Raw genomic sequence first — 57,671 nt, 5'->3', positions numbered from 1 at the left:
TATTGAGCTAATGAAGTACGGATACCACCAGACAGTTTCTTGATGATCTTGCATTGCGCCGCACCACCCACACGAGATACCGAGATACCTGGGTCTACTGCAGGACGTAAGCCTGAGTTAAACAATTGGGTTTGAAGGAAAACCTGACCATCGGTGATTGAGATTACGTTGGTTGGTACAAACGCTGATACGTCACCCGCTTGAGTTTCAATGATCGGAAGCGCCGTTAATGAGCCAGTTTGACCTTTTACTTCACCGTTAGTGAACTTCTCTACATACTCTGCATTCACTCGTGCTGCACGTTCTAGAAGGCGTGAGTGAAGGTAGAATACGTCGCCAGGGAAGGCTTCACGACCCGGTGGGCGTTTCAATAGCAACGAGATTTGACGGTAAGCAACGGCTTGTTTTGATAGGTCATCATAGATGATCAGCGCATCTTCACCGCGGTCACGGAAGTATTCACCCATGGTGCAACCGGCATAAGGTGCTAGGTATTGAAGTGCTGCAGACTCTGATGCTGATGCCACGACTACGATGGTGTTTTTTAGCGCATCGTGGTCTTCGAGTTTACGAACCACGTTAGCGATAGTGGAGGCTTTTTGGCCAATCGCCACATACACACATTTGATGCCAGAATCTTTCTGATTGATGATCGCATCGATAGCTAACGCTGTTTTACCCGTCTGACGGTCACCGATGATAAGTTCACGTTGACCACGACCGATTGGCACCATGGTATCAACCGCTTTATAGCCAGTTTGAATTGGCTGATCAACAGACTTACGTTCGATTACACCGGGTGCAATCACTTCTACAGGGTCGAGTCGGTCACAACTTACTGAGCCTTTGCCATCGATTGGCTCGCCTAATGTGTTCACAACACGGCCAAGAAGACCGTTACCGACGGGGACTTCCAAGATACGACCTGTACCTTTCACTTTCATACCTTCAGATAGGTCAGTGTAGGGGCCCATAACCACCGCACCTACTGAGTGGGTATCGAGGTTAAGTGCGAGTGCGTATTTGCCACCTGGTAGCTCAATCATCTCGCCTTGCATAACATCAGCAAGGCCATTGATTGTGATGATGCCATCACGAACCGATACGATAGTGCCTTCATTGCGAGCCTCGGTGCTCACATTAAATTTCGAGATGCGTTCTTTGATTAGATCGCTGATTTCATTTGAATTTAATTGCATAATTGTTACCTATCTCGCGTGAAGTTGATGAGCCAATCGGTCAATTGATGTGTTTAAAGAACCATCGATAACGGTTTCACCCGCCTTGATGACCATTCCACCTACTAACGTGTCATCAATAACCTGCTTCATTTCAACCTGACGCTCTAATTTCTTCTCAAGTGCAGCTGTTAGTGACGTAACTTGATCTTGTGTCAGCATTTCTGAACTGGTGACAGTGACAGGCACTACACGTTCATGTTCGTCCTTTAGCTCGCAGTACAATTCAAACAGGTCTCTTACAACAGAAAGGCGGCCGTTCTCGGCCAAGACTCGAATAAGATTAATGACGTGGTCATCAACGAGTCCTTGGCAAATATGAATGATGAGGTTTGCCAGCTCTTCTGTTTGGTGTGTAGAAGCACCTTCTGCTGAAGAAATCTGACTAGCGATCGTTTCTTCTTCCGCGACAGCCACAAGAATGGACAGCATTGAGTGCCACTCTTGTAACTGGTTTTCACCTAAAGCAAATTCAAACGATGCTTTGGCGTAGGGATGAGCAATATTGGTGTAATCTGACATATTGCCTCTCCTTAGAGTTCGCTAATCATTTGGTCAACTAGCGCTCGGTTCGTTGCGGAATCTAGGTTTTTGCTAATCAGTTTCTGTGCACTTTGAATTACTGCGTCTGCCATATCTGCCTGAAGTTCACGGCGTATCTTTTGGCGTTCGCCTTCTAGCTCAGCTCTACCTTGTTCTAAGATGCGTGCCTTTTCTTGCTCGGCTTCTTGTTGCGCTAAGCTGATGATTTCATTGCGGCGTTTTCGGCCCTGTTCAACCAGTTCAGTCACATCTTTTCTTGCATCTTCGATGAGTTGCGCGCCATTTGATTTTGCTAGTTCTAGCTCTTTCGCAGCGTTCTCTGAGTGGCGTAAACCATCAGCGATTTCTTTTTGGCGCTCGTCTAACATCGCGGTGAGAGGGGGCCATACATATTTCATGCAGAGCCAAACAAAAATCACGAATGAGATTGCTTGTCCAAACATGCTTGCATTTAAGTTCATACCTTCCTCACTAAATCTTGATTATTTACAAATCGATCTTTCAAAGCGGTTTGATTAAGCCACGGCGAAGATGATGTATAGACCGATACCAACACCGATCATCGGTACTGCATCCACAAGACCCATCATGATGAAGAATTGAGTACGAAGCATTGGAGTAAGGTCTGGTTGACGCGCAACACCTTCAAGGTATTTACCTGCTAAGTTACCAATACCAGATGCTGCACCTGCTGCACCTAAACCGATCAGTAATGCACCTGCTACATATAAAACTGCGCTTACGATATCCATTTGTATCTCCGATAAATAATTTGTTAGTTAGATTTTTTAGTTATTAATTAGTGGTGTTCTTCTGTTGCCATACCTAAATAAACAACGGTCAGTACCATAAATATAAATGCTTGCAAGAATACGATTAATATGTGGAATAGTGCCCAAGGAACACTCAGTGCCCATTGCATCCACCATGGCATTAATGCGATCAGAATAAATATCATCTCACCTGCATACATGTTTCCAAATAATCGTAAGCCTAGTGATATAGGTTTTGAAATTAATGTTATTAATTCAAGAACTAAGTTAACAGGGTATAAAAGAGGGTTATCAAATGGCTGCGTAGTAAGCTCTTTGATAAAGCCTTTCAATCCTTTATTTTTAAATGTATAAGTCAACAGTAAGATAAATACACCGAGTGCCATCGACATTGGAATATTTACGTCCGCCGTTGGTAGATCTCTAAAGTGTTCTAGACCCATTGCACGACTTAATGCTGGTATGAAATCTATTGGTAATAAATCGACCGCGTTCATTAACAACACCCAAACAAAAGTGGTTAATGCCAGTGGCCCTATTAATTTATCCTCCGCTTGAAAAATCTCTTTTACTAGGTTGTTTACAAAATCAAATATCAGTTCGATAAAACATTGAAATCGACCTGGAACACCGCTGGTGCCCTTAGTCACTACGTATCGAAAAGCTCCAATAAACAGTAAACCCGTAATCCAAGATACCAACATCGAGTCGATGTTGAACGCCCAGAAACCATCACCTGTAGTTAAGAAGGTTAAGTGATGCTCTATGTATTCGTGAGCGGTAGTTACTTGATCCATACTACACGTACTCCGATCTTGTAGAGGCAGTAATAAATGGTGTTAAGAAGTACCCAACCATAGTGAGAATATATGCGTACAATATTACTGGGTTATCCAATTTGAAAAACTGGAACGCCAAGATAAACATTAAGAACGTATAAGTTATTTTCACGACACGACTCATTTGCATTAAGTCACGTAAACTATAATTAGGATTCTTGCGCACCTTTAGGCTTGCATATATAAAACCAAACAGCGGAGGTAGCATCGCAATTCCGATACCCAAAGCCGACGATTCCATATCTACTTTATTACCAAAAAACACTTCATATAAAACTACACCGACGGCTAATACTACTTGGCAGAGAACAACTCTTTTAGCAGCAACAAGAATGTCACCACTTATCCCATTAAGCCTCATAATAAAACCTTATATTTAACAGTGTAAGCTCATATAAAACACAGTTTGAATATGTCTTGCTACTCGCATTTACTTGTTAATAAAACTTTGCTTGTTAACAAAGAGATAATCTTGCTGGTTTTATATCTCCTGACGAAATAGAACGATATAAACTAGTTCGCTCTCGTTTCGACAAAATATAAACTACGCCTAAAATTATGTGATCAAAACGACAAATATTGATATCAATAATTCCATTTTTGAAATGAATGTTTTTCATTTATGAAAGTAATAGTTCTATCACTTTATTCATGAATATTTAAGATGCTTTATCCTTGTGAAAAAGAGGGTCTTTTTAGAAGGGAGTAGCGAGCTAAATTTTCAACTTATGATCTTATCAATTACGACTATTCAAACACTTAGGTTCATTTACAAGCTGAGTTGTGAAGTGTGATTTTGGTAGGGGTTAAGCTTGTTTGAGGCAATGATGGAAGATCTGGTTTTTCTGGTAAATTAAACGTACGTCGCTCCTTATCAATAAGCGAATATTTTTTATATTGTCGTCAGCTTGTCACTATTTGCGTGCGCGAGAGTGAAAATTCAGCGCCTAAATGTTGATGATATAGGAGTGAAATGGGGGACTGGGTGTGCGAGAAGCATGGTGCGGAGAAGAAACACCGAGTTTTGAGGAAGTAAATGGCAGCAGAGCGCTGCCTAATTTACTTAATCTAGGCTCTCTTATGACTCTTCATAACTGAGGTATTGAATACATAAGTCATGGAAAGCCTGTGCTTGTGGCGAGATCGTACGATCAGACAGTCTGAAAATGCCGATTTGTCGTTGCAAGGGTGGGTCAATTAGCGGAATCCACACCAAGCGGGTTTCATTGGTTGGGAAAGCCAGCTTAGGTAGCGTGGTCACGCCTATCCCGAGCTCTAACACCGAAAAAAGCGAGGTAATGTTCTCGACAGAGTACAGGGCTTGTTCGCTGAGCATGCGCGCAGGTGTTGGGTCCAGTAGGGTGCAAGTCCCGTTACGAATGAAGGGCTGCTTTAACAAGGTTTGCCATTCGATTCCTTCCCGTTGAGAGGCGATAGGGTTATCTTTGAGGCACACCACACCGATAGGATCAGAAAGCAAAGGCGTGAAGTCGATGCTCTCTTCTTCTAAATGGGAGCTATTACCGAGGGCAACATCCACCTCGCCAGAGAGTAATCTTGCTTCTACCCCTGCCGCATTATCATCAATCAAACTCACTTCTACATTCGGGTACTGCTCACAAAATGCCCCTAAAACACTAGGGATGAGTTTTGCGGCCACCGAAGGCACGCTCGCTATTCGAACTCTTCCTTGTTGTCCTGCTGCCGCTGCGCGTAAGTCATTGTCTAATGCTTTGTAAACGTTCAGAAATTGAATGATCTTGGGCAAACATATTTCTCCAAAAGGCGTCAGTGTCGATTTGTTGCCTGTTTCAAACAGAGGTTGGCCGAGTATTTTTTCCAACTCTTTTATCGAAGTCGAAAGTGCCGCTTGCGATCGATTTGCACGGTGAGATGCCGCTCTAAATCCACCTTCTTCGACCACCAAAACGAAATGTTTTAACTGTTGTAGCTTAATACTCATGACTCCGATCCTTCTCTAGCCCTTGCTATACCTTACTTTTCGCAAGGTGATAGATTTTATTTATCAAATGCACAAAATTTACCGTTAGATTTATCAGGCGTCAAGGTGCAGTATTTAACCATCTTGAAACATAGTTGTTACAAAGTTGGATGAAATCGTGAACGCACAAACTAAAAAACACCCAGTAAAAACCTCTCTTTTTGCTTCAAAAGCACCACTAGAGTGGGCAATCGTTAATAACGGCACTCTATACACTGCGCAGATTCCAATCGATGAAACGGGCGCAGTAGTAGAAGGCGGTATTGAAGCGCAAACGCGTCAGACTTTTAACAACCTTGTTCATACCTTGGAGTGTGCAGGCGAATCGATGGATTCTGTGCTGCAGGTTCTGATTTACGTGACTGACCGTGAATACCTGAAAACGGTAAACAGCGTATACGGAGAATACTTCAACGCACCTTATCCAAATCGTGCAGCAGTCGTTGTTGCAGGGCTAGCTAGAGAAGAGATGTTGGTTGAGTTCGTGGTTTATGCATCGGCGTCTCAACCTGAATAAAGATACTGTGAACTGAGGCAATTTGCGGATTAAAGCTGTTTTGAATTAAAGCGGTCTATTGATACAAGCGACTTGGTTCAGTTTTAGATACAAGATTTAAACGTAGTTACTTATATAAATTAACGTTTTATTCATTAATCAGATGGTTGCCAGACTCAACCGCAACCTAACGTTACAAGGACAGAATGATGACTCACTTACAGAATGTTCAAGCAGAAAACGCACTTTACATTGGCGGCGAATGGCAAGCGGGTGTAAGCACCGTAGCGAACATTAACCCATCAGATATTTCTGAAAATATTGGCAACTTTGCACAAGCAAGTGCTGAACAAGTTCAACAAGCGATTTCAGCGGCGAAACACGCTCAACCAGAGTGGGAAAAAACGCCGATTGAACGCAAGCAAGCGGTGCTTCAAGCGATTGGTGATGAGCTGATTGCCCGTTGTGATGAGCTGGGCACTTTGCTATCTCGTGAAGAAGGTAAGCCTTTTGCTGAAGGTCGCGGTGAGGTTTACCGTGCAGGTCAGTTCTTCCAATACTTTGCGGCTGAAGTGCTTCGCCAAATTGGTGACAACGCAGATTCTGTACGCCCGGGTGTTTCTGTTGAAGTGACTCGCGAAGCGGTGGGCGTTATCGGCATTATCTCTCCTTGGAACTTCCCGACAGCAACAGCAGCTTGGAAAATTGCTCCAGCATTGGCTTTCGGTAACAGCGTTATTTGGAAACCAGCAAACCTAACACCAGCAAGTGCGGTCGCGCTTACAGAGATCATCCACCGCCAAGGTATCCCTGCAGGTACGTTTAACCTTGTACTGGGTAGCGGTTCAACAGTAGGTGATGCACTGATCAACTCTAAAGAAGTGAACGGTGTGAGCTTTACCGGTTCTGTTGATACGGGTCGTAAAGTGGCAGCGGCTACAGCGCCAAACTTCGTTCGATGCCAACTAGAAATGGGCAGTAAGAACGCACTTGTTATTGCTGACGATGCTGATATCCAAACTGCGGTTGATGCAACGATTGCAGGTTCTTTCTCTGGCGCAGGCCAAAAGTGTACCGCGTCTTCTCGCCTTGTGGTTATGGATAGCATTCACGACCAATACGTTGAAGCACTGATTAAACGTATGAGCGAGCTGAAAGTGGGTCACGCACTGGAAGAGGGTGTGTTCATGGGCCCTGTCGTTGATGGCAACCAACTTGAAGCAAACCTAGGTTGGGTTGAGAAAGCACGTCAAAGCGGCGGTGAGCTGGCATTTGGTGGCGAACGCTTGAGTATGAAGCACGAAGGTTTCTACATGTCTCCAACGCTGTTCTTGAACACTAAGAACGATTGGGAAGTGAACCAAGAAGAAGTGTTCGCACCAATGGCAAGTGTGATTCGTGTCGCTGACCTAGAAGAAGCGATTGCGACAACCAACGACACTCGCTTCGGTCTAACAGGCGGCATCATTACTCAGAGCTTACGTACTAGCGCAATGTTCAAGCAACAAGCGCAGACCGGTTGTGTGATGGTCAACCTACCAACAGCAGGCACGGATTACCACGTACCGTTTGGTGGTCGTAAAGAGTCTAGCTTCGGTCCTCGTGAGCAAGGTCAATACGCGAAAGAGTTCTACACAGTGGTTAAGACGGCTTACCAACGTCCTTACTAATCCACTTTCTAAATAAGAATTGGATAGCTGAATTAACTTCCTAGCTATCCAGCTATCGAATTGGCCTGATTCACAGAGTCAGGCCAACATTCAAACCAAAGCAGCAAACGAACTTAGACAAGTGATTTAACCCATTTTTGAAAACATGTTATTTGAGCGTGTTTTCAAAACCGAGCTAGAACACTGAGCTTTCAATAGGAGTGGTTATGTACCAGCAACGGATTGTTATAGATGGATTGCAATACTGCAATTGGAACAGAGAATATTTCCAAACACTAAAGGCGAGCGGCATTACAGCAGTTCACGCTACCGCGGTTTACCACGAGACGGCTCGTGAAACCTTATCTCGCTTTGCAGAATGGAATTTAAGATTCGAGCAGAACGCAGACCTTATCATGCCGATTCACTCAATGGCTGATGTCGAGACTGCAAAAGCGACTGGCAAAGTCGGCATTTTCCTTGGTGCTCAAAACTGTTCTCCAATCGACGATGAGATCGGTCTTATCGAAGTGATGCGTAAGCAAGGTCTTTTGATCATGCAACTGACGTACAACAACCAGAGCTTATTGGCGACGGGTTGCTACGAGAAGAACGACACAGGTATTACTCGCTTTGGTAAACAAGCCATCGAAGAGATGAACCGAGTGGGCATGATCATAGATATGTCTCACAGTGCAGAGCGCTCAACACTTGAAGCTATCGACTTGTCTTCTCGTCCTATTTGTATCAGCCATGCGAACCCGACGTTTGCTCATGATGCACTACGAAATAAATCAAACGATGTAATTAAAGCTCTAACCGCACGCGGCGGCTTAATCGGATTCAGCTTGTACCCATTCCACCTACCAAACGGCAGCCAATGTACCTTGGAAGATTTCTGCCAGATGGTTGCGACTACGGCTGACATGGTCGGCGTAGAGCACCTCGGTATTGGCAGTGACCTATGCTTAAACCAACCTCAAGCCGTTCTTGAATGGATGAGAAATGGTCGTTGGTCTAAAGCAATGGACTACGGCGAAGGCTCTGCGAACAACTCAGGTTGGCCAGATGCGTTGCCTTGGTTCTGTGGTAGTGCGGGTATGGAAAACATATATAACGGATTGATGCGTCATGGTTTCAGCGAGTCTGAAGCTGGGCAAGTCTTGGGAGAAAACTGGTTTAACTTCTTGAAAGATGGCCTAGAGCCTCAAACCAAGGGTTAACGGTTTCTCGCGAGCCATCATCGAATTAGCAGCCTTCTAACAAACGTTCAATAAGCCAGTGCTGCTTAAACCAATTTCACTATTCAAAAGGAACAACGGTCTATTTCGCAACGCGGTAACCCAAACATGGATTAGCCTGCCCAACACAAAAAACAATAGGGCAGGTGTTAAATACACCCTTGTAGTCATCATTCAAATGACAGCTGCAAAGAAACCTCTGGAGTCAGAGTATGTCTGATTTAACCAATAGCGTGAAATCTTCAAGCTTAAATGCGGGTCAAGCACACACAACAATTAATGCAAAAAGCAACACAAACGAGTCTGAGTCTACGTCAGACAAATTAGGCCTATCCAACCCAGCACTTTGGTACAGCGGCGGTTTTATCGCTCTGTTCGTGGCACTTGCTCTATTTGATGGCGAGCTGTTATCAAGCCTAGTAAATACGGGCTTTGCATGGTCTGTAAAAGTATTCGGTCCTTACTGGCAAATGCTTCTTCTTCTGACTTTTCTTATTGGTCTTGGCCTGGCGGCAGGGCGAACAGGCAAGGTTATCCTAGGCGGCATCGCTAAACCTGAAATGGACGGCTTCCGTTGGATGGCGATCATCTTCTGTACGCTACTGGCAGGTGGCGGTGTATTTTGGGCAGCAGCAGAGCCTATCGCTCACTACGTTAGCCCACCACCATTGTACGGCGCACAAGAAAACGCACAGCAAGGCGCGGTGAATGCTTTATCGCAATCCTTCATGCACTGGGGTTTTCTAGCATGGGCCATTGTCGGTAGCTTAACGTCTATTGTGGTGATGCACCTTCACTACGACAAAGGCTTACCGCTTAAACCTCGTATTTTGCTTTACCCAGTTTTAGGCGAGCGAGCATTGAAAGGTCACACCGGCGCATTGATTGATGCATGTTGTATTGTCGCAGTAGCGGCGGGCACCATTGGTCCTATCGGCTTCTTAGGCTTGCAAGTGAGCTATGCACTGAATGCACTGTTTGATATCCCTGACGGCTTCACGACGCAGCTGATCATCATCTTATTCGCTATCGTTCTATACACATTATCGGCATTGAGCGGCCTTAACCGTGGAATGCAAATGCTAAGCCGTTACAACGTGATTCTGGCAATGGCATTGATGGTCTACATCCTGATCTTTGGCCCTACAAACTTTATCTTTAACGGCTACATTCAAGGTGTAGGCAGCATGATCGATAACTTCATCCCAATGGCGACATACCGTGGTGACGAGGGGTGGTTGAGCTGGTGGACAGTATTCTTCTGGGGTTGGTTCTTAGGTTACGGCCCAATGATGGCAATCTTCATCGCACGTATTTCACGCGGTCGTAGTATTCGCCAATTGGTATCAACCATTAGCTTGATTGCACCGTTTGTTACTTGCTTCTGGTTCACAATTGTTGGCGGCTCTGGCCTTGCGTTCGAAATCGCAGATCCAGGCAGCGTAAGTAAGGCGTTTGAAGGTTTTAACTTACCAGGTGCGCTACTGGCGGTAACTCAGCAGCTACCAATGCCAATGCTTATCTCTATTCTGTTCTTGATCTTGACGACGATCTTCATCGTAACGACAGGTGACTCAATGACTTACACCATCAGTGTGGTGATCAGTGGTGAGACAGAACCGAATGCAATTATTCGTACCTTCTGGGGTGTGATGATGGGGGTAACAGCGTTAATTCTGATTTCCCTAGGCTCTGGCGGTATTTCAGCGCTGCAATCCTTCATTGTTATCACCGCGGTACCGGTGTCCTTAATCTTGTTGCCATCACTTTGGAATGCGCCTCAAATCGCAATCAAGATGGCAAAAGAGCAAGGTTTTTAGAGAGCAGGGTTATTAAACAAAAGGGCTCTGTAAAACAAGAACGAATCAGCCTTTGAAAGAAGGCTGATGCAAGATTCCGAAAGGAACAGAAAAACCGTACTGGTGAAGATACATCGGGCGGCACGTATCTAGGTCAATCGATCTAGTCAGGACAAATAATAAGGGGTGAGCTCGCTTGCCTCGATAATATCAATAACGATTAAAAACGTGAAAGCTAACCAACATACTGTCGCTATATATGCTTCAAAAGACAGCAACGATCGGTTCTGAATGGCTAGCAAAATCCTATAACTATTAAGGTGGTGAGCAAAATGGATGCACATCGTTCTACCTACACTGAATCAGCACTACGTGACGCAACGGTCGTCATGGCACCGGAAAGACTGGGTGCTATGCACCAAACACGCATCAGCTTCGTAAGAACTCTGATTCGTAAAATGGCGCAACAGCAATGGAAAGTGACTAAGCATGAGTGGCAACTAGACGCTCGAGGTTTTGGTCATGTTATCTATAAGCTAGAGACGCCAAATCATGTTTATCATTTGGTTGTTTTCTGCGATGAGATTGCAGACGACGAACGAAATGACCGTGTAATTGCTGAAAAGTGGGACGTAACGTTTGCTCTGGTTCTTGGTGATGTTGATGTCACCCTACTTGAGAGACTTCGTGCGAATGTACCGCTACAAGAAGCAGGCCGTAACCCTAACAATGTGCTTGTTTTAGCGCGTGCCAACAAAAGTGTACGAGTGTTTGAACATATTGTTAGTCACTTGGCTAAAGGTGTTCAACCAACGCCAAAAGAGCTAGCGGAAGTTGGCTACATCCTACGAACCACAGCGGTTTATGGTAATGGTAAGTTTGGTATTGCTGACTTTAAAATCTTGGAAAAGAATCCAGATTTTAATCAATCGTTCAGTGCTCAAATGTGTGCTGTTTATATGCTGCGTGAGTTCAGCCTAGATTGGGTTCATTACCTAGCGGAGCAACAAGGCGGTGAACAAGCGATTACCTTGCACAGAGGCTTACAACGCTACCTAGGTGTGGGTAATGCCACAGGTTTAGGTATGGCGCCATATCTGATTAACCACCCAAGTATTGTCGATCAATGGATGACAACCCGTGAGCATGCATTAGCTGACGTGTTAGCTAATCACACGGATACGGCATTGATTGAGCCCCTACGTACATTAGTTAAAAAAGCGATTTGTCATTTAGAACAAGTTGTTACCATCAATGAAAATCAGCAAGAGTTGAACAAAACCGCTGTTGATGAGTTGAAACACGCAGAACAGTCACTAGAAGCTTCTGTAAACCATTGCGATACATGGGCGCAGTTAGTTGAACAATCTAAGCACATGAGTATGGAAGCCCAAGAAATCCTTATCTCATGCTTGATGGAATTGTACCCAGAATTAGTGGACGCCCATCAAGAGCAAATGAATTGTAGCGAAACACTCTCGCTTCCTAGTGGCAAAAAGATCCAAGACCTATTGGTTGTGTTAGAAGAAAAGTACCGTTGGGCGATCACGACTGACTTTACGAAAGCAGAAAATAACTACTGGTTCTGGTATCGCTCTCAGGACAAAGAAGAGCCAAGGCTCGGTGTTCGAGGCGAGGAACTCGGCGAAGAGCGCGAACTGCCGTTGGATATCGGCCGTCAAGCTTACCGTCTGTACCATGCTTTATTGCAATTCGCGCCAGAGCTTTCATTGGCTGAATTCCTTGTTAAACAACCGCAGCATCGTGCCATTGCGCGCCGTGTGTGGACGTTAGGTAACAAGGCGATGGGCGACATTCAAATGAACGTGCTGCACCAAGACTCGCCACCAATGCATTTGCTGCGTTGTAAGCTAGCGATGTTTGGAGCGACTAAGTTTGACCCTCGCTCAGACCGTTGGGTACGAGTGACGTTTTTCCAAGGTGCACCGTTGCTTGATGAAATTCATCAGGACGAATGGGTGTTCCCAATCTTACCAAGTGAAGCGGAGATCGCTGACTCAAATAAAGTTCCTACACATATCAACGCTCAACATGGAGGTAAATCGTTATGATCGTTTCTCACAATGAACTGGTAGCGGCCGTTAATAAAGCCTTTCTGGGTATGCGTCGTACATGTGGTGAAGCCGATGTGATAGCGAACATGGTGGCAGATTTACAAATGGTTGGCTTGGATGGTGTTCGTCATTTTAACAATGCGAGCAACTTTATGGGGCTAGAAGACGATTGCCCTGTAGACATCCAAGTGACAAGCGACAACACAGTTGAAGTGGACCTGCACAAGGCGAGCTTAGCGTGTCATCTTCCTGTGGTGATGGATTACGCCATTGAAAAAATGGTCGGTAAAAAGACGCTGAAAATCGAGCTAAACAACTGCCATAACCGTTGGTTAGCGTACAGTGAGCTTGTAAAACTGGCAGCGAAAGGCATCGCATGTACCGCACGTTGGGATAATGGCTCAAATCCTAAGAGCACCTTGTATGTGCTTAACCGTGGTTGCGTTGCACCAGAACTGTTTTTATCAGATTTGCCTCTGGCATCGGACGATCATATCCACAATATGACCATCGAGCTTTCCGTCCAGGATTTCGATATCGAACGTTTGTCAGATGGCTACCAAACACACATTGAATCGGAAGCGCTTTTTAAAACTCAAGAGAAGGCGTGGAACGAGGGCATTGAAGTTGACGATGGAGAGTGGGGCGCGTTGAAAGAAACGGCGACGGCTATCCTTGTTGAAAACAGCCAACGTTCAATTCAAGGTGCAGGTGAGCTCGAGGCTTCTTAGCTTTGTTTTATAGAGCTATAAGTTACAGAAGCTCAGTTTATAGATCTTTGGCTTATAGAAACTAAACCTATAAAGCCTGAGCTTGTTCAACCTAAAAACCTCATTTACAACAGATAAAACCAAAGAGCTTAACGTATCCTCACCTCGTTAAGCTCTTTTTATTTGTGTCCCACTTTTGTTCTTCTTCTCAATAGATCACATCTTAAACTCTCTGTTTTGACACAAGTTGTTACGCGTATAAAGCTAATTTGGCGATTTAATGAAGTACCTTCACATTCAGGTTCAACAAACGGTTTCATTTACAAGCTAGTATGCGTATCTTGCTAACTACGGTGCCAAAGGGTGCCATTTTTATTCGTACCAATGACTTTAGAATCAGATAAAAAGGAATGAAGCGTGCAAGCTAACTTTATTGATGGAACCACCCTGTACCGTCAGCACTCTTTCGAGTTGCCACTTGATTATCAAGCCAAAGATGGACAACAGATCCAAGTCTTCGCACGTGAGCTGGTTGATCTCGCTAAAGATGAGCAAGAGCTGCCGTGGTTGATCTACTTTCAAGGCGGCCCAGGTTTTCCTTCTCCACGGGTGAGTGGTCAATCGGGTTGGCTAAAGCGTGCATTACAAAACTACCGTGTTCTGCTTCTAGACCAACGTGGTACTGGCAACAGCACGGTTATCAGCCATGAAACTTTGGCGCATTTGTCTCCAGAACAACAAGTCGAATACTTAACGCATTTCAGAGCGGATAACATCGTTCGTGACGCTGAAGCGATTCGTGAACAGTTTGGTATTAAGCAATGGTCGACGATTGGTCAAAGCTTTGGTGGCTTCTGTACACTGAGCTATTTGTCACTGTTCCCACAGAGCTTGCAGCGTTGTTATGTGACGGGCGGCATTCCTTCTATTGAACGAGAAGCTGACGATGTTTATCGTGCGACTTACAAGCGTGTAGAAGACAAAAACAGAGCTTTCTTTGCTCAGTTCCCACAAGCACAAGCTATGTGTCGCGAGATCTCTGATTACCTGCTCAACAACGATGTGAGACTGCCAAACGGTCAGGTGTTCACAGTTGAACAGTTCCAGCTAATAGGTATTAATCTTGGTGGCGGCGAAGCAAACCTTCCAATGTATTTCACACTGGAGAGTGCGTTTGTTGAAGTGAACGGTAACAGACAGCTGAGCTACAGCTTCCTAAATCAAATGCAGCAAGAGCAGGGTTACTTAACTAACCCAATTTACGCAATCTTGCATGAATCGATTTACTGTCAAGGTACAGCGTCTAACTGGTCTGCACATCGTGTTCGTGAGCAGTACCCACACTTCAACTACCAATCGGGCAGTGAGTTCTGGTTTACTGGTGAAATGGTGTACCCATGGATGTTCGACCAACTTGAAACGCTGAAGCCACTGCGTGAAGCCGCGAACATGTTGGCTGAAAAGTCGGACTGGGGCACTTTGTACAACGCAGAGCAGTTGAGCAAGAATACAGTGCCAATGGCGTGTGCCGTTTACGCCGATGACATGTATGTTGAGTTGGATTACAGCCGTGAAACATTGGCGAACATTCCTAACTCGAAAGCGTGGATCACCAATGAATATGAACACAATGGCTTGCGAGTAGACGGCGAAAGGATTGTCGATAAATTGATGACGATGGTTGAAGCGTTAGAAAATCTGCCAAAGTAATCAAGCTATTTGCACTAGAAACAAGATGCGTTAGAAGCTTTCTACTTTAGAAACTATCTACGTTAGAAATACGATACGCCAGAAACAAGAAAACGCTGCACCCATGCAGCGTTTTTTTATGTCATCGAACTATTCGATTTAAGGAACTAGGAGGGGTAGCCCTTGAAGCCATTAAGGTTGGATGACGATATCTTGATTTTCAGTGGTCGATAAGCTGGCGCGGTTTTGTTCGATAAGCTGAGCCGCATAAGAGGGAGTCACAGCTTGAATTTCGCCTTTTGAACGAATCGTTAATGCTTCCCACGCATGATCACGGTATTTGCCTGTCTGTGTATATTCAATAAGTACTCTCATGATTCTTCCATCCGATGTGTGGTTAACGTGCTACTAACATTAGCGCCATTTTTGTGGTTACACACCTGTTAAAAATGGAACATAAGATTAACCAAATGAGAATGCGTGTAACTTGAAAAACAGACCCAACTGCACTTATCTTCTTAACCGTATTTATCGCAACTAACAGCATTTATCGTAACCAACCTTACTTATCGTAAATAGCGTCCATAAAAAAACGCTGCACAATGGCAGCGTTAAAGTTGAGATAGGTTGAAGATTGCTTAGCTGTTTTCTAAGCCAACAATCTTGCGTGCAGACATCACTGCACTATCCAAATCGGTCAATCTACCAGCACTTGCTGGACCAAGAACTGATGAATACAAAGCCAACTGCTTCTCAAATGATAAATCTAATTGGTTATATAGATTTTGGCGGATTTGAGCGTGTTGCTGAGGCTTTGCGCTCGACAGGCCTTCCAACGTATCGTAGATGAGTGTAGTTGTATCCATAACTGTCCTTAGTACATCTTTAGAAAATTTTGCATATTATGCACTTGGTGTCATCTTTGTTCTGCGAGATTGATCGCATTATGTGCAGCTCTGCTTAATTGTGTAATCAGTTAGTTACAATTGTGTTGTACGGCAAAGTATCGAAAACTTGGGTTTGGGCAAAAGAAAAGGAGACACAGTGGTCTCCTTTTGGCTTGTTAGGCAAACATAAAAGTTACGTGCTGTTCGCTGCTTGTTGGGCCAATCGGCTACGCACAGCTACAGCGCCTATCGTATGTTAATGTTCTTATCTCGATTTTCGTACATTTCAGGCGTGGTGTGTAATCCACCTGCATAGCCTGCTGCTTCAAGTGTTTCTCTTACCTCTCGAACATGCTCAGCCGTGACCGGTTCATTTCTGTCGCCAAGGTTTAAACGCACAAACGTGATTAACTCAGCTAAGCGTTGATCCGACAGTACATCCTCAAAACTTGCCATTGGCATGAAATTTCTGTCTTTGTCGAGATAGGTGGGTTGCAAGCCGCGCACCGTTACCGCAATGGTATTGAATGGGTCGCTGTGCATGATAATACCGTTGTTCAACAGAGTAGGGGCGATTGGATCGCGACCTTTACCATCGTCACCATGACAGGCCCCACAGGTTTGACGATACGTGGTGTAGATTTCACTGGCATACGCAGCTTCATCAAACCCTTTAGGCTGTAACTGAACGGCATCACTGGCAATGGTGTTGTTGATGTCCCCACTGAGTAGGTAATAGGACATCGACTCAATATCTTCACGCGTCATCAAGCTTAGGCTGTTTTTCACTACATCAGCCATACCCGCAAAAGCGGTGCCTTTGTCTGAATGTCCTGTGTGTAAAAAGTCTGTGAGTGTTGCTTCATCCCAACCATCGATATAGAGCTCATTGGCTGTAATATCAGGCGCGTTCCAACCGTCGATCAAGTTACCTTGGAAAATACGTTCTGGTATCAGTGCTTGGGCAATATTTCGAGGTGTATGGCACTCCGAACAGTGACCAAGTCCTGCGACCCAATATTTGCCTTGTTGCCACTTATCGACATTCTCAATTTCTCCTTTGAGTTCCTCTGGCACTTCATAATCAATAGGGTCGGTATCCATGAATACGATGTTCCAGCCAAGCAAACCTAAGCGAATATTGGATGGAAACATCATGCTGTTGTCATCATTGCGTCGCGGCACGGCGGTGATTGACTGCATGTATTCCCATAAATCCACCATGTCTTGGTCGGTGAGGTATTGATAGGAGGTGTAAGGCATTGCAGGGTACAGGTAACCATTCTTGCCTTTACCTGCGACTAACGCCGCTCGGAAATCATCGAAGTCATAAGTCCCAATACCTTCGGTAGTGTGTGGCGTTATGTTGGTTGAATACACGGTGCCGAAGGGGGTGACAAAGGGTAGGCCGCCAGCAAAGGGTTCGCCACCTTCTGCACTATGACAAGCCACACAGTCACCGGCATAAGCGAGATATTCTCCGCGCTCAACAGATGATGCTTTCAAACTCGCGAGCCGTTGTTGCTCTACGTCACCAGCGTGTCGGATATAAGCCCCAAGCGCGAGTATCTCGTTCTCACTGAGCTGCTCATCAAACGCAGGCATTAGGTTGTTCAAACCGTAATTGATGGTGTGCTGAATCTCTTCAATACTCCCTCCGTGAAGCCAGATATCATCGGAAAGATCAGGTACGCCAATCGCTGGGTTAGCGACAGCACCATCGGCATGACAAGACGAACAGTATTGGACGAACAAGGTTTTACCGAGCTCTACTTTAATCTCCGGCACATCGGTATGACGTTGGTTGAGAGACGCTAGATAGTAGGAGACTTTTGCCACCTCGTCTGGGCGCATGATTTCACTCCAACCCGGCATCGCTCCATTTCGCCCTTTGGCAATCGAATGGATCACAGCTTCATCACTGCCGCCGTATAACCATTCTTGGTCGATAAGATTAGGGAAGTGTTTCTGACCTTGTGCATTATCTCGGTGACAAGCGGCACAGTGAGTTTGGAATAGAATCCTACCGCTGTTCACGATCTCTGGGACAGCAGCTAATCCCTCTAACGTGGTTTCGCTGGTTTGTGCAAATTGCTCATTGAGAGTGGTGGATGGTGAACTGAGCTTATCGTCGCTTTGTTCCCAATCGACTAAGCCTTCCCATTCTCCAAGCCCGGGGTAGAGCACCAAATAACCCGCAGACAAAAGAAATGCCACTGCATAACTGATAAATAACAGCTTAGGTGGAGGCGCATCTTTCTCTTCAATACCATCAAAGGTGCCAATGGTGTGGTCGTGATCGGCCTTGTGATTGCTATGCCAGTATTTAACGACAACAGATACCATCAGAACAAAGAATATTAAGGTTAAGAGTACCGCCCATAGATTCCAGAATGTGCTCATTGTGATACCTCCTGTGACGTATCTTTACCCAGGCTTTGTAAATAGCGAATCAGAGCTTCACCTTTGGTTTTGCCTCTCACTTGCAAACGGGCATCACCAATTTCTTGATCGGTATAAGGCACACCTAAGGTACGTAACACTTCCATTTTGGCGCTAATATCATCGCCAGTCAGAGTCTGCTCAAATAGCCACGGGTAAGAGGGCATGATCGAGGTCGGTACGACTTTTCGAGGGTCAATTAAGTGAATAGCATGCCATTGGTCAGAATACTTTCTACCTAAGTTAGTGAGGTCAGGACCAGTACGTTTAGAGCCCCACAAGTTAGGAAACTCATAGATATCGTCTGCTTCTTGGTTCGGGCGACCATTACGCTTCACTTCTGGCTCTAGAGGGCGAACCATTTGTGTGTGACAAACATGGCAGCCTTCACTGATGTATATGTCTCGGCCTGCTAACTCAATCGGTGTGAGAGGCATCGCTAAGCTGCCTTTGGCAATATCATCGCCACGGACAATGCTTGGCACTACCCAGACCAATAAAGAGAAGGAGGCCACGACAACAGTGGTCAAAATTAAAATGACGATTGAATGTGTAAAGTCTTTACTCATCATTTAAGCTCCTTCATTAACAGTGTGTTTAGCATCATTTGTTACGGGCATACGAACCGTTTTGTACAAGTTGAAAGCCATTAAGAACAATCCAAGTACAAACAGCGCGCCACCAAAGAAACGCATGAATAGCCAAGGTGCTTTAAAGTCCATAGCTTCTACAAAACTGTAAATCAGTTCGCCATTTTCATTTTGAGCGAGCCACATATATCCCTCGCCGATGCCTGCGATCCAAAGTGCTATTGCATAGACGGCGACGCCAGCATGAGCAAGCCAAAAGTGCCATTTAATCAGTCGTCGTGACCATAGATCGGTTTGGCCCCATAAGCGTGGAATGAAGTAGTAAAAAACCGCTATCCCTGACATCCCAACCCATCCGAGAGCCGCGGAATGTACGTGCCCGATGATCCATTCGGTGTTGTGTGCCACCATGTTGAACCAGCGAATAGCGAGTAGCGGACCTTCGAATGTTGCCAAGCAGTAGTAAAGAATCGCTGAGAAAAAGAATAAAAGAATGTAGTCGGACTTCAGCTTTTCTTTATTTTGTAGGAGGGTCATTGCGCTATTGAACGCGCCTGCCCAAGAAGGGAGCCACAGGATCAAAGACATAACGATGCCGATGTTCTGAATCCAGATGGGAACAGAAGAATAAACCAAATGGTGCGTTCCGGCCCACGTGTAAAAGCCGACCAAGCCCCAGAAATGGATCACAGACAAACGGTACGAGTAGATAGGTCGATCCGCCGCTTTGGGTATGAAATAGTAGTTCATACCAATCACACCAGCGGTCAGCAAGAAACCGACGGCATTATGTCCCCACCACCATTGAACAATCGCATCTTGAGCGCCTGCAAACACAGAGTAGGACTTCATCGCCAACACAGGCATCGCGAGGTTGTTCACGATGAAAATCATTGCAACGACGATAATGAATGCAGCAAAGAACCAGTTAGCCACAAAGATATGGCTGACCTTTCGTTTAGCAAGGGTGCCAAAGAACAACACCGCGTACAGCACCCAAACCAACACAATCATCAAGTCGATTGGCCATTCAAGCTCCGCATACTCTTTTGAGGTAGTGTGGCCTGCGGGTAAGGAAATGACCGCAAGTAACAGGATGAATTGCCAGCCCCAAAATACCATCCATGAAAGGCTTTTGTTGAACAAGTCACAATGGCCTGTTCGCTGGGCAATGTACAAAGACGTCCCCATCAAGATATTCACGACGAAGCCGTAAATTACTCCAGAGGTATGTAGCGGACGCAGTCGACCAAATTGGAAATACTGAGAATCAAAGTTTAAGACTGGCCAATATAATTGCGCGGCGAGAATCACGCCGATGATCATACCTACAATCGCCCACACTAAGGATGCAATGAGGAAGTACTTCACGACCTTAATGCTGTATTGCGTTGTCACTTGTTCCATAACAAGGCTCCTTGCCTAGAGGTTTGAATCGCTGACTTAATTTGAATCGCTGAGCGAGCCTGCTTCGTTGCCGAGCACAGAATAGAAATAGGAAATGTCACGGATGTCTTGGTCTGAGAGCGTGTCGGCTTGTTGTTGCATGAGAATCGCTAAGCCACTGGTTCTTTCTCGAGTCTGGTAATCTTTCAATGAAGAGATGAGATAACCCACTTTTTGACCGCGAAGGTTCGGGTAGGGATCTTGTGTTGAGATGCCATCAGCGCCATGACAGGTCATACACACTTTAGCTTTTTGTTTACCTAATTCGAATTGTTCTTGATTAACTTCAGCAGAAACAGGAAACATGACCAGCGTCATTACTAGGGTAGAAAGTGTCGCCATGGGGTTAAATTTTTTTATATTCAAACTCATTCTCGATTCCCTTGATTATGAAATGAGTAAGCTTTCTAAGATCAATACACGAGATCAACTGGTGAAGTAGAAACGACTGGAACTCGTTATTAAGTCTCTTAAAGCTGCTTACGTTCGATTAAAGGTTATGCAGCAACCAGCATTCTCGCTACTGACTTACTCATATTTATTGTTAATTTTGTTGTTTCATACGTATTCATAGGGCTTATTGGTTTACTTACGCAGAGTAAAATACGAGTTTTTGTTACTAGACGGTTGAGAAGGAATACGTCAAGCGGGTAGGGAGAGCTGAACGAGAGCGGTGATGGAAGAGACAGAGAAACGGCGAAGTTATTGAAAAACAGCGAGGTGTAGGGGCATTAGGGATAAAGCGATACCAATCAATCTGAGTGGTATCGGTACAAGTTAAATGGTCAATTTATACTAGACTCAAATTAGTGACCTTTTTAAATGGAGTTTAGAATGAGAACTGTATTCTTGTTGATGCTTTGGCTTTGCTCGTTTTCGATTTTTGCAGCCTCAGAGTTAACGGTTTTCGACCACTCCGGGCAAAAGCATGGTTTTAGTAGAGAGCAACTCCTGTCACTTCCTCAAAAAGAAATTACTACCACCTTGCCTTGGGTCGAGGGTCTGACCGTTTATAGTGGTGTGACGTTACAAACGGTGCTTGAAAATATGGATCTACCGATATCATCACAAGTCACTTTCGTAGCATTGAATGACTATAAAATTGCGGTGCCCAAAGAAGATTTTGATACCTATGAACCCATCATTGCGATTAAAAAGAATGGTGAGTTTATGTCTGTGAGAGAAAAAGGCCCGTTTTGGTTGATTTACCCACTCTCTGCGAATCCTGAGACTAATACCCCTGATTTCCATGCCAAGATGATTTGGCAGATTCGTGATATTCACCTGTAGAGGCTAATTATGAAGAAGCTGTTGTCTATGGCTGCAATCAAAGTCGTTGTTTTGTCTTTGGCCGTGGTTGTTCTATCCGTCAATATCTACAGCGTTACTCGAATTAATGACATCAACAAGAGCTTTTCTAATCGCCAAAATGAGGCAACATGGTTTGTTTTCCAATTGGTAAAGGAATACGCGAATTTCTTGATGGTGAGCCGTTCGGATAATCTCAATTACGACGATTTGTGGTTAGCCTATGATATTACGTGGAGCCGCTTTGATATTCTGATCAACAGTACCGAATCTTCTAACTTCATTAAATCTGCCAACTTCAAACCTTATTTCACCGGAGAGTTTGAGAAATTTAAGTCGCTAGAATCCTCAATTAAGTTGGTGAATCAAGGCGCTTTGCCTAAGGAATCACTGCAGAAGAAAATTGATATTTGTTACAACACGCTGGTCGAATTTATTAACGAAAAGTTTCGACTTCAAAGCCCGGTTATTGAAGAAAACACCACAATGGTCGACAAGTTGGTGATGATGCATCAGATAAGCAGCGTATTTCTGGTGTTGCTACTGCTTGTGACAGGAGCGATTTTTTACGTCGACTTTGCCATCAAACGAAAACTTCATTCTACCGACTTCATTACTGGCTTTCGCAATCGAGTCTCGCTCATGCAGTTTGTTAAGAACAGCTATCCAACAAACGGTAATTTCGACCTTTACTTTGTAAGAATCAGAAACCTTAGTGAGATAAACCAAAAGTATGGACTTGAATATGGAGACTTGGTGGTGAGTTCAGCTGCTAAGTCCCTGACGGCAAAGGTACCGGAAAGTACTATCTCGTTTCGTAGTAGTGGCAGTCAGTTTCTATTCTTCATTCCTGAGCAATTGTACACAAGTGATGAGATACAGGAAAAATTCAATGACGTGCTTAAGGATTATATCTCTGCGGGGAATTTAGAATTGATGATTGACGCTGTAGTCAGGCATAAGAAGAACATCAGCTCTAAAGATATGATGGAGCTACTAACGACAATGCAGAGTTAATCCCCGCATCAGCGATAAGTTAGATCATTAGGTTTTGTTGACTGTACGCTCACCATTCTCCCGCTTCACTATCATGGCTTTTGCCATTCTTTATTTGCCTCCTCATTCAATGTGCAGCCAATAGAGAGCTCCTGCTCTGATGAAGATAGTTCTACTACTAGTTATAGCTATAGTGGCTTTCCGCGCTTGAATAGGAAGAGAGGCTTTGAGGTTTAGGTTTAGGTTTAAGGTTACTGCTTTTGAGTGAGTGCAACGATTCGCTCGTTAGATCTCGAACTGCTAACAGACTGCGGGTTTAAAATTGCTTGCGGGTTATGGTTTCGAACAAACTCGATGAATTCCAGATAAGTGAGTGGCTGACTGAAGAAGTAGCCTTGTATTAGGTCACAGTTGGCTTTTCTGAGGTAATGATACTGTTCTATCGACTCAACACCTTCTCCGACGACTAGCGTGTCACAAGAGTGGCCTAAGTTAACCATAGATTCGACCATCTTGCGGTCGGCCTTGTCGTCTACCATGTTATCGATAAAGCTCTTATCAATTTTGAGCTCATCCACAGGGTAGTGGAGAAGTTGGTTAAACGCTGTGTAGCCCGTACCAAAATCGTCAAGGGAAACCTTTAAACCTAAGCTTCTGAGGCTCTCGATTGTCTGGACTGTAAGCTTGGTACTTTTCACATAACTGGTTTCGGTTATTTCTATAATAATATTGCCAGGTGGCACTTTATAACGTTCGAGTACTTTACGGATGTTGTCGGCAAAATTACGGTTGTAGAGCTCCATCGCCGAGATATTAATCGACAGAGTGCCATTGTACTTATGAAGTTCTGAAAGCTCTTTATAGCTTTTGATAGCGGTGCTAATGACCCACATATCGAGCCTTGCAATAAGGTTACTCTTTTCTGCAACTGGGATAAATTCTTCAGGGCCTGCATCGATATCAAATAAGGCACGGCAACGAATCAGGCACTCTGCGCCATCTATCTGAAGTGTCTTGGCGTTAAAAATAGGCATAAAGCGAAGTTCAAAGTTGTCACTTTCGCAGCATTCTAAGAGTCTTTTCTCTACAACGTCATGGCGTTCCAAGGTATGTAACAACTCTTCGCCATAAACAATACGACTTTCGCCATCACTATGAGACTTCGCATTAGCTAACATTTCATCGATGCATCGGTGCCAAATCTCATCGAACTTTGGCGTGTCGAGCGGTAAAACACCTGTTGCGAGTGATAATCGAAACCCATAGTAGTCAAGGAAGGTGGTGCCGGTCAGCGTATTGTTGATGTTCTCAATTTCTTCGTTTATCACTTGGTTCTTACCCATCTCCAAGATCGCGATAAACTGATTCCCTCCCAGTCTGGCTAAAGAGTAATCACTGCAACTAAAGCCCAAAGAGGCTTGTTGGTTTTGTAGTGTCTCTTTCAGTGCTTTAGCTAAGCTTATCAGTACATTATCACCAACTTTTGCCCCGTAGAGATCGTTAATTTTACGAAAATCGATGATGTCCCAACAAACCACATAGCAGTGTGGGCTCATCGAGCTTTTTAGTCGTACATCAAGGTGTCTGATGAAAGAGCGTCGGTTAGCTAGCTTGGTGAGTTGGTCGAATTCGGCTTCGAACTTCAACTCTGTTAATGAGTCTATGTACGCGTTCTTTAAACCATCAACTTCACTTTGCCCTGATGAGCGTTTGAAGTATCTAAGTTTGAGCCCGCCGATCGATATCTCTTGCAGTAAGTCTTTAAGCGGGCGCACGAGTTGGTAACGTACCACTAAATGTACGATCAACATGATCGTAAAGAGAGTACCAAAGCCACCTAACAAGGTTTGTTTAGCGATGATGGCTTTCTCATGGTTGAACTTTTTTTCTCGAATATTTACTTGCGCGATGAGATGTCGGCTGGTCATCTGCACATTGATATTATCTTGGGTTTGCTCAATTGATTTGATAACGAATTGGGTATTTTCAATGTTGGCAGCGTCTGAGGATGGCTCGATTAAGAACTGAATATTGTCATCGTCATTGTATTTGATTAGCAGGCTAGAGAGTTGCATCAGAGGCCCGTCAGCAATCAAGATGTAGCGATTTAAACTGTTACTTGCACGTTTGTCTTGAGGAAGGAGGTAAGGGTCAATTGCTGCAACATACGAGTATCTGAGCTCTCCACTGATCGAGATATAAGAGAAGCCTTCGTAGGAGAGTTCATTTTTGCTGATTAACGAGGTGTATATATCGAAGACTCTTTCGTAAATCTTGTCAGGGATCTTTAGCCCCTCGAAAGGATCGGCTCTGAGAGTCGAAAGCGTTAATTTGAACTTAGGGTCCACGATATAAACATTGCGTTGCCCAAATTGATTGACGTGATTCTGGCTTAATACTCGGAGTACTCGTTTTTCCAATAGCGATAGAGTCGTGTAGTCGCCAGGATTTTGAATGTAGCGGAGGAACTGCAACGAAGAACCGATATCTTTAACTAGTAAGGACAAGCCGAGCTGCTCGTATTCCGCCGCGACTAAAGCGGTGTTCACATCAGATTGCACCTTGTCCAAATACATGTGCTTAGCATGATTTGATGCGAAGTTGTACATCACGATTCCTGCTATCAGGAGCACAAATGTCAGCGTTGGTAAAAGTACAAAATAGAGCTTCTTCAATACTGGCATGAGTTATCTCAAACTGTCGACAATACGATTGCGAATTTGAATGCTACTCGGTTCTAACGGCTGATAAAGGTAGCTGCGATCTAATACTTCTTTATTCGGGAAAAGCTCGGGATCGTTTTGATACTCCTGAGAAGTGAGTGCTTTTGCTTTTGAACTTGGCGTTGCAAACCATGAATCCATTGCGTTTTGAGCGGCGATTTCGGGTTGCGATAAGAAGGAGAGAATCGTGGTTGCCTGTGGAGATCGCTCTCCGTTGTTAATTGCAGCCATACACTCTAACCATAAGGTTGTTCCTTCTAGAGGCACTGTGTAGGCCCAAGATGCCTCAGGTTCGGCATCATTAAGCACATAGCTGTCACCTGAGTATCCGTAGGCGAGGTCGATGTTGGCTAAGTGTTCGGGATGACGAATATAATCGACAACGTATTCATTACTTTCAAGGTGAGGCTTCTGTGCTTGTAGCGTTTTGTAAGCGACTCGAAGTTCTTGTTCGTTGTTGGTAAACGGCTCAAATTGATTCATCAGAAGCGCAGCACTCACCAAATCCGTAGGCTCATAATACATGCTGATTCGGCCGCTGGTTTTGGTTTCAGGGTCTAGAAGAGCGCCCCAAGACTTGGGAGTCTCAACTTTTCCGCTTCGGTATAAGATGCCGGATGTCCCCCAAGCGTAGGGGATCCCATATTCGCCACACCCATCCACCCATCTTGAGTCAAAGTTGCTTGAAAGGGATTGCTGCAAGTCGCTCAGGTTGTGGAATAAGTTCTGTTTAGCCAGCGCTTTCAGTTTCATACTTTCAATGACAACCAATTCAAACGCACCTCGTCGTTCACTCAATAGCACTTCATCACGAATGGACTCGTCAGAAAAATATTGCTGCTTTAGTGAGATGCCGTAGGTATCACTCAACTGGGTAACGACGCTGTCAGATAAAAATTCATCCCAATTGTAGAGATAAATATCATGCTGCTGGCCAAATACAGGGCTAGCCAAAAAGGATGTTGACGCAAGTATTGATACGCAAAACGCTTTCACTGACGGATTCCCTTTCGTACGTGATAACTAAATCGTAGCCCAAAATTTGCGACATGATTCAAATTTAGGCACTTAATTTAACTTCAACTTCATGCATTTCATGCAAATAGCAACTTGCTACTCCTACTTGATACCGAACCTTTATCGTGTGAGGCAAGGATGACTCCGTCGTATCGTATTCAACACAAGTACGTATTCCAGTTTATTGTCCGTGAATGGATTATTTAAATTAATATTCATCATAATATTCATTCTTACAAGTTATTATGCAAATATTAAGCATTAAATAATGATGCGGTGATTACCTTTTTCGGGTTTTCGCTCGTATTAATCGTCGTTATTCCTTTGTTTTGCCATCGCGATTTACTCTTATGTTCAATGTTCTTTTATCCCTAAAAACACTTCTATAACGTTTTGTTTATCATTTGTTTCGTTTCTCAATAAGTATCGATAAAGTTGTTGCTAAAGACTTGTAGCACAAGGTGATTGTGCTTATTGTGGGCAGCAATATCTAGGTTATGTCCCAACGAGCCATGATTGCCGGTTTGGGAAATGTTGTGCATTTAGGAGCCATTGTGGATTTAGAGATATACCAAGTAGATTCGTTTACAACTCAAGCGTTTAAAGGGAACCCTGCCGGGGTCTGTATCTCCAAAGAGCCGTTGGATGAGTCGTTAATGTTTTCAATCGCTGAAGAGATGGCGGTATCTGAAACGGCTTTTCTCGCGCTTAACACTATGACGCTTAAATGGTTCACTCCCGAAGTCGAAGTGAAGCTGTGTGGACATGGCACACTGGCAACGGTTCATGTGATGAAAGAACAAGGACTGCTTGAGACAGGTGATAAGGTCGTGTTTAACACCTTATCTGGGGAATTATCTGCCGCCGTTTGTGAATCGTCTATCGAGCTTAATTTTCCTAGTACACAGCTATCATTGCGTTCTGAACCCAACCTCACGCTGCTTGAACACCTAGGTTTAGATCCGCATCAAGTAGTTTCATTCAGAGAATTTGACTCTAAGCAGTTAATCGAAGTTTCCAACGAACAAGTGTTATTGGAGCTTTCACCAAACTTTGATGCGTTAAAAGGTATTCAAGGGCGAGGTGTAGTGGTGACAGCATTGGCAGCAAATACGGAACTTGATTTTGTTTCTCGCTACTTTGCACCTTGGGTTGGGGTTAATGAAGATCCTGTGACTGGCTCGGTACATTGCGCATTGACGCAACACTGGGCAGAAAAGCTCAACAAAAGCAGTTTCAGTGCTTATCAGGCGTCTCGTCGTGGTGGCTATATGTCGACTGAATTATTGGCTAATGGGCGAATAAAGTTAATCGGCTCTGCGACCACTGTGATTAGTGGTGTGTTGAAGCTTTAGATTTTTATAGAAGCTTTAGAGCGCTGTTTGCTCTGTTTTGTTGTAACCGCCTAGTATGTTTTATTCGATTATTCACCGTGAAAGAAGCGGCTAGGGCGGAATGTTATTATTGAAGGAATCACCGTGTCTGCCTTTTATCTTTCCCAAGTATTAGTCGCGATAGCCATTTGTTTTGATCTTCTGTCATTCCAATTCAAGGAAAGGAAGAAAATCGTCACTTGTCTGTTCTTTGCTGGCGTTCTTATTTCGAGTCACTTTATCCTTCTTGAACAATGGACAGCGGCGAGCTTAATGACGATTGCCACGATTCGCTATTTGACGAGCGTATTTTCTACCTCGTCTAAGTTTAAATATTTGTTTTCTTCGATGTCGGTGGTCGCAACCGCAGTGACTTACTCAGGGCTGACCAGCATATTGAGTTGCTTTGCCTCCGTATTTCAGACCTTTGCAGCCTTCAATAAAGATGACCGTCGATTAAGAGAATTGATGATCATCGGAACCAGCTTTTGGTTGGTTCACAATTATTTAGTTGGTTCGCCAACAGCGGTTGTTATGGAGGCGCTGTTTATCTCCAGTAACTTGGTGGGCTATTACCGTTTTTACTTCAAAAAGAGTGCCGCTGCTTAGGTTTACAGTACAGCTAAGGCCCAAGTTGTTAATCAATTCAATGCTAGCTAGGAGAGCTTGATGCCAAACATTTACAATGATGTTCCTTCATCAATACCCAATGAAATATTCAATGACCTGATTGCCAACGACAACATTCGAATCGAGAGAATACTCTCATATGGTCACAGTTCACCAGACGAGGGTTGGTATGATCAAGATGAGAATGAATGGGTAATGGTGATCGATGGGCAAGGGGTGATTGAGTTTGAAGATGGTCGCATTGTTACCTTGTCTAAAGGGGATTATCTCAATATTTCCGCAGGTGAAAAGCACAAGGTTATTGGTACAGATAAAGATACGGTGACGATCTGGCTCGCTGTGTTTTATCGTTGATATCTTGCTCTAAAGCTGAGGCTGTTAGGTTATAAAGCTTGCTGATTCAGCTGTTTATTTGCACCTCAGAAAGGACTTAAGACAAAAAGGAGTATGTTGTGGTTAGAATTCGAAACTATCAAGCGAGTGATGACAAAGCACTGTGGGAGATCTTCTTTCATACCGTACGTAACGTGAATGTTCGAGATTATTCTCAACAGCAAGTCGAAGCTTGGGCACCCAGTAGCTTTGACTTTGCGTTATGGCAAAAGCGTATGAATGGGTTACAACCCTTTGTGGCTGAGCTCGATGGCTGCGTTGTTGGCTATACTGACCTGCAACCTAACGGCTTGATTGATCACTTTTTCTGTCACCACGAATATCAAGGGAAGGGTGTCGGGAAAGCGTTGATGGAACATGTTTTCACTGTGGGTCGAGTTCGTGGCGTATCGAGATATTTCTCTGAAGTAAGTATTACCGCAAGGCCTTTTTATGAGCACCTTGGCTTTAAGGTAGTAAATGAACAGGAAGTCGAAATGCGTGGCGTAAAGCTGACCAATTACGTGATGGAAAAGATAGTTGAAGATGGACAAGGCAGCTGAATAGGCGGACTCGTGTTCTTAGGGATACAGAAACCGAGTTTGAAATATTAATGAACCTTATTAAGGATAACTTTTCCTGATCTATTGATATTGTCGATGAGTTCAAGTTGTGTGCAAGATAATTTGTCTAATCTAAACATTGAATGAATACAAGGAGTGTTGTTCATGAGTCATGTGAGTAGAACTAAACTATATACATTGGTGTCGATGTTGTCCTTCGCTGTTGGCCTTCTTGTCTTAGATGCTGGGGTGTCGGGGTTATTTCCTCTCTTTGTTGTCGTCATCTCATTTTTTTCATTCGTCATTAACTCGTTTCTTTGTTTGTTCGGAGGTAAACGCGAAGATGGCTTTGATGCCTATCAAAAAGCAAATCAGACTCGGTCTGAAGCACTGGTCAAAGGCTTAGAAGACTCGAGCAAATAAACCTATGCCTTCAGGCGAACGGTAATCTCATTTTTGATACAGTTTTCACCTGTTTTTGGTTCTCTTCTTCAAGAAAAATCATCACTTTAGAGATAATATCCACTTCAACTAATTTCAGTGAAGGAAGAAAAGTGGGTATTGAAGCTTTAGCGTTTGTGATGGACGCATTAATCACCGCATGTTGTATGTATATCGCCTCTAAAATGTCATTCGTGGTCGCAGATTTTAAATCCCTTCTTACTATTGCTGTAATTGTTGCTCTGGTGTCATTGATTCCGACAGTGGGCTGGGTGTTAGGGTTGATTCTGTTTGTGTTCTTACTCGGGAAAGCGACGCACTCTAGTATTGGTGACTGCATCTGGGTAGTGGTCTTCACGAAGGTGGTATCGATGGCGGCCTTTCTGATATTCGGGCGCTTGTTTATGTAATCCGGGTTCTTGCTTATATAAAGGCAGGTTCGGCTAGTTTGATACCGATCTTAACTTGGTATTTAAACGTCAAAAGGGTGTGAGCCTGTCACACCCTCTAAGAACCTTTGATTTGTGTTCATCTTTATTATTTAGGCAGTAATACAGCATCAATCACATGGATAACACCATTGCTTGCTTCAACATCTGCCATCACGACCTGCGCTTTGTTGACCATCACGTTGCCGTGATCAATTCCTACCATTACCGCTTCGCCTTGCACTGTTACGGCACTATCAAGTTTCATCACTTCAGACGCCATTATTTTCCCTGGCACCACATGATAGGTCAGTACTGCAATCAGCTTGTCTTTGTTTTCTGGCTTCAACAGCATATCAACCGTTCCTTCTGGTAGCGCAGCGAACGCTTCATCCGTTGGCGCAAACACTGTGAAGGGACCGTCACCTTTCAATGTTTCAACTAAGCCTGCCGCTTTTACCGCTGCTACCAAGGTGTTGAAAGAGCCGTTTTCAGCCGCCACGTCAACGATATCTTTCTTCATTCCGTGGTGATCAGCGTGAGCAAAAGCCGTAAAAAGAAGCGTCGCAACTAGCACTGACATGGTTTTGATTAATTTATTAAACATATTGTCTTCCTTTGAGTTTTGTCCGTTATTTTCGAGAGGTATTACGAAAGCCCAATCGTGATAGATCAATTTGTTGTGTCTTTGAGTGAATGGTTAGCGATATCGACAGCGTCAAGCGAATAAACTTATATTGTTAAATGCTTGTTATAATTCCATTTTGATGCTTATAGTTATTTGATGCTTATAGTTATTTGATGCTTATAGTTATTTGGTGATTATTCAAGTAATGGATGTGAATATGAGGTTTGTTTTACGAGTAGTCTTTTCTGCATTGGCTTCAATGCCTGCATACAGTGGCCTTGCTCCAAGTGAAGGCTTCAGCGGTAACTTCAGTGTATTGGCCGGTTTCTACTCTGACAGTAGTAATTTGAGTACTGAACAAGATTCGAATCAAGCCACCAACACCCAGGAAGGGGAGAGTGAAAACCAAGGGCTACTCGGCTTTTTGGGTACTGTTCAATATACTTTTGGCGAATCGCTGACTCACCAAGTGTATGCGGGTACGACACGAGAGGATATTGCAACAGGTACCATTGCGTTTGAGATCGGTTATCGATATCAACTTTCTGGTGGCACCATATTGGATTTTTCTGTTCTTCCTACGCTTATCTCGGGCAAGGCTTGGACGGATCCGTATGCTGTTGGCGTTAATCGAAATGAAACGGATGTCAAAGGTAATGTAGGACGACTGCAGCTCACTAATATCGGTGGAACTGGTTTTCGAACGGATCTCGCATTTGGGCAATCTGATGTTGATGAAGAGCTATCTGGTAGCCAAGGCTTATCTCCGGAAGATGCTGTGCTGCTGGATAGGGAAAGAACCTATGTGTACGCCAAAGCAGGATACCGCTTTATCTTACCAAACCACGCAGGTCTATTTGTTCCTTCAATGGTGTATTTCCACTCAGACGCAGAAGGAGGAGCACTCAGCTTCGATAGTTATGGTATTGAATTAAACTACGCGAAGAGAATCGGTCGTCATGGTTTTGTTGTCACCCTAGATGCAAGTGATCGTGAATATGATGAGTCGAATCCAATTTACGGGCAAGTACGTGAAGAGAATGAATTCGGTGCATTCTTAGCTTATGAGTTTGGTGGTTTGATGGGCTATAAAGATTGGGCGTTCATTACTTTACTGGGTTTAAGAAGCATAGATTCTAATATCGATTTCTATAACTCCGAGCAAGTATTAGCGAGTGTGGGTGTGGATTATAAATTCTGATATTCACATTATTTTAAAAATACTCATCAAAGCAGAAGTTTAAGTTCAGTCTTACTATTTGTTTAATTATTTCGGGCACTTACACCTTTAAAGGTTGTAGGTGCCCGTTGCTATCCGTAATATGAAACTTAGCTTATGGATAGAAATAATAGGATAAGGAAGCGCTTTGGAAATACAAATTAGACATTTAGAAGCAACGGATAGCCAAGATATTTTCGATATTTATCGCCGCCCTTCAGTTTCAGAAAACACCTCACAAAAGCCTTATCTTAGTTCTGAACAAGTGGAGCGACTGTTTGGTCATTCAGACCATTTCACTCTGGTTGCGGAAGTCTCCGGCAAAGTAGTGGGTCACATTACTTTATTCATGACCACCAAGGTAAGAGACAGGCACTGCGCTGGTCTTGGTATTGCTATTCACCTAGATATGCATGGTAAAGGTGTCGGTAAGGCGTTAATGCAAGAAGCGATCAATCAGGCGGATAACTGGCTTAATCTCGTGCGTCTTGAGTTAGAGGTTCATGCCGATAACCACGCCGCTATTGCTTTGTATGAACGTGTAGGCTTTCAGTTAGAAGGCACAAAAAGACTCAGTACGTTCAAAGCGGGTAAGTACATCGATATGTTGCTGATGTCGAGAATACGACCAGATTACCGTTGAGAACGAACCAAACAGGTTCCTACTTTAGAAATCGGTTAATGAGCAATTGATTAGTGAAATTCCCATTAAACTCTGTATAGTAGCAACCGTTTGCTTCGTATAACCCCAATGATATGGTTTGGGGGTCTCTACCAGCTCCCGCAAAGTGCTGATTACGAAGGGTTTAGATCACAATTGTGTTCTTACTCTTTGTAATGGCGTTCAAGAAAACCTCCTGTCTATTATTCAGAGTAAGTGCACACCTAAAATCCATAGTAGGTGAAATATGAACGCATTTATTCAAGGGCTCCCAAAAGTAGAGTTGCATTTACACATTGAAGGTTCGCTCGAACCTGAGTTACTTTTCCAGCTTGCTCAACGCAATGGCATTGAGCTGCCTTATTCATCCCCAGAGCAACTAAGACGCGCATACGAATTTGATGATTTACAGTCATTTCTGGATATCTATTATCAAGGTGCTGATGCACTGCGCACAGAACAGGATTTCTACGACTTAACATGGGCTTATCTAGAACGCTGTAAAGCCGACAATGTTATCCATACTGAGATTTTCTTTGATCCTCAGACACATACCGATCGTGGCATTGCATTAGACACCGCTATTAACGGCATTCATCGTGCGCTTGAACAGGGTCATAAAGAGTTGGGCATTACCTCTCAAATCATCGCATGTTTTCTGCGCCATTTATCTGAAGAGAGCGCCATTCAAACGTTCGCAGAGGTATTGAAGCATCAAGATAAGATCGTCGGGGTTGGACTGGACTCTTCTGAATTAGGACACCCACCAGAGAAGTTCAAGCGTGTATTCCAACAAGCAAAACAAGCGGGCTTCTTGACGGTGGCGCATGCAGGAGAAGAAGGGCCGGCTCAAAACATTGTCGATGCGATTGAAATGCTCAGCGTGAGTCGAGTGGATCATGGTGTCCAGTGCATGACAGACGAAGCTCTAATCGAAGAGCTGATTGAAACCAAAATGCCACTGACGGTGTGCCCACTGTCGAATATTAAATTGCGTGTATTCGATGTGATGGAAGACCACAACATTGTCGAACTGCTCAGAAAGGGTGTGGCTGTAACGATTAACTCGGATGACCCTGCTTATTTTGGTGGTTACATGTCGGATAACTTTAATGCGGTGAGCCAAGCTCATGAGATGACGCATCAGGAGTTAGCGCAGTTTAGTTTGAATGCGATAGACGCGAGCTTTATTGAAGCGCCATTGAAGCAGCAATATCGAGAGCTTGTTCAAGGTTACTTAGCTAAAGCTGGTTCTGACCAGAATTTCTAGCGGCTGTGCCCATTTACTAGCAGCTGAGTATAAAGCGCTAGGATGGCCAACTAAAGTGGATGGTAAAGTGTTATCGACTGAGTCTGCTTAATCTCTATAAGCCTAAATCATCTAGATGAAGACAAAAAAGAAGCTGGCAGTTTGCCAGCTTCTTTCATTTTTAAATTAAGCTCATTGAGCTACTTGTTCACGTAGTCTTTGAATTTCTGCTTGGTTTCAGCATCCGCTTTTTCGTACCAGAAATAGAGCATCTCTTCAGCTGTATTTGCTGCATTTCCGTCAATCTTTGCTGGAAGCGTTACCGGTTGTGCGACAGCAGCTGCTACGCCCGCGCTAGCACCTACTGTAAGTGCAGCGATGCCGCCTTTCTGGTTGTACTCCTTCGCTTCTTGTGGGTACTTACGACCAATCTGCATGCCATCTTTGATAAGTTTGTCTTGCTTAACACTGATTGCATTTTGGTTTTTATCAACCAGTTTCCAATCTAAGTTTTGAAGGCCTTTTTTCGCTTCGTTGGTGTTACGGAACTTAGGCATGTCAAACGTCAATGCTGTGTCTGTCGCATCAAAAGTAGCAATAATGGTATCGCTATCGACAAACTCTCGGTCGTTACCTTGGCTGAAAGCCAGTTGATATTTGAAAACGATTTGGTTTACGCCATCTGGAACGGTGATCGTTTTGCTCGAAGAGAAGAAACCACCGTCGAGTTCAGGTTTAGCCTCATTAACAGCTAAGACTTCGACTAAAGCATCTGCGCTAGAAGGAACTTCAATTGTTACGTCAGCTAACACTTGTGGCGCTGCGATAATTGTCGAAAGCAGCGCAATGGATTTTAATGTTTTCATAATCATACAGTTGTTTATGGGCAGTTGAACTACAATCGCATGGTAAGAACTCCAATTCAAGTCATGTCATAAGGATTTGAAAAAATTTGCGAAATCTTAACGCAACGGTCATATATTAAGGTTCACATTGACTAGTGTGAGTTTTTATTTTTGAAAAATGAGAGGGTAGGTTGGGTGTGAATTGTACTAGTTGGCGGTTCGCGTCTTATGTTATTTGTATTGGATACTAAAAAGCCGCGGTCACTGCATTCAGTCACCACGGCTTCGTTATTACATTTTTAATCTAGAGTAGCTTATTTAGCTTGTGCTGCGGCTGCTTCTAGTTGCTTAAGTTTACCTTGAAGCATGTATGCATTCTGGTTGAAGTTACCTGGGTTCAGTACTTGGCTATTCTGCATAGGGTAATCTGGTAGCGTCGTCATAAACTCTTGAACCTGATTTCCTACTGGAACGAATAACCACATGTTGTCTGCCATCCAGCGCAGGTACATACCAGACTCGTGCGGTGCTTTCTCGAATGGGTCAGCACGTAGGTGAACAACTTGAGGCCAGTTTGGTTGGAAACGAACTGCATCCACAATGTTACCATCCATCACAGCAAACGAAATCTTGAAGTCATTCCAACGTACTGCGTTTAGCTCAGCGTTAGCAGAGAAGTAAAGCATGCTGTCACGAGGGCCTTTCTCTTCTTTACCTTGGAAGTAAGGCAGGAAGTTGTAACCATCTAGGTGTACGCGCCAGTTTTTACCGTTGTAAGTTGCACCTTTGTCAGATGCTAGCTTCTCAACCACTTTATCATCACCAGCGGCTGCTAGTAGAGTAGGAATCCAGTCTTGGTGGCCCATGATATCGTTGATTTTAGTTCCAGGTTTGATAGTCCCAGGCCAGCGAACTAGCTGAGGCACACGCATACCACCTTCGTAAGTTGTACCTTTCTCACCGTGGAAGTAAGTTGCGCCGCCATCAGGCCAAGAAACCGTTTCAGCACCGTTATCGGTAGAGTAAATTACGATAGTGTTGTCAGCGATTTTTAGTTCATCCAGCTTGTCTAGAAGCACACCAACATGGTCATCATGCTCTAACATACCATCAGCATAAATACTGATACCTGATTTACCTTGGTATTTCTCTTGTAGGCGAGTCCACACGTGCATACGAGTGGTGTTGTGCCAGATGAAGAATGGTTTGTCAGCTTTTACCGCTTTTTCCATGAATGCTAGAGATTCTTCTAGGAACTCTTCATCCGCATGCTCCATACGCTTACGCGTCATTGGGCCAGTATCTTCAATCTTACCGTCAGCAGTAGACTTGATTACACCACGAGGGCCGTAGTTCTTACGGAACTCTGGGTCTTTAGGGTAGTAATATGTTTCTGGCTCTTCTTCGGCGTTTAGGTGGTACAGGTTACCGAAGAACTGGTCAAAACCGTGGTTCGTTGGAAGGTGTTTGTCTTGGTCACCCATATGATTCTTACCGAACTGAGCTGTCATGTAGCCTTGTTCTTTAAGAAGGTCTGCGATCGTTGGAGCCCAATCAGGGATACCGTGGTCCGAACCTGGCATGCCGATAGTCAATAGACCAGTACGGAAAGGTTCTTGACCTGTTAGGAATGCAGCACGACCAGCAGTACACGATTGTTGACCGTAGTGGTCAGTAAATAGTGCGCCTTCGTTAGCAATACGGTCGATGTTAGGTGTTTCGTAACCCATCATACCGTTGTTGTATGCACTGATGTTGAATACACCAATGTCATCACCCCAGATAGCAAGAATGTTTGGTTTTTCTGCTGCTGTTGCCGCTGAAGAAGCTGCTAATAAGCCAACACCTAATGCTAGTTTATTAATTTTAGTACCCATAAGGACTCCGATTCACTTTTAAGATTAATGCGTTAGAACAACGCATCGATGAGCAAATGTTATTCTCAAAATTCCGTTACGTCCTTTTATAGTGCTTATAACCAATCGTTATGATGCTTAGGTAACCTATTGATTAATATCAGCTCCAGTGGGTACGTAGAATAAAGCCTTAGTTTGTATGTGTGATCCTTATCATGTTTGTTGGCGTAAACCTTATCGATGATTCCTGTATCCGTATCTCAATAAAAATGACAAAAAGATTAATAGCTTAGGGAATCTCGCGCATGTGTAAAAAATGGACTATACGTTGTAGGGCAGGATGCAAATAACTTACGAAGAGGTTTCTATGACAGCGAAATATGGCGCTAAACGTCGATTAGCGATTTTGGGTACAGCGATGATGGCCGCGTCCAGCGCCACTTTTGCGGCTGAAAAGCCAAATATATTGGTTATTTGGGGGGACGATATTGGTCAATCCAATGTGAGTGCATACACCTTCGGTCTCATGGGTTACAAAACCCCGAATATTGATAGCATCGCGAAAGAAGGGATGATGTTTACGGACTATTACGCAGAGCAATCTTGTACTGCGGGTCGCTCTACCTTTATCACGGGACAAAGTGTGTTACGAACGGGTTTGAGTAAAGTAGGTTTGCCGGGCGCAGACATTGGCTTACAAGCAGAAGACGCGACAATCGCAGAAATGCTGAAACCTATGGGTTACATGACAGGTCAATTTGGTAAAAACCACCTTGGCGATAAAGATGAATTCCTTCCAACAGCACACGGGTTTGACGAATTTTTTGGCAACCTTTACCACCTAAATGCTGAAGAAGAACCAGAGAATGAAGATTACCCAACCGATCCTGAGTTTCGTAAGAAATTTGGTCCTCGTGGTGTCATTAAGTCATTCGCTGATGGCAAGATTGAAGATACCGGTCCACTGACGCGTAAGCGTATGGAAACGGTTGATGAAGAAACACTAGACGCGGCACTTGATTTTATGGATCGCGCAGTGAAAGCGGACAAACCATTCTTCGTGTGGTGGAACGCGACACGTATGCACTTTAGAACGCACGTGAAAGCCGACAGTAAAGGCGTAACCGGTGTCGGTAACTACGCTGATGGTATGGTTGAGCACGATCGACACGTTGGGCAACTATTGAAGCAAGTGGATGAGTTGGGTATCAAAGACAACACGATTGTTTTCTACTCAACGGATAACGGCCCTCACATGAACTCTTGGCCTGATGCGGGTACAACCCCGTTCCGTGGTGAGAAAAACACCAACTGGGAAGGCGCATACCGTGTACCAGCAATGGTTCGTTGGCCTGGTAAGATTGAACCAGGAACCGTATCTAACGAAATCATGCACCATATGGACTGGATGCCAACCTTCGTTGCCGCCGCTGGTGATGACCAAATCAAAGAGAAACTACTCAAAGGTCATACTGCCGGTGATAAAACGTTTAAGGTTCACTTAGATGGTTACAACTTCCTTCCTTACCTAACGGGTGAAGAAGAGAAAGGCCGTCGTTCGGAGATCTTCTACTTTACCGATGATGGTGATTTAGCGGCGCTTCGTTACAACCAATGGAAAGCGGTGTTCATGGAGCAGCGTGCGACGGGTACCATGCAAATTTGGGCTGAACCGTTCGTGACGTTACGTCTTCCTAAGCTGTTTAACCTGCGTATGGACCCATACGAAAACGCAGACATTACATCGAATACATACTACGATTGGTTGTTAGACCATGCTTATATGTTCGTTCCAGCACAAGCGTATGTGGGCAAGTTCCTAGAAACCTTTGCTGAATATCCGCCACGTCAAAAAGCTGCGAGTTTTAGCTTGGATCAGGTAATGGAAAAACTGCAGGAATCTCATAACAAGTAAGTGATTGTTTGAGTGAAACTGAACAGATTGAAGAGCTCTTAGGAGCTCTTTTTTTATGCGCATATCGATGAGTAAATCCCGGTCGTGAATACGAATCACAACAATCGAGCTCATTGCCACTAAATAATTGTAAATTCGTTGTTTTTACGTCTACCTTATTAAGCATAAGGATGTATAAAAACAAGGAATGTTATGTCTGCATGGTTGTGCTCACTGGTAAACGGATTGAAACACCAGCGAGTCGCAGTATTATCCGCAATCTTGTCTTCACTGATGTTGTCGCTGTTCAGTCTGAACGCCTATGCCAACGAGCAAGATCCTAATATCAACTCTGATATTTCAAAGGCCAACTCTGTAGCGTCACCCGTTAGCTCTGACGCTTTACCTATCGGTTCTAAAGCCAGCTATGTCGGTTCGGAAGCATGTGTTGATTGTCATAGTGAAGAAGTCGCAGCGTGGGAGGGCTCTCATCATGATATGGCGATGAAGCACGCTACAGACGAATCTGTATTAGGCGATTTCAACGATCAAACATTCACTCATGACGGTAAACCCAACCGATTTTTCCGCAAGGGCGAAGAGTTCTGGGTCAATATTGAAGGGCAAGACGGCCACTTTAAAGATTACAAAATCAGCTATACCTTTGCCTTTGAACCACTACAACAATACATGGTTGAATTTGAAGACGGCCGTGTACAGTTGATTCCTTTCGCTTGGGATTCTCGCACTGAGGGCGAAGGCGGTCAACGCTGGTTTCACCTCTATCCTGATACCACCAACACCGATGAATTCTACTGGACCAATAGCGGTCAAAACTGGAACTTCATGTGTGCTGATTGCCATTCAACGAACCTAGAGAAAAGCTACGACAGCGCGAGCAACACTTATAATACTACTTGGTCGGAGATTAATGTCGGTTGTGAAGCGTGTCATGGCCCTGCAAGCGAGCACGTTGAACAGGCCTTGTTAGCAAATAAACAGAAAGCAAAAGCTAACGGTGGAAAGGATGCTCCAGTCTCGGCGCATTATGGTTTTGACCGCGACTTGTCGAAGTCGGTCAAAGAGTGGATCTATCAAGAGGGTAATTCAACCCTGCAACCAAAAGACATCATCCATACCAATCAAGTTCAAACCTGTGCTCAATGCCACAGCCGTCGTACTCAGTTAAATGAAACGGGTGATCACGTTAACGGGTCTTTCTTTGATAAGTATCGCTTGAGCTTGATTACCCCAGAGCTTTACCACAACGATGGTCAAATCTACGATGAAGATTACGTTTACGGATCTTTCCTTCAATCCGTGATGGCTGAAAAAGGCGTCACATGTACTAACTGCCACGATCCTCATACCGCTGAACTAAAAATTGCGGAAGAAGCCGTGTGTAGCCAATGTCATATTGCATCAGAATACACGCCTGAAAAGCACACATTCCACGAAGCGAATACTGAAGCTTCACAATGCACGACTTGTCACATGCCAGAGACGACTTACATGGAGGTCGACCCAAGGCGTGACCACAGTTGGCATATCCCACGTCCTGATATTAGCCAACACATTAAAACGCCGAACGTGTGCACTAGCTGTCATGCAGATCAAACCGACCAGTGGGCAGATAAGCAAATCGGTGAGTGGTTCCCAGATTCTAAGTATCGTAATCAGCAGCACTTTGCCGTTGCCTTTTATGCTGACTCGATAGGGCACAGAGGTGCAGAGGATGCGTTGGCATACTCGGCTCAGGACTCTAGCTTAAGCAATATCATTCGTGCATCGAGCTTAGAACGTTTGGGCGGTAATACGGGTAAGAATACGCTTATTTCGCTGGCAAGAGCGGTGAAACATGATGATGAAATGATCCGTTTGGGTGTGGTACAAGGCTCGTCTGGTTTCCCATTCACTGACCGTTGGCAAATTCTAGAGCCGCTACTGAAAGACCCTGTATTGTCGATTCGTTCAGAAACCGCAGGCGCATTAGTGCGTTATTGGGGAGAAATGAACCCTCTGCAGAAAGACCAAATCAAGCCTGCATTAGAAGAGTACATTGAAATACAGCAATTTAATGCCGACAGAGGATTTGGACGTACTAACCTAGGCAACGTTTACCGAGATTTAGGCCAGCACGACAAAGCGATTGAGTTTTATCTAGGCGCTATCGAGATTGAGCCTTATTTCGAAAACAGCTACGCCAATTTAGCGGATTTGTATCGAGCGCAAGGTAACGAGGCAAAAGCGTTGTCGACCTTGAAGCAAGGTATTGAAGCTCAGCCTAAATCGAGTGTTTTGCCATACAGCACAGGATTGTCTCTGCTTCGTGTGAAAGATTACGAACAAGCAACGGACTACCTTAAACAAGCCGCTGAAACTGCGCAAACCGACCCTCAATATTGGTATGTGTACGGATTGGCTTTGGAAAAATCGGATGTGCTTGCGGCAAGTCAATCACTGCATAAGGCTTACCAATTTAGCCGCAACCCACAGCACCTGTATGCCCAGTGTGAAGTGTTGGCGCGAAACAGTCATATACCGGGCGTACCAAAGGCGTTTGAGCAATGTATTTCATCATTGAGCAAAGTGGCACCGCCGGAAGCCATTAACCAATTGAAAGCTAGGTTTAAATAAAGCGATGAGGTGAGCTTGGCTATCGAGCTTGCTGCTTATTCCGCTTGTAACCAATTATCGCGTTTATAACTAATAGTTATGGAGCTTGTGAGTAGGATGTACGCAGCCAGATTGAATTAAGGGAAGACCTATGAACCATGCGCAACAAGCAATAAACCAACTGATTGAACAAACAGAGAAAAGTGTTATCGGTCAGAGCCACGTCGTTCGGGCTCTGGTGATAGGGTTATTGACTAATGGCCATGTGCTTTTAGAGGGACTTCCCGGTACAGCGAAAACTCGCTCAGTAAAATCGCTGGCGAATCTACTGAACACCAGTTTTGGTCGAATTCAATTTACGCCAGACCTGCTGCCATCTGATGTGACGGGCACGGAGGTGTATCAAGAGCTTGATGGGAAGCCTCAGTTGCACTTTCAACCGGGTCCTATTTTCAACAGTATTGTTTTAGCCGATGAAGTGAACCGTGCTCCTGCAAAGGTGCAAGCGGCTCTGCTTGAAGCGATGGCGGAAGGGACGATTACGGTGGGTGGTCAAACTCACATCCTGCCAGATTTGTTCATGGTGCTAGCCACACAAAACCCAGTTGAGCAAGAAGGTACGTATCCACTGCCTGAAGCACAAATGGACCGTTTCATTATGAAAGTGACAGTCGACTATCCAGAAGATGAAGCTGAACGCGACATCATTCGACTTGTGCGCAGTGAGGAACTCGGTAGCGAGACCAGTTCAGAATTAGTCACGCCACAACATATTGAACCTGAGTTGGTACTTGAAGCTCGGCGCCAACTTCCAGACATTGCCGTTTCTGATTTAGTTGAGAACTACATTGTGGCCTTGGTGATGGCAACTCGTAAGCCAGAGCGTTACCCAGAATCAAACTTGTCTAAATGGATTGAGATTGGTTCAAGTCCGCGTGCTTCCATCGCGTTGGATAAATGTGCTCGCGCTTATGCATGGTTGCAAGGACGTGACCATGTCACGTTGGACGATGTGCGTGCCATGTTACCAACCGTATTAGGTCACCGATTCTCGTTGTCTTACGACGCATTGGCCGATGGTGTTGACCATCAAAGAGTGGTTGAAGAACTGCTCGATAATGTTGAGATTGGATAACTAGGGGGCGTCATGGCGAAGCCAACACAAGCTCCCAAATCGCAAGGCCTTGATCCACGACTGTATTGTGATTATTCAAGGTTAGTGCGAATTCAGGCTCAAGCTGAGTCGTTTTCACTGTTACCTCATTTAAAAGCGGGCAGCGTACTTTCGGGCAGACATAACTCTTTGTTCCGTGGTCGTGGTTTGAACTTCGAAGAATTACGTCATTACCAATTGGGTGATGATATCCGTAATCTCGATTGGAAAGTTACGATGCGAACGGGTAAGCCTCATGTTCGTAGCTATACCGAAGAGAAAGACCGTAATGTGATGATCTGTGTCGATCAGCGCAGTTCGATGTTCTTTGCGTCTCAAAACACCATGAAATCTGTTGTGGCTGCCGAAGTGGCGGCATTGTGTGGATGGCGAGTGCTGAAAGATGGTGATCGTGTCGGCTTCGTTTTGGCCTCGCACCAAAAACTGTTTCATACCAAAGCTCAACGTTCTCAATCTGATTTGTTGGCTCAGCTAAAACATCTTACCAAAGCCAATCAAAGCTTAGGCGTCAATGTAAGTGATGGCGATAATATTGGTTTTAGCCAGTGGATTGAACTGATCAAACGAATGAGACTCAAGCAATCAACCTTGATATTCATTAGTGACTGGCGAGACTGCCGAGAACAACATCTCGATCGACTAAAGCAGTTACAGCAACACAACGATATCTTGGCCATTATGGTCACCGATTCATTAGAACAGTCATTGCCTCAAGATCTTGCAAGCGCAAACTGGGTGGTGGGTGATGGTCGCTTTCAACTTAATCTGGATAGCCAATCTAAGGTTAACCTCGCAAGTGAAAGCCTTGCCCAAAAAGCGGCACTTCAGAAACTGTCCCTTGCTAAATTGATGGCGATGAAAAACCTCCCTTATATAGAATTAGACACGTCGGGCAATCACATATCACAGCTGCAGAAACTAGTGGGAGGGCGCTAAATGGCTGTTGAACATACTCCCCCAAGTACCTATATCCTCCGCGAACTGCACGATGTAGCGATTCCTGACAGTGTGAGCTGGGCTCCTCAAACGATCGGCTGGAAGATCCTTGGCGTTATTCTGTTATTGGTCGCTATCTATCTGGCTTATCGCTTGGCGTTAAGGTGGTGGAATAACCGTTATCGCAAAGAAGCGCTTCAAGAACTCATGGTACTGGATGCAAGAGACAAGAACTCAACCGAACGAACCTTTAAAGTCCTCAAAGTGGTGCTTCGTTACCTAGACAGCAGTAATGCCAAGTTGTTTGGCCAAGCTTATGTGAACCGTTTGAACGCTTATCTGCCTGTTAGCGCCAACACGAGTGAAAACAGCAATGCGTTCTTTGCCGATGAAGTTTCGGAATTATGGATGCAAAGCCTAATTGACTCTAATGTGCGTTTGAGCTTTGAACAGCGTTTAGAGGTGATTCAAACCGCGATGATGTGGCTAAAAATTCATAAACCAGATGTACAAGCGAAACCAGAGGGGCAAGATAATGTTTGATAGTTTATCTGCCAGCTTTGAATTCGCGCACCCACTGTGGTTTATCGCGCTGCCTTTGCCGTTGTTGGTCTACTTTGCCGTGCCAGCTTATCGAACTAAGCAAATGGCCATCAAGGTGCCATTTTTCAGTGAATTGGTTGAAGCTATTGGTGAAGCGCCGTCTGAAGGGGCAAGCCAGCTAACACCAAGCTGGTGGCAACGAACCACGCTCATTATTACTTGGGCATTAGTGGTGTGCGCGCTCGCTAAACCAACCATTCTTGGTGAGCCGCAAGTTCGCGAACAATTAGGTCGTGATGTGATGGTAGTGGTCGATTTATCTGGCTCAATGGCAGAACAAGACTTTACCTCTAAGCGGGGCGATAAAATATCTCGTTTGGACGCGACCAAAGAGGTGCTGGCTGATTTTGCGACTACACGAAAAGGGGATCGACTCGGTTTGATTCTTTTTGGTGATGCAGCGTTTGTACAAACACCGTTTACAGCTGACCAAGATGTCTGGCTTGAACTGCTTAATCAAACCGATGTCGCGATGGCAGGGCAAAGCACGCACTTAGGTGATGCAATTGGCTTGGCGATTAAGGTGTTTGAACAAAGCGAAAAGCAAAGTGCTGCCGTTCAAGATTCAAGTGTTGATGCCAACGAAAAAGAGAAGGTCGTGATCGTACTAACCGACGGTAATGATACAGGAAGTTTTGTTGAGCCTATCGATGCCGCAAAAGTCGCCAAGGCGAAAGGCGTTCGTATTCACGTGATCGCCATGGGTGACCCACAAACCGTTGGTGAAGTGGCTTTGGATATGGAAACCATCAAACGAGTGGCTCAAGAGTCTGGTGGCGAAGCCTTTGAGGCGCTTAACCGCGACGAACTGACCAAAGCCTACGCTCAGATTGGTGAGCTAGAACCACAGTTATATGAAAGTACCACTTATCGTCCTAAACAGGGACTGCACCATTACTTAATGGCGATTGTTGTAGTGATGTATTTGACCGCATTCAGCTTAGCAACGATACGCCGAAGATCGCTGCTCGCTTCTTCGGCTAAGAATTTGAAAGGAGAGAGTGATGCCTGATTCTCTCACGATACAACAGTTCTTTACCCAGTTTCATTTTATCCGACCTTTGTGGTTGTTGGCCTTTATTCCGATGTTCTTCCTGTTATGGGTTCGTTGGAGAGAAGAGACCAAACCAACGTGGAAAGACATTTTACCTACACATTTACGTGATGCATTGACGATTGGCGAAACAGGCTGGCGCAAGCAACTGCCGTTGAAGCTATTGGTGGTGATTGTGACTATCGCCATCATTATCTGTTCTGGCCCAACATGGCAGCGTGAGGCTTCGCCTTTTGGTGAAGACAAAGCGTCGATGTTGGTTGTGCTTGATAATAGTGAATCTATGCTTGCTAAAGATTTGCCTCCAAGTCGCTTGGAACGATCTAAGCAGAAAATTAGAGACTTATTGGCAGCTCGCAAAGGCGGTAATACGGGCTTAGTGGTTTATGCAGGCAGCGCACACGTGGCGATGCCCGTCACGCAAGACAGCAAGGTGTTTGAACCGTTTCTAGCGGCTATCACACCCGATATCATGCCTGTTTCAGGTAAGTCAGCAGAGGAAGCACTGCCACTGATTAATCAGCAACTGTCTGGTGAGTTAGGCTCTTCTGTACTGTTGGTATCAGATGGTGTAAACCCAAGCACCATTAGGGCGTACGAGAGTTTCTTTAACGACAATCCGTATCAGTTGCTCATTCTCGCCGCAGGAAACAGTAATGTGGTGAGCGATAACCCTGTCGACCTAGATTCACTGCGTAACTTAGCGAGTAAGACGGGTGGACGAGTGATTGAAGTGACCGTTGATGATTCGGATATCCAACAACTGAACAGAGCGGTTGAAAGAAACATGCAGCTCAACGGGGAATCTTCAATGCCTTGGAAAGACATGGGCTATGGACTGCTTATTCCAATGGCTTTCATTATGTTGCTATGGTTCAGAAAAGGGTGGTTGGTGCAGTGGTGTGTCGTTGGTTTGATGATCACAAGCAGCATGTATTCACCAGACACTTTGGCGAAAACAGTCAACTTAACCGCTGAGAAACCCGTTGTGGTGGAGTCGGTTACTACTTGGGACAAAACAGCTCAATGGTGGTGGGACTTATGGTTAACGCCTGACCAACAAGGTCAACGCCTGTTGAATCAGAAAGAATATCTTCAAGCTGCCAAACATTTTACTGACCCAATGCGAAAGGGCGCGGCTTATTACTATGCTCGTGATTTTAAGCTCGCTCACAGTGCGTTTTTGCAAACCAAAACTGACCTTGGTTTGTACAATGCAGCGAGTGCGTTAGCTAGGCAGCGTGAATACCTTGCCGCACGAGACCTCTTGAAATCATTAAGTGAGAAAGAGGATCTGTCACCAGAACTAAGAACGGATGTGGAGAACAATCTTGCTGTGCTTAGTGGAATTGTCGAAGAGGTAAACCGAACCAGTGAAAGCCAGTCTGGAACCACAGATGGCCCTGAAGAATCTTTAGAACTCGAAGACGATCAGCCGCGAACGGGTGATGGCGCTGAAGAAGAAACGGTAGCGGAATTGATGCTTAAGGAAACACTTAACGCGAATGAGATTTTGGGCAGCCAAGAGCTTGCCGACAAGTGGTTAAAGCGAGTAGAAGCCGATCCTAAGTTCTTCTTGAAATCCAAATTCCAAATTCAGTTAAGAGATCCTGCGCCTTCCATCGAACAAGCGTCAAAACAGGAGCAAACGCAATGAGTCGATATGATTTAGCTCTTGAAGCGATTCAATCAAAGCGAGCGCGATTCACAGCCCGCACATGGTTGTTGTCGATGACTCTTATGTTGAGTTGGTTTTTTCCTGCTGTTGCTTCTGCTGCCGATATCTTCGATCTGCAAAAAAGTGGTGACGTTGAGCTTATCGCTTGGATTGGCGAGAAACCCAAGTCAGGCGACAAAATAACGCCGGGCAAAGTCAGCGTAAATGAGCAGGTCATTCTGAACATTGAGGTGGCGACACCGCGCTGGTTAACGGGCGGCACTCGAATCGGCAGTATCGAAATCCCTAACGTTATCGCTAAGCAGCGTAACCAACTCGCGACGAACTACACAGAAAGAGTCGGTGGTACTACATGGTCACGTCAGCGTTGGGAAGTGACGCTTTATCCGATGACTCCCGGTGAGTTTGTTATTCCAACCGTACCGGTTCGTATCCAAGTTTCTGCTCCTGATGGTTCAAACGTGGGCGGTACGCTTTACACGCAGCCGATTAAGTTTGAAGCTTCGTTGCCTTCAGGTTTACTCGATAATGAAACGCCTTGGTTTTCTGCGACAGAAGTAGATATAGAGCAGCAATGGCAACGCTCAAGTGAAGAGCTAAAAGTTGGCGATGCTATTACTCGAACTATCACGATTAAGGCAAAAGACAGCTTTTCTGTGTTGCTGCCAGATGTGCTAACCAATAAGTCCACTAAGCAGTTCCAAGCTTACCCACAGCCCAACCGTTTGGATGACACTCAAGAACGTGGTGATTATCGCTCAAGCCGAGTTGAACAGACTGTATATGTGATTCAGCAGGGTGGTGAGTTTACGCTGCCAGAGTTTTCATTTCAGTGGTGGGACAGCAAAAATCAACGCCTTGAAAACGTGGTGATAAAAGGCGAAGTGTTTGAAGCCAAACACACAGTCCAATCTTTCATCAAAGCCTACATGTCGGTGTTTATTAGTGTTGGTTTGGTGTTGTTAGTCTGCATTGCGTTGATTGTTTCGGTTAAGCGTTACTACGCAAACCGCCCAACACCGAGTTGGCTGGTACTACGTCGTTTAGTTAAGCAAGGTAATTGGGCTGCATTAAGAACCTTTATCTACCGTCAATTGCGAAACCAAACCTCTCAGTTAGAACTGAATAAAGTGCAACTGGATAAAGCGCAACATGGTAAATCAAATGGACAAAAGCGTTGGCTAGAAGATAGCGAAGCCCTTCAACAAGGATGTGAAGATAAAAACGTATTCACTCGTTTATGGAAAGGGTTACGTAACTTGCCCAGTGACACATCAAACTCAAGCAATTCTCGTTCAATTGCTGCTCGCTTGAAAATCCCTAAAGCCTTGCCAGACTTAAAAGATAGAACTAAGTAGCAAACTTTAGTCATTCGCATCGAACATAATCGACAGGTTCTCTACTATGGAGAACCTGTTTCTTTAATATGGAACTGTATGAAAAGTACCGAACTAAATCTAATTCCTATATTTGTTGCTATTTATGAAGAGCAGAACTTATCTAGAGCTGCTAATCGCATGGATATAAGCCAACCAGCAGTGAGTAAAGCACTTGCAAGGTTGAGAGATATCTATGATGAGCCACTGTTTCATCGCACCACATCAGGCGTAGAGCCAACCACATTCGCTATTGATATCTATCCTGCAATGGCCGCTGCACTTAAAAACTTTACTTCTACCTTATCCGCATCAAGAGACTTCGATCCTAAAACCTCAGGCCGCGTGTTTTCCATTGCCTGCGTCTCGGCGGCGAGCTACGAAATGATGCCAAAAGTCATGCGGTTAATCAGCCAAGTCGCACCAGGTATCGCGTTAGAGGTTCATCCTCTGTTTACCGAAGACTATGAGTCTGATTTAAGGCTGCAAAGACACGACGTGATTGTTGATATGACGCCTAAAGGAAGAACCATGCTTAAACACGAGGTGATTTCTACAGAAGAACTGGTCGTGGTGTGTAGTAGTGATCATCCTACGGTTGGCGATACCATCGATATGGAACAGTTCTTAGCACTCGAGCATGTGGTGGTCTCTAGGTGGCATGCGCGCAAAAGCTTATTAAGCTCTGAGCACTATAGTGACCTTGAGAAACGTAGAATCGTGTATCGCGCAGCGGGCGTTGTAGAGATGCTTCCTGTTATCGAAGGCTCTGAGTACATCGGAGTAATGCCTATTTCATCAGTGCGTTGTTTTGCTGAAAAGTACGCGGTAAAAACACTACCATTACCCTTCGAGTTGGAAGACCTCGATATGTGTATGATTTGGCATCCAAGCCGTACTAATGAACCAAGCCATAAGTGGTTACGAGCTAAGATCAAAGCGGCAGCAAAAGAGTTATCAAGTTAGCCTATACAAGGACATAGCCATGGACAGCATTCGCGTGATTTTAAACGGAAAGAAAGCCAATATCCCGGAATTAAGGCAAGCCATCTTTGCGGCGAGGGACAATGATATTGACCTGCAAGTTAGAGTGACTTGGGAATCGTCGGACATGTTTCGTTTGGTAAGCGAGGCAATATGCGATGGTGTTAAGCGTCTGATTGTTGTCGGTGGCGATGGAACGGTGAATGAAGCCGTTAACGCGCTCAACCTGTTCCGTGCCAGTGAAAGACCACAACTGGCGCTTATCCCAATGGGCACTGCGAATGATTTTGCTACCGCAACGGGAATACCTAACGATATTTCGGGTGCTTTTGAACTAGCGCTGGAAGGCAAGGCGTTTGCGGTGGATAGCGCGCGTGCGAATGACCGCTATTTTATGAATGTCGCTGCGGCGGGTTTTGGTGCTGAAGTCACAGCTGAAACGCCAGTCGAGCTTAAAGATTTTCTCGGTGGCGGTGCGTATACACTAACAGGTGTGGTGAAAGCACTTGGCTTTAAGCTCTACAGTGGCACGTTGCCCATAGACAAAGGCAGCTTTACCGGCGAGATCCTTGTTGGTGCTTTTTGTAATGGTCGCTTAGCGGGTGGAGGACAAGAGTTAGCACCCAATGCATTGATTGATGATCGCTGTTTACCCAGTCGGGTATCGAGCTATCACGCGCCACCATGGCAAGGTGGGTTATCCAAGTCAGTGAGAAGTTCGCCCCGCTGTATGCGGCCTTGAAGGAGAACCTACTTCAACAAGTGGTGGTTCAGGCGGATGAAACGCCGCTCAATGTGCTCAAAGAAGAGAAGCAGTGTTATATGTGGCTTTACTGCTCAGGCGCTGACTCGCCCGAAGCGGCACTGCCGAATGTGAAAAAATCGCCTTGTACGACTATCAAAACAGTCGCGCGAGGGTGTGCCCCGTGGACTTTTTAGGTGACTACAACGGTTATCTACAAACCGATGGCTACACGGCTTATCATGGTCTGCATCACGTCACTAATGTGGGGTGCTTAACGCAAGTTCATGGACGCGAAGAAGCTTCAAGGGGAAGGTAAATCGGGCAAGGCTGATAAAGTGCTGGCTAAACCCCAAAAGCTCTACGGGATAGAATCAAGCTTAAAAGGTGCGCCTGCCGAAGAACGCAAAGCAGAGCGTTAAGCGTATGCCAAGCCGATACTGGATGAGCTTTACCAATGGATGACAACCCAGAAGGTGATAGGCTCTAGCCCACTAGGCAAAGCAATAAAGTACTAGCTCGGGCAATGGCCTAAACTCATTCGTTATATCGACGATGGTCACTTATCTATCGATAATAATCGCGCTGAACGCGCAATTAAACCGCTGGTTATTGGCAGGAAAAATTGGCTATTCTCCAACACACCAAACGGTGCTGAGGCGAGCGCGATGCTTTACAGCATCATCGAGACCGCGAAAGCCAACGGTCTTATCCTCTAAGACTACATGGTCAAGTGCATGAAAGAGCTGGCGAAAGCAGAGCCTGATATCGACGCACTTCTACCTTGGACCTCTTCGGGTCAAGTCAAAACAGACCTCAACAATATTGGCTTTGGCCTCGAAACTTACGTTTGGTGCTAGCTATGCCATCAGACTCTAATAACATATTTGGGTTCTTTGATGAGTTTGAAGCTTCAGAAGGAGAGTCACAGCAACCCCCTATAGAGCTGTTTCAAGAACCCGTTGAAATTTTATCAACCCTAGATAGTCAGCCAAATAAGGTACAACAAGAAGTCTTTGTGATAAATAAAAAGCGACATCCACTCACGGTAGTGAATATATGTAGGGTCACGTCCTGCATAAGCGATTTATTCAAATTTAAAGAGTGAATTAATATCGCACCATAAAGAAAAAATACTTCAAATACTCCAGAAATGAGCATGGCTGAGCATAGGGATTCTCAGGTTTGATGATACCAATATCAGGTCAGATGGCCGAACACATTTATGGGTACAACCATGAATTTAACGCATCGCTCACTCATGGTTATCGCTATCACTGTTGCTCTTTCTGCGTGGGGTAGTGATGAAACCAGCTCACGTCCTATTAAGCCAGAACCGCTTCAGACATTACCAACAGAGCAGGTTTCAGTATCCATCGGGGACGCGACTCTTTTCGCAAATAGAGAGTCTGTTGTGATCAATACCTTAGCAGGTGACGAGCAACGCGTATCCATTGAAGCGTTTAAAGGAATCACTTACGCCGATCAACAACGTTTTCAGCACAGTCACTCCGTCAATTAGAAGACAATGCTGATAGCGCTATAGATGCGACACAATTTAGCGCCGTGTGCCCACAGCTTAAAATAACCCAGCAAGAGCAATCTGAAGATTGCTTGAATCTTAATATTTGGCGTCCTTCGGAGATCAATGGTTCAGAGTCATTACCCGTGTATGTCTTTATTCATGGTGGGGACTTTGAATATGGCGCAGGTACTGATACCGACATTAACGGTGATACCGTCGTGGCTAAAAGATACCATTCGATATACGGGTGGCGTTGGCGCTGGAAAGGCGAACCTCGATATTTTCAAAGAGTTCAGTATAGGTGCGTCGTACAACAAAACGATTCAATTCGGCACAAAAAACTCGGGAGTCGCTGCGCTTCAGCAGCTCCAGTTTCGAGTGGCAAACACACCATTGATGCTGGGTGTGAAACAGATTATTGGCCAGAGCTCGGTAGAGTTTGAGACCAGTAATGAAGATGTGAATAACGCTATCAATGGCGTTATTCAATATTTTATGGGCGAAAGCTCGGTGACCTCTGGGCTGGGTGTTGTCGCGGAATACGATAATGCGATTGATAATCGTTGGACCGTTTCTGCGTTTTATGGCCTGGGTAAAGCGACAGTAGAGGGCAGTCTGTCAGACGATGAAAGTGTCGATGCGTATGGTGCTGGATTTCGCTATCAGATAGCTTGCCGATATGGGTTACACATGGGGGTAGACCTCGCTTTTAGTGACGTTGACAGCGCGTTTTATATAACGGTTGGCAGTGGATTCTAATGATGGAAAGGTGGGTGTTAGTCAATCGATTGATTTTTCTACATGCAGCATAGTTTTCATAGCAATCATGAACTAGTATTTTTTTACAACAAACATAACAGGTATCAATATGAAAAATTACGACCCAAATGAATTGGACGCTACGCAAGTATTACTTGATGGTGTCGATACAGATAAACGTTCGACTTTGACTAAGTTAGCGGTTGGGGCTGCGGCACTGCCTTTTGCCTCTGTTTTACATGCAGCCCCTGAAAAACTGGTTGGCCAAAACATCAAACTGATGCCTAACGAGAAAGGGCCATTTGATATCGTTATCGAAAATGGCCGTGTTGTTGATCCTGAAACTGGACTCGACGCAATTCGTCACGTCGGTATTAAAGGTAAGCGTATTGCTGCAATCTCAGACAAAAAGCTGCAAGGCAAAACAATCATCGATGCTGAAGGTCTCGTGGTTGCACCTGGCTTTATCGATATGCACGCTCACGGACAACAACTTCCTGCTGCCCGTGCTCAAGCATTCGATGGCGTAACCACCGCTCTTGAGATGGAATCTGGTCTATTCCCAATCGGAACGTACTACGATATTACTGCTGCTGAAGGTCGCCCGATTAATTACGGCGCTTCTGTAGCATGGACTTACGCTCGTATTCAAGCAAAAGAACCTACGATGCCTGCTCCTGATGGTACGATTGTTTGGTTCCAGAAAGCTTTTTCTAAAAACAATTGGCAAAATACCCTAGCAACCCCAGATGAATTAAAACAAATTCTGGGCTCGGTTGAGCAAGGTCTTAAAGAGGGGGGCTTAGGCATTGGTATTAACGCGGGTTACGCACCAGGTTATGGCCACAAAGAGTACTATGATCTTGCTAAACTAGCAAAACGCTATGAAGTACCAACCTACACTCACGTTCGTTACCTAAACAGCGCAGAGCCACAATCAAGCTTTGAAGCATACCAAGAACTCATTAGCCTGTCGGCGACAACGGGTGCACACATGCACATTTGTCACCTCAACAGCACGTCAGTACAAGATATCGAAGATTGTGCCGATTTAGTTCAATCCGCCATTGATCAAGGTTTAGCCGTTACTACTGAAGCTTATCCTTATGGTGCTGGCTCTTCCGTTATTGGCGCAGAAGTTTTCCGTGGTGACGATTGGTTACAACGTTGGGGTGTACCAAGCGCTAGTTACATGGAAGCGAATGGTAAAGCACTAAACCAAGAAAAAGTCACTGAACTACAAGCATCAGCGCCCGGTACCGTGGTTGTCATGCACTTCTTAAAACCCGATGAGAACAAAGAAGATCGCGCTAAAATGGACCGTTCAGTATTGTTCCCAGGTGCAGCTATCGCTTCAGATGCAATGCCTTGGATGGATGATAAAGGCGTATTAATTGAAGGTGATGTATGGCCACTTCCAAGCAACGCAATAGCTCACCCTCGCTCACTTGCTTGTTTCTCTCGTTTTATTGAAAAATATGTCGAGGAATACAAAGCGGTAACACTAGTAGAAGCGATGGAAAGAACTAGCTTAAACGCATGTCGTATTCTTGAGGATGCTGTGCCACAAATGGCAAATAAAGGTCGTATTCAAGTAGGTAAAGATGCTGATTTAGCTATTTTCAAACTTGATGAAGTAAAAGCCGTTGCAACATTTGATAAACCAAATGCCCTTTCTACAGGCATGAAATACGTACTTGTAAACGGGACACCTATCATTGAAGCTGGTGAAATGTTGTTAGATTCAAACCCAGGTGAAGCGGTTCGCAACAAAGTTACTGGCTAAGTTATCCTGACTTAAAAGGTTGGGCATTAGCTCAACCTTTTTTATTGCTTACCGAGTAAATATAGACAACGAAAATCGAAAGAGAGCATGCTATGAGCAAGAAGTCTATTCCAGTAACAATTTTAGCCGGATTTTTAGGAGCAGGGAAAACGACCCTACTAAACCATATATTAACCAATGCAAATGGAATGCGCATGGCTGTGATCGTCAATGATTTTGGATCAATCAATGTTGATGCGGAGTTAGTTAAATCTGAAAGTGAAAATATGATCAGCCTAGAGAATGGCTGTATCTGTTGTAACCTTGCAGAAGGACTAGTCGTTTCGGTAATGCGTTTACTCGCATTAGAGGAACGCCCAGACCATATTATTGTTGAAACTTCAGGTATCGCAGAACCCAAAGAAGTGGCACTTCAATTTGAAGATCCGGAACTGCAAGCACACGCACCTTTAAATGCAATCGTGACGACGATCGATGCGGAAAACATTTTAGGGCTAGAAGGCCCAATGGAGACGTTGTCGAAGCAGCAAATTCAAGTGGCTGACATTGTTCTGGTTAATAAAGTTGACCTAGTCGATGCTGATAAACTAGAGCAAGTCAAAGCATGGTGCCGAGTACAAGCTCCGTTTGCTAAATTGATTGATATTTCATTCGGCGAAGTGGATTTACCTATCTTATTTGATGCCCCTGAAAGTACGCGCTTTGTCACTAACAAAATAGCGGCTGATCAAAGGGAATGCCAGCACCATGATTGTCATGATGAGCACTGTCATCACGTGAACCATGATTTCGAAACATTCAGCTTTGAAACTGATCAACCGCTTAATCTACAAAGTTTGTATCCTCTACTGCAACAGTTTTCAATTGATGCTTATCGCATGAAAGGTATTTTAAATTTAACCGATCGTCCTGATCATCGCTGTGTATTTCAGTGCACGGGCCAGCGAGCCAATGTGACGGTTGGAGATGCATGGGAAGATGATGAATCTCGTTCGTCACGGTTAGTCTTCATTGGACCTAAAGGTGGCCTTGATAAAGAGAGTATGCGTAAAAAACTGAACGCACTGGTGGCGTAGTTAGAACGGAAATGGAGTAGATGGCAAGCCTATCAACCTAGCGCTTGCCTATACCTAGCTTACCTCTGCCTACTTTGCATTGACTCATCCTAAGCATCCTTATCTTATTGAATTATTGGCTACTTTCGATTCTATTCGGTTTTTCCAAATCCATATTGCTCATTCCCCTCGTCATCTGAAACAAAATAGTCTTATCGATTTTCGAGACTCTGTTCATCAGTACCTTCTCAGAATCGGTTAACGTCAAAAAGCAGATAAAGACTCAATCGTGGGTTATTGGGGCGTGTTGATCAGCGATTGTTAGCTCGATGGTTAGTCCTCAATGATGGAATCAAAATGACGACTAAATATAGAATAAACCATGATTTGTCCCGCCATAATCGCGCCAAACATCAGCAAGGCGGACAGACCAATATTCGGAATGGGTAAAATGGAGGTCGCAAAGAAGGACTCACTTGCTCCGACAATGATTCGACTACCGGGGACAAGAATGATGATCCCTTGAATAATATATATGAGTGGTGGAACGTGACGCAATTTTCCCATCCCCAACCCGTAAAGCGTAATGAGTATTGTGCTTACCCATGTACCTACAACCCAATCGGAAGTAAACCAATGTGGCCCCCACATGCCAATTGCCGCGACAGGAAGGCCTAAGAGAATTTCTGTCATACTTGCGTTGAAAATAAGGCCAATAGCAACAGAAATCCCGATCAGTGCGGTGACATGAAGAACGAATGGGATTTCATCAATAAATACCGGTACCGATAATGGTTGATTGATTATGTTGGCTAAGCCTAACCCCATAACAATGCCGATGAATATTTTCATTACTATGAGTGCGCTTTGTGCAAGCAGTTCGATACCTGACCGAAAGTCATTGAGAGCAAGACTGGCTAAGCCGTTGGTGACGGTTAACCCAGGAATAAAAAGGACAATGGAAGAAATGCACAGTGCCAATGTTGGTAAGCCGGGAACCTGTGCCGCTATCATACCGGTTAAAAAACTGGCTACTAAGGCGACAAAGAACTCGACAAGAATGCTTCTTGGCCCAGTCAGGAAAATTTGTGCTAGCCAGGCTATAGCGCCCAGAATAATGGATAAACCGACCGCCAGATAAGTACTGCCAACTAACATTAAATAACATGGCGGAAGCAATAAATTGGCAAAGCACAAGGTACGATTCGAGTAGGTTTCTGAACCTTCGTAATGGGAATGAGTCGAAAACCCTTTAAGCGTTGCGACTAAATCACGTAAGTTAACCGAGGGTGGTTTTTTGTTTTCCATCACGACTTTTTGCGTGGGTTGCTCAAAAATAGTGATGACTTTTGTCGGGGTCACATCAATAGAGACATCAATGTTCTGGCGTTTTGCATAAGCTTGAGTGTATTGAGCTACCGAGTAAGGCGCACAACCAGATTGATGTAATCGGTCCGAAAAGCTCAAAATTTCTTGCTGGCATTGTTCGATATGATTTGTTTGTTTCATTCTGTTTGTTTCTCAATCACCAAGGCGATATATGTTTGAGGGGCATTCTAATTCAATAGTATCCTCATTCAAGCGTAACCAATAGTCGTGTATAGAGGACGGGCCCCTACAAACGAACAAGGCAATGGTTAAAAAGATAGGATTCATTGAATGAGAGGTTATCAGTTTATCGTTGAGGTAAATCAGTCATTGTTGAAGCTGCAACCTCAAAAATAGATCCGCTCATGCAGCTATTTGAAGGCGTAAAACTCCAAATCCATGAGGTGATTGATTTAACTCTGAGGCTTTTAGAAAAGCTCGGTAATGAGTAAAGGAAACTAATATTTAGGAAATGGAAGCCTAAATAAGATTGATGATGAGCGTTAGAATCACAACTAGAATGGAACCGACATAAGCAATTTCAATAATGTTTGAATTAATCCAGTTGCAGTATGCTTGAATTGCTAAACTCAGTTTGTTTTTCATAATGGCCTTTGGAAAATTAACCGAAATCTACTGTAAATAATAGCTTATTATGAGTGAGCTTTGATGACGGTTTCAAAGGTTCCTTAGCGCTAACAGTGTGATTGCGGCGCTCACGTATTAACAATATCGTCCCGTGGGTTCATGGGGCGGATACAGTCGATAAGGTTTAAGAGCAGAAAGTTGGGCTAAAAAAGAGCCGCTTATTTGTGGTTCATCGCGGCTTTCCAAGAAGTAGTCGGTATCTCGATACCCATACCCCATTCGCTTGATTAGTTTTATCTTGTTGTTTATCCCTTCTAGGGTGCAGGTGTTTAGCGGATAACTTGCCGATGCGATAATACCGTGAAGATAAGGACTCAGTTTTCGTGCGAACTCTTTCAATGGCTTAATTCCACTCTCTTGTACTTGTGCCCACCAAGCCTCCCAGAGCCCTTTAGCATGTGCTTCTGATTCACAATACCAAAGCTCTTTGAGTTGTGCCCCGAGTATATAAGTGGTCATTAAGTCCTTATTGATATTCAATATTTCTGTAAGATAGCTGTCTTGCCGTGGATTTAAGTTGCCTCTATTTTTCAACAACACCCAGCGTGAGCGCTTGACCCATTGCCTCGCTTTTTTATCTTGCTTGAGCTTGTTGGCTTGGTCGACTCTGACTCTATCCATGACCTCACGACCGAACTTAGCTACAACATGGAATAAGTCGTAAACGATTTTTGCATTCGGGCAGTGCGCTTGAACCTCAAGGTCAAAAGCCGTATTCATGTCCATTGCGACCGCTTCGATATTG

50 protein-coding genes, 4 pseudogenes and 1 riboswitch (1 of these 55 running past the window's edge) are annotated in these 57,671 nt (G+C 44.6%); of the genes and pseudogenes, 34 read left to right on the top strand and 20 right to left on the bottom strand.

All coding sequences use genetic code 11. The annotated features are described in order from the left end of the window. The 7 genes from atpA to A136_RS04990 all read right to left on the bottom strand — a co-directional run. Positions 1-1,199 carry the 5' portion of a F0F1 ATP synthase subunit alpha gene (gene atpA / locus A136_RS05020; protein WP_017064726.1) on the bottom strand. The gene continues 343 nt to the left of window position 1, outside the view, so the window shows 1,199 of its 1,542 coding nt (coding positions 1-1,199); its start codon is at positions 1,197-1,199; its stop codon lies off the left edge, out of view. Positions 1,200-1,208: 9 nt separating this feature from the next. Next, positions 1,209-1,760 carry a F0F1 ATP synthase subunit delta gene (locus tag A136_RS05015; RefSeq protein WP_017060840.1) on the bottom strand — a complete coding sequence of 184 codons (552 nt, stop codon included), beginning with the start codon at positions 1,758-1,760 and terminating at the stop codon, positions 1,209-1,211. A gap of 11 nt (positions 1,761-1,771) precedes the next feature. Next, positions 1,772-2,242, bottom strand: a complete 471-nt coding sequence (locus A136_RS05010; RefSeq protein WP_017060839.1) for a F0F1 ATP synthase subunit B — start codon at positions 2,240-2,242, stop codon at positions 1,772-1,774. A gap of 54 nt (positions 2,243-2,296) precedes the next feature. After that, positions 2,297-2,533, bottom strand: a complete 237-nt coding sequence (atpE, locus tag A136_RS05005) for a F0F1 ATP synthase subunit C (RefSeq protein WP_004730405.1) — start codon at positions 2,531-2,533, stop codon at positions 2,297-2,299. Positions 2,534-2,580: 47 nt separating this feature from the next. Next, the gene (atpB, locus tag A136_RS05000) at positions 2,581-3,351 is read right to left on the bottom strand and encodes a F0F1 ATP synthase subunit A (protein ID WP_017060838.1); all 771 of its coding nucleotides are present in this window, start codon (positions 3,349-3,351) and stop codon (positions 2,581-2,583) included. 1 nt (position 3,352) lies between these two features. Next, positions 3,353-3,754: a hypothetical protein gene (locus A136_RS04995; protein ID WP_017060837.1), complete on the bottom strand. Its 402-nt coding sequence runs from the start codon at positions 3,752-3,754 to the stop codon at positions 3,353-3,355. A 717-nt stretch (positions 3,755-4,471) separates the two neighbouring features. Then, a complete protein-coding gene (locus A136_RS04990) occupies positions 4,472-5,356 on the bottom strand; it encodes a LysR family transcriptional regulator (RefSeq protein WP_017060836.1) in 885 nt (294 codons plus the stop codon). Between the two features lie 157 nt (positions 5,357-5,513). Here A136_RS04990 and A136_RS04985 point away from each other — a divergent pair, with 157 nt between their 5' ends. The 7 genes and pseudogenes from A136_RS04985 (at position 5,514) to A136_RS04955 (ending at position 15,075) form a co-directional block, all read left to right on the top strand. Then, positions 5,514-5,912: a RidA family protein gene (locus A136_RS04985; RefSeq protein ID WP_017060835.1), complete on the top strand. Its 399-nt coding sequence runs from the start codon at positions 5,514-5,516 to the stop codon at positions 5,910-5,912. A gap of 188 nt (positions 5,913-6,100) precedes the next feature. Next, positions 6,101-7,561: an aldehyde dehydrogenase family protein gene (locus A136_RS04980; RefSeq protein ID WP_017064725.1), complete on the top strand. Its 1,461-nt coding sequence runs from the start codon at positions 6,101-6,103 to the stop codon at positions 7,559-7,561. Positions 7,562-7,767: 206 nt separating this feature from the next. After that, positions 7,768-8,763: a membrane dipeptidase gene (locus tag A136_RS04975; RefSeq protein ID WP_017060833.1), complete on the top strand. Its 996-nt coding sequence runs from the start codon at positions 7,768-7,770 to the stop codon at positions 8,761-8,763. 230 nt (positions 8,764-8,993) lie between these two features. After that, positions 8,994-10,601: a BCCT family transporter gene (locus A136_RS04970; protein ID WP_017064724.1), complete on the top strand. Its 1,608-nt coding sequence runs from the start codon at positions 8,994-8,996 to the stop codon at positions 10,599-10,601. A gap of 238 nt (positions 10,602-10,839) precedes the next feature. Further along, a pseudogene (locus A136_RS04965) lies at positions 10,840-12,652 on the top strand (hypothetical protein). Further along, on the top strand, positions 12,649-13,386 hold the full coding sequence (locus A136_RS04960) for a DUF3726 domain-containing protein (protein WP_017064722.1): 738 nt from the start codon (positions 12,649-12,651) through the stop codon (positions 13,384-13,386). The pseudogene A136_RS04965 and the gene A136_RS04960 overlap by 4 nt, the downstream one beginning before the upstream one ends. 396 nt (positions 13,387-13,782) lie before the next feature. Further along, positions 13,783-15,075, top strand: coding sequence for an alpha/beta fold hydrolase (locus A136_RS04955; RefSeq protein WP_017064721.1), 1,293 nt, complete (start codon positions 13,783-13,785; stop codon positions 15,073-15,075). A gap of 171 nt (positions 15,076-15,246) precedes the next feature. Here the strand turns inward: A136_RS04955 and A136_RS04950 are convergent, their stop codons facing one another. The 6 genes from A136_RS04950 to A136_RS04925 all read right to left on the bottom strand — a co-directional run bounded on the left by A136_RS04950 (position 15,247) and on the right by A136_RS04925 (position 20,791). Continuing rightward, entirely contained in the window at positions 15,247-15,429 is a 183-nt protein-coding gene (locus tag A136_RS04950; RefSeq protein ID WP_004730424.1) for a hypothetical protein, read from the bottom strand. Between the two features lie 263 nt (positions 15,430-15,692). Then, positions 15,693-15,920, bottom strand: a complete 228-nt coding sequence (locus tag A136_RS04945; protein WP_004730426.1) for a PAS factor family protein — start codon at positions 15,918-15,920, stop codon at positions 15,693-15,695. A gap of 267 nt (positions 15,921-16,187) precedes the next feature. Continuing rightward, on the bottom strand, positions 16,188-18,344 hold the full coding sequence (locus tag A136_RS04940; RefSeq protein ID WP_017064720.1) for a cytochrome c: 2,157 nt from the start codon (positions 18,342-18,344) through the stop codon (positions 16,188-16,190). Continuing rightward, positions 18,341-18,955, bottom strand: a complete 615-nt coding sequence (locus A136_RS04935; RefSeq protein ID WP_017064719.1) for a cbb3-type cytochrome c oxidase subunit II — start codon at positions 18,953-18,955, stop codon at positions 18,341-18,343. Before A136_RS04935 ends, A136_RS04940 begins: the two co-directional genes overlap by 4 nt. Then, a complete protein-coding gene (gene ccoN / locus A136_RS04930) occupies positions 18,956-20,380 on the bottom strand; it encodes a cytochrome-c oxidase, cbb3-type subunit I (RefSeq protein ID WP_017064718.1) in 1,425 nt (474 codons plus the stop codon). It lies immediately after the preceding gene. A gap of 36 nt (positions 20,381-20,416) precedes the next feature. Then, on the bottom strand, positions 20,417-20,791 hold the full coding sequence (locus A136_RS04925) for a c-type cytochrome (protein ID WP_029235248.1): 375 nt from the start codon (positions 20,789-20,791) through the stop codon (positions 20,417-20,419). 462 nt (positions 20,792-21,253) lie between these two features. Here A136_RS04925 and A136_RS04920 point away from each other — a divergent pair, with 462 nt between their 5' ends. Both A136_RS04920 and A136_RS04915 read left to right on the top strand, forming a co-directional pair. Further along, positions 21,254-21,709, top strand: coding sequence for a hypothetical protein (locus A136_RS04920; protein WP_017064717.1), 456 nt, complete (start codon positions 21,254-21,256; stop codon positions 21,707-21,709). Between the two features lie 9 nt (positions 21,710-21,718). Next, positions 21,719-22,744 carry a GGDEF domain-containing protein gene (locus A136_RS04915; RefSeq protein WP_017060027.1) on the top strand — a complete coding sequence of 342 codons (1,026 nt, stop codon included), beginning with the start codon at positions 21,719-21,721 and terminating at the stop codon, positions 22,742-22,744. Between the two features lie 230 nt (positions 22,745-22,974). Here the strand turns inward: A136_RS04915 and A136_RS04910 are convergent, their stop codons facing one another. Together A136_RS04910 and A136_RS04905 are read right to left on the bottom strand one after the other, a co-directional pair. After that, the gene (locus A136_RS04910; protein ID WP_029235247.1) at positions 22,975-25,407 is read right to left on the bottom strand and encodes a putative bifunctional diguanylate cyclase/phosphodiesterase; all 2,433 of its coding nucleotides are present in this window, start codon (positions 25,405-25,407) and stop codon (positions 22,975-22,977) included. Between the two features lie 3 nt (positions 25,408-25,410). Next, entirely contained in the window at positions 25,411-26,442 is a 1,032-nt protein-coding gene (locus tag A136_RS04905; RefSeq protein WP_017060025.1) for an ABC transporter substrate-binding protein, read from the bottom strand. A 575-nt stretch (positions 26,443-27,017) separates the two neighbouring features. Here A136_RS04905 and A136_RS04900 point away from each other — a divergent pair. The 6 genes from A136_RS04900 (at position 27,018) to A136_RS04875 (ending at position 30,252) form a co-directional block, all read left to right on the top strand. Further along, positions 27,018-27,818: a PhzF family phenazine biosynthesis protein gene (locus A136_RS04900; RefSeq protein WP_017064715.1), complete on the top strand. Its 801-nt coding sequence runs from the start codon at positions 27,018-27,020 to the stop codon at positions 27,816-27,818. Positions 27,819-27,941: 123 nt separating this feature from the next. Continuing rightward, positions 27,942-28,445: a YgjV family protein gene (locus A136_RS04895; protein ID WP_017064714.1), complete on the top strand. Its 504-nt coding sequence runs from the start codon at positions 27,942-27,944 to the stop codon at positions 28,443-28,445. Between the two features lie 60 nt (positions 28,446-28,505). Further along, a complete protein-coding gene (locus tag A136_RS04890; RefSeq protein WP_017064713.1) occupies positions 28,506-28,820 on the top strand; it encodes a cupin domain-containing protein in 315 nt (104 codons plus the stop codon). 98 nt (positions 28,821-28,918) lie between these two features. Further along, the gene (locus tag A136_RS04885) at positions 28,919-29,401 is read left to right on the top strand and encodes a GNAT family N-acetyltransferase (RefSeq protein ID WP_017064712.1); all 483 of its coding nucleotides are present in this window, start codon (positions 28,919-28,921) and stop codon (positions 29,399-29,401) included. A 165-nt stretch (positions 29,402-29,566) separates the two neighbouring features. After that, the gene (locus tag A136_RS04880) at positions 29,567-29,824 is read left to right on the top strand and encodes a hypothetical protein (protein ID WP_017064711.1); all 258 of its coding nucleotides are present in this window, start codon (positions 29,567-29,569) and stop codon (positions 29,822-29,824) included. Between the two features lie 131 nt (positions 29,825-29,955). Continuing rightward, a complete protein-coding gene (locus A136_RS04875; RefSeq protein WP_017064710.1) occupies positions 29,956-30,252 on the top strand; it encodes a hypothetical protein in 297 nt (98 codons plus the stop codon). A 127-nt stretch (positions 30,253-30,379) separates the two neighbouring features. On the opposite strand, the gene A136_RS04870 is transcribed toward A136_RS04875, so the two are convergent. Continuing rightward, positions 30,380-30,877 (bottom strand): fasciclin domain-containing protein, encoded by a 498-nt coding sequence (locus A136_RS04870; protein WP_017064709.1) that lies wholly within the window; start codon positions 30,875-30,877, stop codon positions 30,380-30,382. Between the two features lie 238 nt (positions 30,878-31,115). Between A136_RS04870 and A136_RS04865 the strand changes: the two genes are divergently transcribed. The 3 genes from A136_RS04865 (at position 31,116) to A136_RS04855 (ending at position 34,048) form a co-directional block, all read left to right on the top strand. Continuing rightward, the gene (locus A136_RS04865; RefSeq protein WP_017064708.1) at positions 31,116-32,099 is read left to right on the top strand and encodes a DUF2860 family protein; all 984 of its coding nucleotides are present in this window, start codon (positions 31,116-31,118) and stop codon (positions 32,097-32,099) included. Positions 32,100-32,265: 166 nt separating this feature from the next. Further along, the gene (locus tag A136_RS04860; RefSeq protein WP_017064707.1) at positions 32,266-32,760 is read left to right on the top strand and encodes a GNAT family N-acetyltransferase; all 495 of its coding nucleotides are present in this window, start codon (positions 32,266-32,268) and stop codon (positions 32,758-32,760) included. Between the two features lie 75 nt (positions 32,761-32,835). After that, a riboswitch (purine riboswitch) is annotated at positions 32,836-32,935 on the top strand. Positions 32,936-33,025: 90 nt separating this feature from the next. Further along, positions 33,026-34,048: an adenosine deaminase gene (locus A136_RS04855; protein ID WP_017064706.1), complete on the top strand. Its 1,023-nt coding sequence runs from the start codon at positions 33,026-33,028 to the stop codon at positions 34,046-34,048. Positions 34,049-34,227: 179 nt separating this feature from the next. Here A136_RS04855 and A136_RS04850 read toward each other — a convergent pair whose 3' ends face one another. Both A136_RS04850 and A136_RS04845 read right to left on the bottom strand, forming a co-directional pair. Continuing rightward, the gene (locus A136_RS04850; RefSeq protein WP_017064705.1) at positions 34,228-34,893 is read right to left on the bottom strand and encodes a DUF2057 family protein; all 666 of its coding nucleotides are present in this window, start codon (positions 34,891-34,893) and stop codon (positions 34,228-34,230) included. 293 nt (positions 34,894-35,186) lie between these two features. Beyond that, the gene (locus A136_RS04845) at positions 35,187-36,749 is read right to left on the bottom strand and encodes an arylsulfatase (protein WP_017064704.1); all 1,563 of its coding nucleotides are present in this window, start codon (positions 36,747-36,749) and stop codon (positions 35,187-35,189) included. Between the two features lie 346 nt (positions 36,750-37,095). Between A136_RS04845 and A136_RS04840 the strand changes: the two genes are divergently transcribed. The 16 genes and pseudogenes from A136_RS04840 (at position 37,096) to A136_RS04770 (ending at position 54,931) form a co-directional block, all read left to right on the top strand. After that, a complete protein-coding gene (locus A136_RS04840) occupies positions 37,096-38,643 on the top strand; it encodes an arylsulfatase (RefSeq protein ID WP_017060009.1) in 1,548 nt (515 codons plus the stop codon). A gap of 192 nt (positions 38,644-38,835) precedes the next feature. After that, positions 38,836-41,259: a tetratricopeptide repeat protein gene (locus A136_RS04835; RefSeq protein WP_017064703.1), complete on the top strand. Its 2,424-nt coding sequence runs from the start codon at positions 38,836-38,838 to the stop codon at positions 41,257-41,259. A gap of 130 nt (positions 41,260-41,389) precedes the next feature. Further along, the gene (locus A136_RS04830) at positions 41,390-42,373 is read left to right on the top strand and encodes an AAA family ATPase (protein ID WP_017060007.1); all 984 of its coding nucleotides are present in this window, start codon (positions 41,390-41,392) and stop codon (positions 42,371-42,373) included. Positions 42,374-42,385: 12 nt separating this feature from the next. After that, positions 42,386-43,348: a DUF58 domain-containing protein gene (locus A136_RS04825; RefSeq protein WP_017064702.1), complete on the top strand. Its 963-nt coding sequence runs from the start codon at positions 42,386-42,388 to the stop codon at positions 43,346-43,348. After that, the gene (locus A136_RS04820) at positions 43,349-43,891 is read left to right on the top strand and encodes a DUF4381 domain-containing protein (protein ID WP_017064701.1); all 543 of its coding nucleotides are present in this window, start codon (positions 43,349-43,351) and stop codon (positions 43,889-43,891) included. Continuing rightward, positions 43,884-44,963: a vWA domain-containing protein gene (locus A136_RS04815; protein ID WP_017064700.1), complete on the top strand. Its 1,080-nt coding sequence runs from the start codon at positions 43,884-43,886 to the stop codon at positions 44,961-44,963. The genes A136_RS04820 and A136_RS04815 overlap by 8 nt, the downstream gene beginning before the upstream one ends. After that, complete coding sequence (locus tag A136_RS04810) at positions 44,956-46,662, top strand: vWA domain-containing protein (protein WP_017064699.1); 1,707 nt, start codon at positions 44,956-44,958, stop codon at positions 46,660-46,662. Before A136_RS04815 ends, A136_RS04810 begins: the two co-directional genes overlap by 8 nt. Further along, positions 46,659-48,041, top strand: coding sequence for a BatD family protein (locus A136_RS04805; RefSeq protein WP_017064698.1), 1,383 nt, complete (start codon positions 46,659-46,661; stop codon positions 48,039-48,041). Before A136_RS04810 ends, A136_RS04805 begins: the two co-directional genes overlap by 4 nt. A gap of 78 nt (positions 48,042-48,119) precedes the next feature. Beyond that, on the top strand, positions 48,120-49,025 hold the full coding sequence (locus tag A136_RS04800; protein WP_017064697.1) for a LysR family transcriptional regulator: 906 nt from the start codon (positions 48,120-48,122) through the stop codon (positions 49,023-49,025). Between the two features lie 19 nt (positions 49,026-49,044). Beyond that, positions 49,045-49,785: a YegS/Rv2252/BmrU family lipid kinase gene (locus tag A136_RS04795; protein ID WP_017064696.1), complete on the top strand. Its 741-nt coding sequence runs from the start codon at positions 49,045-49,047 to the stop codon at positions 49,783-49,785. After that, positions 49,686-50,645 (top strand): annotated as a pseudogene (tnpC, locus tag A136_RS22560) (IS66 family transposase); the annotation flags it as partial. The gene A136_RS04795 and the pseudogene tnpC, both read left to right, overlap by 100 nt. A 377-nt stretch (positions 50,646-51,022) precedes the next feature. Beyond that, the gene (locus tag A136_RS22985) at positions 51,023-51,307 is read left to right on the top strand and encodes a hypothetical protein (RefSeq protein ID WP_017062010.1); all 285 of its coding nucleotides are present in this window, start codon (positions 51,023-51,025) and stop codon (positions 51,305-51,307) included. 44 nt (positions 51,308-51,351) lie between these two features. After that, a pseudogene (locus A136_RS22980) lies at positions 51,352-51,474 on the top strand (carboxylesterase family protein); the annotation flags it as partial. Continuing rightward, entirely contained in the window at positions 51,434-52,069 is a 636-nt protein-coding gene (locus tag A136_RS04780) for a hypothetical protein (protein WP_017064692.1), read from the top strand. The pseudogene A136_RS22980 and the gene A136_RS04780, both read left to right, overlap by 41 nt. A gap of 109 nt (positions 52,070-52,178) precedes the next feature. Beyond that, the gene (locus A136_RS04775) at positions 52,179-53,855 is read left to right on the top strand and encodes an amidohydrolase family protein (protein ID WP_017062008.1); all 1,677 of its coding nucleotides are present in this window, start codon (positions 52,179-52,181) and stop codon (positions 53,853-53,855) included. Positions 53,856-53,947: 92 nt separating this feature from the next. Continuing rightward, entirely contained in the window at positions 53,948-54,931 is a 984-nt protein-coding gene (locus A136_RS04770) for a CobW family GTP-binding protein (RefSeq protein ID WP_032546863.1), read from the top strand. 312 nt (positions 54,932-55,243) lie between these two features. Here A136_RS04770 and A136_RS04765 read toward each other — a convergent pair whose 3' ends face one another. Further along, the gene (locus tag A136_RS04765; RefSeq protein WP_017064690.1) at positions 55,244-56,419 is read right to left on the bottom strand and encodes a threonine/serine exporter family protein; all 1,176 of its coding nucleotides are present in this window, start codon (positions 56,417-56,419) and stop codon (positions 55,244-55,246) included. A gap of 693 nt (positions 56,420-57,112) precedes the next feature. Next, positions 57,113-57,671 (bottom strand): annotated as a pseudogene (locus A136_RS04760) (ISL3 family transposase); the annotation flags it as partial.

Source organism: Vibrio crassostreae 9ZC13 (genome assembly GCF_000272045.2).
Lineage (GTDB): Bacteria > Pseudomonadota > Gammaproteobacteria > Enterobacterales > Vibrionaceae > Vibrio > Vibrio crassostreae_C.
This window is presented reverse-complemented; position numbering and strand designations above follow the sequence as displayed.

Coding starts and splice junctions, on each gene's coding strand:
- atpB (WP_017060838.1), bottom strand. CDS start 3,351: ATGGATCAAGTAACTACCGCTCACGAATACATAGAGCATCACTTAACC.
- A136_RS04840 (WP_017060009.1), top strand. CDS start 37,096: ATGACAGCGAAATATGGCGCTAAACGTCGATTAGCGATTTTGGGTACA.
- atpE (WP_004730405.1), bottom strand. CDS start 2,533: ATGGATATCGTAAGCGCAGTTTTATATGTAGCAGGTGCATTACTGATC.
- A136_RS04870 (WP_017064709.1), bottom strand. CDS start 30,877: ATGTTTAATAAATTAATCAAAACCATGTCAGTGCTAGTTGCGACGCTT.
- A136_RS04910 (WP_029235247.1), bottom strand. CDS start 25,407: ATGCCAGTATTGAAGAAGCTCTATTTTGTACTTTTACCAACGCTGACA.
- A136_RS22985 (WP_017062010.1), top strand. CDS start 51,023: ATGAATTTAACGCATCGCTCACTCATGGTTATCGCTATCACTGTTGCT.
- A136_RS04770 (WP_032546863.1), top strand. CDS start 53,948: ATGAGCAAGAAGTCTATTCCAGTAACAATTTTAGCCGGATTTTTAGGA.
- A136_RS04950 (WP_004730424.1), bottom strand. CDS start 15,429: ATGAGAGTACTTATTGAATATACACAGACAGGCAAATACCGTGATCAT.
- A136_RS04855 (WP_017064706.1), top strand. CDS start 33,026: ATGAACGCATTTATTCAAGGGCTCCCAAAAGTAGAGTTGCATTTACAC.
- A136_RS04815 (WP_017064700.1), top strand. CDS start 43,884: ATGTTTGATAGTTTATCTGCCAGCTTTGAATTCGCGCACCCACTGTGG.
- A136_RS04775 (WP_017062008.1), top strand. CDS start 52,179: ATGAAAAATTACGACCCAAATGAATTGGACGCTACGCAAGTATTACTT.
- A136_RS05015 (WP_017060840.1), bottom strand. CDS start 1,760: ATGTCAGATTACACCAATATTGCTCATCCCTACGCCAAAGCATCGTTT.
- A136_RS04825 (WP_017064702.1), top strand. CDS start 42,386: ATGGCGAAGCCAACACAAGCTCCCAAATCGCAAGGCCTTGATCCACGA.
- A136_RS04865 (WP_017064708.1), top strand. CDS start 31,116: ATGAGGTTTGTTTTACGAGTAGTCTTTTCTGCATTGGCTTCAATGCCT.
- A136_RS04920 (WP_017064717.1), top strand. CDS start 21,254: ATGAGAACTGTATTCTTGTTGATGCTTTGGCTTTGCTCGTTTTCGATT.
- A136_RS04975 (WP_017060833.1), top strand. CDS start 7,768: ATGTACCAGCAACGGATTGTTATAGATGGATTGCAATACTGCAATTGG.
- A136_RS04835 (WP_017064703.1), top strand. CDS start 38,836: ATGTCTGCATGGTTGTGCTCACTGGTAAACGGATTGAAACACCAGCGA.
- A136_RS04880 (WP_017064711.1), top strand. CDS start 29,567: ATGAGTCATGTGAGTAGAACTAAACTATATACATTGGTGTCGATGTTG.
- A136_RS04915 (WP_017060027.1), top strand. CDS start 21,719: ATGAAGAAGCTGTTGTCTATGGCTGCAATCAAAGTCGTTGTTTTGTCT.
- A136_RS04805 (WP_017064698.1), top strand. CDS start 46,659: ATGAGTCGATATGATTTAGCTCTTGAAGCGATTCAATCAAAGCGAGCG.
- ccoN (WP_017064718.1), bottom strand. CDS start 20,380: ATGGAACAAGTGACAACGCAATACAGCATTAAGGTCGTGAAGTACTTC.
- A136_RS04940 (WP_017064720.1), bottom strand. CDS start 18,344: ATGAGCACATTCTGGAATCTATGGGCGGTACTCTTAACCTTAATATTC.
- A136_RS05010 (WP_017060839.1), bottom strand. CDS start 2,242: ATGAACTTAAATGCAAGCATGTTTGGACAAGCAATCTCATTCGTGATT.
- A136_RS04890 (WP_017064713.1), top strand. CDS start 28,506: ATGCCAAACATTTACAATGATGTTCCTTCATCAATACCCAATGAAATA.
- A136_RS04980 (WP_017064725.1), top strand. CDS start 6,101: ATGACTCACTTACAGAATGTTCAAGCAGAAAACGCACTTTACATTGGC.
- A136_RS04765 (WP_017064690.1), bottom strand. CDS start 56,419: ATGAAACAAACAAATCATATCGAACAATGCCAGCAAGAAATTTTGAGC.
- A136_RS04935 (WP_017064719.1), bottom strand. CDS start 18,955: ATGATGAGTAAAGACTTTACACATTCAATCGTCATTTTAATTTTGACC.
- A136_RS04795 (WP_017064696.1), top strand. CDS start 49,045: ATGGACAGCATTCGCGTGATTTTAAACGGAAAGAAAGCCAATATCCCG.
- A136_RS04800 (WP_017064697.1), top strand. CDS start 48,120: ATGAAAAGTACCGAACTAAATCTAATTCCTATATTTGTTGCTATTTAT.
- A136_RS04990 (WP_017060836.1), bottom strand. CDS start 5,356: ATGAGTATTAAGCTACAACAGTTAAAACATTTCGTTTTGGTGGTCGAA.
- A136_RS04810 (WP_017064699.1), top strand. CDS start 44,956: ATGCCTGATTCTCTCACGATACAACAGTTCTTTACCCAGTTTCATTTT.
- A136_RS04970 (WP_017064724.1), top strand. CDS start 8,994: ATGTCTGATTTAACCAATAGCGTGAAATCTTCAAGCTTAAATGCGGGT.
- A136_RS04780 (WP_017064692.1), top strand. CDS start 51,434: ATGGTTCAGAGTCATTACCCGTGTATGTCTTTATTCATGGTGGGGACT.
- A136_RS04845 (WP_017064704.1), bottom strand. CDS start 36,749: ATGGGTACTAAAATTAATAAACTAGCATTAGGTGTTGGCTTATTAGCA.
- A136_RS04995 (WP_017060837.1), bottom strand. CDS start 3,754: ATGAGGCTTAATGGGATAAGTGGTGACATTCTTGTTGCTGCTAAAAGA.
- A136_RS04830 (WP_017060007.1), top strand. CDS start 41,390: ATGAACCATGCGCAACAAGCAATAAACCAACTGATTGAACAAACAGAG.
- A136_RS04850 (WP_017064705.1), bottom strand. CDS start 34,893: ATGAAAACATTAAAATCCATTGCGCTGCTTTCGACAATTATCGCAGCG.
- A136_RS04960 (WP_017064722.1), top strand. CDS start 12,649: ATGATCGTTTCTCACAATGAACTGGTAGCGGCCGTTAATAAAGCCTTT.
- A136_RS04945 (WP_004730426.1), bottom strand. CDS start 15,920: ATGGATACAACTACACTCATCTACGATACGTTGGAAGGCCTGTCGAGC.
- A136_RS04820 (WP_017064701.1), top strand. CDS start 43,349: ATGGCTGTTGAACATACTCCCCCAAGTACCTATATCCTCCGCGAACTG.
- A136_RS04925 (WP_029235248.1), bottom strand. CDS start 20,791: ATGAGTTTGAATATAAAAAAATTTAACCCCATGGCGACACTTTCTACC.